This window comes from Streptomyces sp. NBRC 110611, from assembly GCF_001590865.1.
In the GTDB taxonomy this organism is placed as follows: Bacteria; Actinomycetota; Actinomycetes; order Streptomycetales; family Streptomycetaceae; genus Streptomyces.
On sequence record NZ_BBUY01000004.1, the window covers coordinates 257922 to 314623 of the forward strand.

A 56702-nucleotide genomic window follows, 5' to 3' on the forward strand; every position below is an offset into this window, starting at 1 on the left:
AAAAGACGAGTGGGGGTGTACGTAAGCGATCATCCGTAGGCAGCGGACCGCTGACGTACACCCCCACTCACCGTCGCAGCGGATCAGTCCAGCGACTCGTAAGCGGGCAGTGTCAGGAAGTCCGCGTACTCCGTGTCGAGGGAGATCTTCAGGAGGAGGTCGTGGGCCTGCTGCCATTTGCCGGTGGCGAAGGTTTCGGCGCCCAACTCGGCACGGATGGCGGCCAGTTCCTCGGCGGCGATCGCGCGGGTCAGTTCCGGTGTGGCCCTGACGGTTTCTCCGGCGTGCTCGAACTCGACGCCCGCGTTGATCCACTGCCAGATCTGCGAGCGGGAGATCTCGGCGGTGGCCGCGTCCTCCATGAGGTGGAAGATGGCCACCGCGCCGACGCCGCGCAGCCAGGCCTCGATGTAGCGGATGCCGACCTGGACGGCGTTCACCAGGCCCGCGTACGTCGGTTCGGCGTCGAGGGAGTCGATGGCGATCAGGTCGGCGGCGGAGACGGAGACGTCCTCGCGGAGGCGGTTCTTCTGGTTCGGCCGGTCGCCGAGGACGGCGTCGAAGGAGGCCATGGCGATCGGCACCAGGTCGGGGTGGGCCACCCAGGAGCCGTCGAAACCGTCGTGCGCCTCGCGGTCCTTGTCGGCGCGGACCTTCTCGAAGGCGACCTTGTTGACCTCCGGGTCCTTGCGCGAGGGGATGAAGGCGGCCATGCCGCCGATGGCGTGCGCACCGCGCTTGTGGCAGGTGCGGACGAGGAGTTCGGTGTAGGCGCGCATGAACGGGGCTGTCATCGTGACCGCGTTGCGGTCCGGGAGGACGAACTTCGCCCCGCCGTCACGGAAGTTCTTGACGATGGAGAAGAGGTAGTCCCAGCGGCCGGCGTTGAGGCCGGAGGCGTGATCGCGGAGCTCGTAGAGGATCTCCTCCATCTCGTACGCCGCCGTGATGGTTTCGATGAGGACCGTGGCGCGGATGGTGCCCTGCGGGATGCCCACGTAGTCCTGGGCGAAGACGAAGATGTCGTTCCAGAGGCGGGCCTCGAGGTACGACTCGGTCTTGGGGAGGTAGAAGTACGGGCCCTTGCCGAGCGAGAGCAGGCGGTCCGCGTTGTGGAAGAAGTAGAGGCCGAAGTCGACCAGCGCGCCGGGGACCGGGCGGCCCTCGAACCGCAGGTGGCGCTCCTCCAGGTGCCAGCCGCGCGGCCGCATCACGACAGTCGCGAGCTCCTCGGTCGGCTTGAGGGTGTAGGACTTGCCGGAGGCCGGGTCGGTGAAGTCGATGCGGCGCTCATAGGCGTCGATCAGGTTGAGCTGGCCGGTGATGACGTTCGTCCAGGTGGGGGCGCAGGCGTCCTCGAAATCGGCGAGCCAGACCTTCGCGCCCGAGTTGAGCGCGTTGATGGTCATCTTGCGGTCGGTGGGGCCGGTGATCTCGACCCGGCGGTCGTTGAGCGCGGCCGGGGCCCCGGCGACCCGCCAGCTGTCGTCGGCGCGGATGGCCGCGGTCTCCGGGAGGAAGTCCAGCGAGCTGGTCCGGGCGATCTCGGCGCGGCGCTCGGCGCGGCGGGCGAGCAGTTCGTCGCGGCGCGGGGTGAACCGGCGGTGCAGTTCGGCGACGAAGGCGAGCGCGGCGTCGGTGAGGATCTCGCCCTGCCGTTCGGGGGTGTGCGCGGGGTCGGTTCCGACGATGGCCAGCGGGGACGGCGCTGGTGCGGACATGAGCTGTCACTCCATTCAGCGGCGGTGCCTGGCGGCCGCCGGGACACCGGCGGCACCGGGTGCCGCGGGCTCCGGCGAGCGGTCGCGGGCGCCGGGTGGGTTCAGGGCGCTTCTGATCAGTGGAGAGTAGTTTCCTTATTGCGGAAGTTCAATGGTTTGTTGACGTCGAGATTCTCCGGTCGAGAGAAGTGGTGATCGAATGACTCCCGGTGCCACTCCTGCTGCCACTCCCGTCACGCTCCCTCACTGTCCGCCGTCGTCGCTCCGGTGCGGCTCCAGGCGGTACAGGTCTTCCGGTGTGTCGATGTCGTACGGCTCGGCGATGTCGGAGCACTCGACGAGGGTCAGGGCGTCGGCATGCCGCTGGAGGTAGGCGCGTGCGCCGCGGTCGCCCTCGGCGGTCGCCGCGATGTCCGGCCAGTGCCCGGCGGCGAAGAGGACCGGATGGCCGCGCCGTCCGCCGTACGAGGCGGCTGCCAGATCCGCGCCCGCCACGTACGCGGCGATCAGCCGGGCCACCGCCGCGGCGCCGATGCCCGGTTGGTCGACCAGGGACACCACGACCGCGTCCGCGCCCGAACCGGCCAGCGCCGCAAGGCCCACCCGCAGCGAGGTGCCCATGCCCCGCGACCAGTCCGGGTTCTCCGAGACGTCGTACGCCGAGAGGTCGGCGCGCGCGCGTACGGAATCGGCGGCCGCGCCCAGCACGATGTGTACCGGGTCGCAGCCGCCGTCCCGCAGGGCCCGTGCGGCGTGCTCGACCAGCGGCCGTCCCCGGTGGTCGAGCAGCGCCTTGGGCCGTCCCCCCAGGCGCCGGCCGCCGCCCGCGGCGAGCAGCAGGCCGGCCACCCTCCCCTCGGGCCGTGCCGGTGCCGGCGGTTCGTTCGCGGAGGCCGTAGGGGGTGTCGGCGGTGGCGGTGGCGGTGGCGGTGGCGGTGTTGGTGTCGGTGTCATGGGGACTGCCTACCTCATGGCACCGAGCGGTGTGGTCCGTTGGGCGGTCAGGCCGCGTCGCCGGACGCCCGTGGGCGGGGGATGCCCGCCCGGAAGCGCTTGTGCGGCGGGTGGGCGGGTTCCTCCACTCGTGGGCGTTCGGCGACGTAGCGGTGTATGTGGTCCATGGTGATCTCCGACGCGTCGGACAGGCCGTACGCGCGGCAGATGAGCTGTACGACGCTGACATCGGGTCGGTTCGGTCCGGTGCCGGGTCCGGTGCGGGGCTCCATGGCGTTCTCCGATCCAGTGATATGCCGGATATTTCCTCGGTGGGGAGAATGCTCTGTTCCGCCTCCGCGTACGCCCGGACCGGGCAGGCCCATACCAACGGGTGCCGGGGGGAACGGACGTGCTGCCGGCGGTCCGGCCCCGGTTCCGGCCGCTGATCCGATTTTTTCGCGCTCCGTGTGGCGCGGCCCGCGCGCAGTGGCGTTAACTGTCCCGCGATGTGGGCGGCAACGGTCTTGGAGGACGCCGTCGTTGTGGGACAGCCGCAGAGGGACGGGCGAGTGAGCGAGGGCGAGCGTGACCCACGCGTCCAGGAGCTGCGCGGGGCGGTGGCCCGGCTGCGCCGTCAGCTGGCCGTGCTGCCCGCGGAGTTACCGGACCGCGCGGCCGCCGATGAGGAGTTGGCCGCACTGGACGCGATGGTCAGCCAGGGACTGCCGGAGGTGCCCAGGCTGCGCCGTTCGCTGCTGCTGATCGCCGGGGCGGTCGGCTCGGTGAGCGCGCTGTCGCCCGCGCTCACCGACGTACGTGAGGGCATCGACCGCTTCGGGCAGCTGCCGCGCGGCCGGTGAGTGCGGGACGCGGGCCACGGAGAGCGAAGAGAGAGGCCCTACGCCGGTGTCTGGTTGGCCAGTGCCACCGACAGCTGCGCCGCGACGTCCTGCAGGATCGGCACGATCTTCTCGGTGGCCGCGTCCGTCACCCGCCCGGTCGGTCCGGAGATCGAGATCGCCGTCGCGGTGGGGGAGTTGGGCACCGGTACCGCGAGGCAGCGGACACCGATCTCCTGCTCGTTGTCGTCGACCGCGTACCCGAGCCTGCGCACCTCGGCGAGTGCCTCCAGGAAGCGGTCCGGGTCGGTGATCGTCTTCTCGGTCGCGGCGGGCATCCCCGTACGGCCGAGGAGCGCGCGGACCTCCTCCGGCGGGTGGCCGGCCAGCAGGGCCTTGCCGACGCCGGTGGAGTGCGGCAGGAGGCGGCGGCCGACCTCGGTGAACATCCGGACCGCGTGCCGGGAGGGGACCTGCGCCACGTAGACGATTTCGTCGCCGTCCAGCAGGGCCATATTGGCGGTCTCCCCGGTCTCCTCCACCAGGCGGGCCAGGAACGGCCGGGCCCAGGTGCCCAGCAGGCGCGACGCGCTCTCGCCGAGCCGGATCAGGCGGGGGCCGAGTGCGTACCGGCGGTTGGGCTGCTGGCGTACGTAACCACAGGCGACCAGCGTGCGCATCAGACGGTGGATGGTGGGCAGCGGCAGACCGCTGCTGCCGGCCAGCTCGCTCAGGCCGACCTCGCCGCCGGCGTCGGCCATCCGCTCCAGCAGGTCGAAGGCGCGCTCGAGGGACTGGACGCCGCCGCTCGCGCCCGCGGGCTTGGAGTCGGCGGCGGAGGTGCTGGCGCTGGACGACGGCACGTCGCGTTCCTTTCAGGGCGGGGCGGATCGGTCCCGGCCGGGACGGGTGGGTGCCGGGTCCGACCGGAGCAGCCTACCGGTCGCCCCTGCGCCGGCACACGGCCTCTCGCGCTCTCGTCCCCGTCGGCATTCCCGCCGGTCAGACCCTCGTTGTCCCGGAGTACGGCCGTTGGGCGGGAGATGGGAGGTGCCCGCCCGGGGGTGCGGTGGGTCCGGCCGGGGTTTTGCTACGTGAAACCCATTATCCAATGTGTGGAATCTTCCGCACCCTGGTGAGCGGCGGGGGAGAGGGGTTGACGGGCCGGGGGTCGGGGGGAAGACTCCTTCAACAGCCTGTTGAATTCCGAAGCCTGTGCGAAGGACCTGTCCGGAGTCTGTTTTCCTGCTGATCCGAACCGGGAAACTCCGGATTTCCGACCGCGGTACGAGCCCGACCACGATACGAGGAGGAGGGGCCGGGTGTCCGACACGGCACTGGTATTGCGCTCCACGCGCGTCGTCACTCCGCAGGGGACGCGCGCCGCGTCCGTCGCCGTCAATGACGGCACGATCGACGCGGTGCTCCCGTACGGCGCCGCGGTCCCGGCCGGGGCGCGGCTCGCGGACTTCGGCGACGACGCCCTGCTGCCCGGCCTCGTCGACACCCACGTGCACGTCAACGACCCCGGCCGTACCGAGTGGGAGGGCTTCTGGACCGCCACCCGTGCGGCCGCCGCCGGCGGTATCACCACCCTCGTGGACATGCCGCTCAACAGCCTCCCGCCCACGACCACCACCGCCCACCTCGATGCCAAGCGCGCGGTCGCCCGCGGCAAGGCGCATATCGACGTCGGCTTCTGGGGCGGCGCCGTCCCCGGCAACGTCAAGGACCTGCGCCCCCTGCACGACGCCGGGGTGTTCGGCTTCAAATGCTTCCTGTCGCCCTCCGGTGTGGACGAGTTCCCCGAGGTCGACCAGGAGCAACTGGCCCTCGCCCTCGGCGAGATCGCCGGATTCGGCGGCCTGCTGATCGTGCACGCCGAGGACCCGGGGCACCTGGCCGCGGCGCCCGCACCGCACGGCCCCAAGTACGCCGACTTCCTCGCCTCCCGCCCCCGGGTCTCCGAGAACGACGCCATCGCCGGCCTGATCGGCCTCGCCCGGCGGCTCGGCGCCCGGGTGCATGTGCTGCACCTGTCCTCCGGCGACGCGCTGCCGCTGATCGCCGCCGCCAAGCGCGACGGCGTCCGGATCACCGTCGAGACCTGCCCGCACTTCCTGACCCTGACCGCCGAGGAAATCCCGGACGGCGCAACGGAGTTCAAGTGCTGCCCGCCGATCCGGGAGGACACCAACCGGGACGCGCTGTGGGCGGGACTGGCCGACGGCACCATCGACTGCGTCGTGTCCGACCACTCGCCCTCCACCGCCGACCTCAAGACCGCCGACTTCGGCGCGGCCTGGGGCGGTATCTCCTCCCTCCAACTGGGCCTGCCCGCCGTCTGGACCGAGGCCCGCGAGCGCGGTCACTCCCTCGACGATGTGGTGCGCTGGATGGCCACCGCCCCGGCCGCGCTGGTCGGCCTCGACCGGAAGGGCGCCATCGAGCCCGGCCGGGACGCCGACTTCGCCGTCCTGGCGCCCGAGGAGACCTTCACCGTCGACCCCCAGGCCCTCCAGCACCGCAACAAAATCACCGCGTACGCGGGAAAGACCCTGCACGGCGTCGTACGGTCCACCTGGCTGCGCGGCCGGAGGATCAACGACGGCACCACCCTCGCCGAGCCCACCGGCGCCCTGCTCGAACGGACCCGGCGCGCATGACCACCACCGACGGCATACCCCGCCACACCGTCGACACCGGCCGCCGCTTCACCCATCTGCGCCTCAACCAGCATCCCGACGGCGGTATCGCCCGCCTGCGGCCGCACGGTTCGCTCACCACGGAGGGGGCGCACCGACTGGCCGCCCACTACGGGGAGTTGGGTCGCTGAGGGCGCTCCGCGGAGAGGTGCGGGCCGGGCTCAGGGCGTGTCTGATGGGTCGGCAACCCCGAGCAGACCCAAGAGACACGCCCTGCCCCAGGTTAGGGCCTGTCCCCCCGATCTCCGTGGATCAGCCTGCGGGTGCCTGCGGGCGCCCGGGGGTGTCTGGGGGCGCCCGGGGGTGTCTGGGGCACACCTAGCGGGACGTGGCGATGACCATCAGGAGGCTCATGAACGCCAGCAGTACATGTGTCGCCACGACGTAGATGAACACCCGGACGTAGACCCCACGGGGCGGTGTGTTCTCGACGTAGGGGCGGGCCGGGGCCGCCCCGGTGGAGGGGGACGGCGCGGCAGCGGACGGTGCGGTGGAACCGGTGGACGGGGGAGTGGCGTGGTCGGGCACGGCGGGGCTTCCTTCCCTGTTCACAGGCCGCGCCGGGGCGCGGTGTCACCCAGGCACAGCTCGGCGGCGCCGCTCTGCAGCAGCGTGTGGACGAACAACAGCTCCGTGCCGCCCCGTGAGGCGGCGGCGATACGGTGCGGGGTCAGCGAGTCGAAGTGCGCCGCGTCCCCCGGGCCCAGCACGTGCACCGCGGCGCCGAGGGTCAGCCGCAGCCGCCCCTTGAGGACGTACAGCCACTCCTCGCCGGGGTGCACGCGCACCAGCTCGCGCTGTGCCCGCTGCGGCACATGCACCCGCAGTGCCTGCATCGCCCGGCCGGCGCCGCCGACGGTCCAGTACGTCCAGCCGCCGGCCTCGGACGGCTCGGCGCGGCCGGCCCGCACGATCGGATCCCGCTCGGGAGCGGTTTCGCCCAGCAGGTCGGATACCGTGGTGCCGTACGTACGGGCGAGCGCCAGCAGCATCGGCAGTGAGGGCTGCCGCCGGCCCGTTTCGAGCCGCGACAGGTGCGCGGGCGAGAGCCCCACCAGCCGAGCCGCGGTCTCCAGCGTGAGACCGCTGCGTTTCCGCAGGTCGCGGAGGCGCGGCGGGACGGTGGAGAGCTCCTCCGGAGTGCCGGAGGGCTCCTCGGGGAGCTCGGTCATATCCCCGGTATAACGACCCTTCGCCTGTCGGGCAAAAGTTTTGCCTCTGAGGCAAATCGGGCGGGCAGGACAAGGCAGCCGGCTGGTTGGTCTGCGTCGGCCGGTGCGGGGTGGGGTGGCCGGTTCGGGCTCTTGTGAACTTCCGGGAAACTTCTCCCTCTTGGCATTGACAGGGACATGTCTACGCGCGTCATGCTTGACGGTATGAGAATCCCCCCACGGATCACCAGGATCGGCGCCGTAGGCGCCCTCGCGTCGGCACTCCTTCTCGGCGGAACCGCGGTCGCCGCCACCCCCGACACCTCCACCGCCGCCACGGCCCGTCCGGCCGCGGCCGCCTCGTACACCTCGTACACCACGACGGCGTACGAGGCGGCCGTGCGGGTACAGGGCGTCGGCAAGATCTGCTACTCCCGGCTCCCCTCGCAGGCCCATGACACGCTCGACCTGATCGCCAAGGGCGGGCCCTACCCGTACCCGAAGGACGGGACGGTTTTCGACAACCGTGAGGGCATCCTTCCCGCCCACGACACCGGCTACTACCACGAGTACACCGTCATCACGCCGGGCTCGCCCGACCGTGGTGCGCGTCGCATCGTGACCGGTGAGCAGGAGAAGGAGGACTACTACACCGCCGACCACTACAAGTCGTTCGACCTGGTCGACCACGGCTGCTGACACCCGGCACCAACCAAACACCGGCCATACGCCGGTCATCCCACGGGCGGCCGGGGTGCGTGTGCACCCCGGCCGCTCCGCTGTGCGCACTCCCGGCGGGATTGTCAGTGGGGCCCGGTAGCGTTTCGGTGGACGGGGAGAAGCCGGGAAGGGGTGGAGGGGGCGGAAGGGCCGGGGAGGGGGCGAGAGGTGGGCGGGGATCGGCGGAAAAGAGACCATGTGAGGTCGCCTGCTGCGGCATGCCCGGAAAATGTCGTATCGGCCGTGTCCGGGGAGATGCCGGCGGGCCGCGGAGACCGGAAGGCTCACGGATGTCAGCCTCGGAGAAAAGGAAGGACGGCGAACTGCCGTGTATCGCTGGGAGATCACCCGGGCCGCACTGGCGCAGCGGGTTTTCGCCATTGTCCGCAGCGAGACCTACGACGAGGCGAGCGCCACCGCCGACACCTTGCTGTCGGCGGGTATCACGAGCCTGGAGATATCCCTCACCACGCCCTTCGCGCTGGAAGCGGTGACCACGCTGACGCGCGAGCTGGGGGACGATGCGGTCATCGGCGCGGGCACGGTTCTTGACGGGGCATCGGCCCGGATGGCAGTCGACGCGGGCGCCCGCTTCCTGGCCTCACCGAGCCTCGACGCCGAGGTCATCCGTACCGGCCACCGCTACGGCATCCCCGTCTTCCCCGGCGTGTCGACGCCGACCGAGATGGTCCGTGCCCTGGAGCTCGGTGCCGACGCGCTCACGCTGTTCCCCGCCTCGGCGCACTCCCCGGCCTGGCTCGGGGAAGTCCGTGCCGCCCTGCCGCACGCGCCGGTGCTGCCGGCGGGCGGGGTGACGGTCGACGGCGCGCCGGAGTGGATCGGCGCGGGCGCCGCTGCCGTCGGCATGGGCGCGGCCCTCTCCGAGGGGGACCGTGACACGGTCGCCAAGCGCACCACCGAGCTCCTCGACCGCCTGGCCGAGGCCGCCGCGGCCGCGGGGCCGGGCGATGCCGCCGAGGGCCGCTACAGGGGGTGACCGGCCACTACGGGGCTGATGGGCCGTCAGTGACAAGGATGCCCGGAGGGTGCTTGTCCGGACAATGTGACCTCTGGACTTCCCGTCATCTGCCGGGGCGGATACGCTCGCGAGGTGGGGAAACGCGATACCGAACAAGCCCTGGGCGCCGAGAGCCCCGTTCAGTTCAGCGTGGACCGGAACAGCCCGGTCCCGTTGTACTTCCAGCTGTCGCAGCAGCTCGAGGCGGCGATCGAGAACGGCAAGCTGGCTCCCGGCAGCCTGCTCGGCAACGAGATCGAGCTGGCCGGCCGGCTGGGGCTGTCCCGGCCGACGGTGCGGCAGGCGATCCAGTCGCTGGTGGACAAGGGGCTGCTGGTGCGCCGCCGGGGTATCGGTACCCAGGTCGTGCACAGCCAGGTCAAGCGGCCCCTGGAGCTGAGCAGCCTCTACGACGACCTGGAGGCCGCCGGGCAGAAGCCGGCCACCCGCGTCCTGCTCAACACCACCGCCGAGGCGGACGCCGAGGTCGCCGCGGCGCTGGGCGTCGCCGAGGGGGCGGAGGTCGCGCTGGTCGAGCGGCTGCGGCTGGCGCACGGTGAGCCCGTCGCCCATCTGCGTAACCATCTGCCCGCCGGGCTGCTGAAGCTGGACACCGCGGAGCTGGAGGAGACCGGCCTGTACCGGCTGATGCGGTCGGCCGGGATCACCCTGCACAGCGCGCGTCAGTCCGTCGGCGCCCGCGCGGCGACCGCGGAGGAGGCGCGGCGGCTGGACGAGGCCGAGGGGGCGCCGCTGCTCACGATGCAGCGCACGACGTTCGACGACACCGGGCGGGCGGTCGAGTTCGGCTCACACGTCTACCGGGCTTCCCGTTACTCCTTCGAATTCCAGTTGCTGGTGCGGCCCTGAAGCGGCGCGACGTCTGCTCGTCAGAATGTTCTGACAAAAGGGGGCTGCGGCGCTCGTCCCGCCGCGACAGGGGAGCCGGGACCCGGTGAACCAGGACAGATCGCCGGTAACGGATACTTGGTCGATTGGGCCCGGCCGGCGGGCACCGGTGGACGGCACCGTCCCCGTGCCCGGACCGGGAACCCCACGCGGCGCAGACAACCGACGCGCAGCGAAGCAACACAGCCGACACGGCAAGATCAGCGGGAAGGGCGAGTCCTCGTGGCAAGGGTTCGGAGAAGGGGACGCGTCGTCAGCGCCGTGCTGGCGGCGGTGCTCGGCGCCTCCCTGGCGGGGTGCAGCAGCACCGGAGGCAAGCGCGCCGAGGAGGAGCGCACCGCCAGGGCCGCCGGCGGAAAGGCCGCGGTGAACACCCCGAGGTGGACATTCGCGATGGTCACCCACTCGGGAGACGGCGACACGTTCTGGGACATCGTGCAGAACGGCGCTCAGCAGGCCGCCGCCAAGGACAACATCAAGTTCGTCTACGGGCACGACGAGGAGGCCCAGCGGCAGAGCCAGCTGGTGCAGTCCTATATCGACCAGAAGGTCGACGGGCTGATCGTCTCGCTGGCCAAGCCCAGCGCCATGAAGGACGTCGTCACCAAGGCCGTACGGGCCGGGATCCCGGTGGTCACGGTGAACTCCGGGGCCGAGGTGTCCAAGGCGTTCGGCGCGCTCACCCATATCGGGCAGGACGAGACGGTGGCCGGTGAGGCGGTCGGTGAGGAGCTGAACCGGCGCGGCCGCAAGAAGGCCCTCTGCGTCCTGCACGAGCAGGGCAACGTCGGCCATGAGCAGCGCTGCGAGGGCGCCGAGAAGACCTTCAAGGGCGATCTGGTGAAGCTGTACGTCGAGGGCACCAACATGCCCGATGTGCAGTCCTCCATCGAGTCCAAGCTCCAGGCGGACCCGTCCGTCGACGCCGTCGTCACGCTCGGCGCGCCGTTCGCGCCCACCGCCGTCAAGGCCAAGGAGCAGGCCGGCAGCCAGGCCGAGATCGACACCTTCGACCTCAACGCCCAGGTCGCGGCCGGCCTCAAGGACGGCGCCCTCGGCTTCGCCGTCGACCAGCAGCCCTACCTCCAGGGCTACCAGGCGGTCGACCTGCTGTGGCTGTACAAGTACAACGCCGATGTCCTCGGCGGCGGCAAGCCGGTGCTCACCGGACCCCAGGTGATCACCAACAAGGACGCCGGGGCCCTTGAGGAGTACGCGAAGCGGGGGACCCGATGAGCGAGACCCCCGCATCCGCCGCACAGCCCGCCGAGGGCGGGAACCCCGGGGGCACCCAGGGCAAGAAGGACGAACGGCTGCTGCACCGCTCACTGGCGCGCCGCCTGATGAGCCGCCCCGAGCTGGGCTCGATCGTCGGCGCCGCCGCGGTCTTCGTCTTCTTCTCGGTCATCGCCGAGCCCTTCCTGAGGGCCTCCAGCCTGTCCACCGTCCTCTACGCGTCCTCGACGATCGGCATCATGGCCGTCCCGGTGGCGCTGCTCATGATCGGCGGGGAGTTCGACCTGTCGGCCGGTGTCATGGTCGTCAGCTCAGCGCTGGTCTCGTCGATGTTCAGCTACCAGATGACCGCCAACACCTGGGTCGGCGTCGGGGTGTCCCTGCTGGTCACCCTCGCGATCGGGGTGTTCAACGGCGTCCTGCTGACCCGGACGAGGCTGCCCAGCTTCGTCATCACGCTCGGCACCTTCTTCATGCTGACGGGCCTCAACCTCGGCTTCACCAAGCTGATCAGCGGCACCGTCTCCACGAAGTCCATCGCCGACATGGAGGGCTTCGAGTCCGCCCGTGCGGTCTTCGCCTCGCACCTCTCCGTCGGCGGGGTCGACATCCAGATCACCATCCTGTGGTGGATCGGGCTGGTCGCCCTCGCCACCTGGATCCTGCTGCGCACCCGCGTCGGCAACTGGATCTTCGCGGTGGGCGGCAACGCCGATGCCGCGCGGGCGGTCGGCGTCCCCGTCAACAAGACCAAGATCGGTCTCTACATGGGCGTCGCCTTCGCCGCCTGGATCTCCGGACAGCACCTGCTGTTCTCGTACGACGCGATCCAGTCCGGCGACGGCGTGGGCAACGAGTTCCTGTACATCATCGCCGCGGCGGTCGGCGGCTGTCTGATGACCGGCGGCTTCGGCTCGGCGATCGGCGCCGCCGTCGGCGCCTTCATCTTCGGCATGGCCAGCAAGGGCATCGTCTACGCGCAGTGGAACCCGGACTGGTACAAGTTCTTCCTCGGCGCGATGCTGCTGCTCGCCACGCTCCTGAACGCATGGGTCCGCAAGCGGGCGGAGGACAAGGGATGACGGCACTGGTCGAGCTGACGGACGTCAGCAAGTACTACGGTCACGTCCGGGCCCTGGAAGGCGTGTCCCTGGAGGTGCACGCCGGGGAGATCACCTGTGTCCTGGGCGACAACGGCGCCGGCAAGTCCACCCTCATCAAGATCATCGCGGGGCTGCACCGGCACGACGCCGGCAGCTTCACCATCGAGGGTGCGGAGGCGTCCCTGTCCTCGCCGCGCGAGGCGCTGGAGCGGGGGATCGCCACCGTCTACCAGGACCTGGCGGTCGTCCCGCTGATGCCGGTGTGGCGGAACTTCTTCCTCGGCTCCGAGCCGACCACCGGAGCCGGCCCGTTCAAGCGGCTCGACGTCCGCACGATGCGCGAGACCACCCGCAGCGAACTGCTGCGGATGGGCATCGACCTGCGCGATGTCGACCAGCCCATCGGGACCCTCTCGGGCGGGGAGCGGCAGTGCGTCGCCATCGCCCGGGCCGTCTACTTCGGAGCCAAGGTCCTCGTCCTGGACGAGCCGACGGCGGCGCTCGGCGTCAAGCAGTCCGGCGTGGTCCTCAAGTACGTCGCGGCCGCCCGGGACGCCGGACTCGGCGTGGTGTTGATCACTCACAATCCGCACCACGCCTACCTCGTCGGCGACCGCTTCGTCCTCCTCAAGCGGGGCACGATGGCCGGCAGCCACACCAAGGCGGAGATCGCGCTGGAGGAGCTGACCCGCCAAATGGCGGGCGGCAGCGAACTGGAACAGCTCAGCCATGAGCTCGCCCGCAGCACCACGATGAAGTTTCCCGGCGGCCACCGGCCCGACTGAGCACCGTCCGCATCACGCAGCGCCCCGCGCCGCCTCCGGGCCGCGCGGGGCGCGGTGCCGTCGGCCACTGTGCGCCGGACACCGCCGGTGATGCACAATCGCAGCGGACCAGCACACCGAGGCCCCGGCCTCCCGAGACCCCGCAGGGACGAGACGACTCTTGCGAGCACGCAGCCGCCACATGAACGGCGAAGAGGTGGGCCGATGAGCATGTACCGGGACCGGGTGCACCGGGGCTCCGCCCGGGCCACCGTGCTGCGCACGGTCGGTACCCGCGAGCGGCGCTCGCATCTGACCGCCCCCCGGGTGCCCACGGTGGGCATCGACATCGGCGGTACCAAGGTCATGGCCGGTGTGGTCGACGCCGACGGCACCATCCTGGAGAAGGTCCGCACCGAGACGCCGGACAAGTCCAAGAGCCCCAAGGTCGTCGAGGACACCATCACCGAGCTGGTGCTCGACCTCTCCGACCGGCACGACGTCCACGCCGTCGGCATCGGCGCGGCCGGCTGGGTCGACGCGGACCGCAGCAACGTCCTCTTCGCCCCGCACCTGAACTGGCGCAACGAGCCGCTGCGGGACCGCCTGGCGGGCCGCCTCGCGGTCCCCGTCATGGTCGACAACGACGCCAACACCGCCGCCTGGGCGGAGTGGCGGTTCGGCGCCGGACGCGGCGAGGACCACCTCGTCATGATCACCCTCGGCACGGGGATCGGCGGCGCGATCCTGGAGGACGGCGCCGTCAAGCGCGGCAAGTACGGAGTGGCCGGCGAATTCGGCCATATGCAGGTCGTGCCCGGCGGACATCGCTGCCCGTGCGGCAACCGCGGCTGCTGGGAGCAGTACAGCTCCGGCAACGCCCTGGTCCGCGAGGCCCGGGAGCTGGCCGCCGCGGACTCCCCGGTCGCGTACAACATCATCGAACGGGTCGGCGGCCGCATCGGCGACATCACCGGGCCGCTGATCACCGAGCTGGCCCGGGAGGGCGACGCGATGTGCGTCGAGCTCCTCCAGGACATCGGCCAGTGGCTCGGCGTCGGCATCGCCAACCTCGCCGCCGCGCTCGACCCGTCCTGCTTCGTCATCGGCGGCGGGGTCAGCGCCGCCGACGACCTGCTGATCGGCCCGGCCCGGGACGCCTTCCGGCGCCACCTCACGGGCCGTGGCTACCGCCCCGAAGCCACCATCGCCAAGGCCCAGCTGGGCCCCGAAGCCGGCATGGTGGGCGCCGCCGACCTGGCCCGGCTGGTGGCCCGCCGCTTCCGCCGCGCCAACCGCCGCCGTGTCGAGCGCTACGAGCGCTATGAACGGGCCGGCCGCCGATGACCGACACCGAAGCGCACCCCATGCCCGACGACCGCCGTCCCGCCCCGCCGGCCCGCACCAAGCGCCGCCGGCCCCTGCTGACCGCGCTGATCGTCTTCCTGCTGATCGCGATCCCGGCCGGCTACATCGTCATCTCCGCGGAGCAGAGCCGCGACAGCGGCGCCGGGAAGGAGGCCGAGGCCGCGGCCACCGGCCTGACCAACGCGTTCCCCTCCAAGGTCCAGCAGCGGATCTACAACGTCCCGGTCCCCATCGGCTCCACCCCCGTCTACTACTACGAGACCAACTCCTGGCAGAGCAGTTCGCTGTTCGTCCAGTTCAGGACGAACACCTGGGGCCTGGCGCACTACCTCAAGGCGGTCGGTACCAGCACCGCCGGCCTGGTGAAGGGCCGGCAGACGATCGCGCCCGGCGACGCGGCGAAGGTCGGCTGGGACTTCGGCACCGACCAGCCCTGGGCCGGCACGGCGACCCGGAGCCAGGCGCCGCGGCCCGCCCAGCAGATCATGGTCAGCTACGACGAACCGGGGCATCCCGTGGTGTACGTCGTCTCCACCGTGAACTTCTGAGGGTCGGTCCCGCCGTCACGACGGCAGCAGGCGCCGAGCGAAGTCTCCCACCGAGGTGATGGAGACCAGTTCGAAATTGTCGGGGAACGTCAGCTGGGTGCGCGTCTCCACCCGGTAGACCAACTCGAAGAGTTCCAGGGACTCCAGCCCCAGGCTCTTGGTGTCCGCGGCGACGGACCAGAGCAGCGTCTCCTCCGTGATGTCTCCGGCGGGGATCTCGCCGAAGCGCAGGTCCTCGACCTCTTGTGCGATGACGGTGACCAGCTCGTCGTGCGTCATGGACATCAGCTCTCCTCCTCGATGAACGGACTGAGCGCAGGGAGACCCTGCTGGGCCAGGTCGTACTGCCAGCGCGTGACACCGTCCGGTGCCTCCCGCACCAGCCTGAACCCGAGCCGCTCGTACAGATCGGCCACCATGTGGTTCTTCTGCGTCGGGGTGTACTCCCCGACCAGTTGTCGCACCCCCGTCGCCGCGGCCTCGCGGGCGAAGACGCCGAACATCGACTGCTCCAGGTCACGGCCGATGACGCGGCAGCTCAGCAGCCAGGAGTCCACCTCGGCGGTGTCGCCGTGCGTCCGTGCCAGGAAGAATCCGACCACCCCGTGATCGGTGAACCGGTCGCGCAGCCGGGCGGTGAAGTGGAGGGCTCCCGGCTCGGCGACGAGTCCGGCCAGCTCGGCCGCCGAGTGGCGACGGCTCAGGACGTTGAACTGATTCGTCTTGACGACCATCTGCGCCACGCGCGGGAGCGTGCCCGCGTCCACCGGAGCGAACCGGGCGGACATCTCCAGGCCGCGGTAGAAGTCCTCCAGGGTCTCGCTCTCCTCCTCGTACTGCTTGGCCCGGGCCCGGGCCTGGTACGAAGCCGCGCGGGCCGCGTCCTCCTCGGTCGCCCAGGCCTGCTGCAGGAGGGGGTGGGCACGCACGGTCCGGACGTACTCCCAGGAGCTCTCCGGGAGGTCGATCACCTCGACTTCGGGAAGCAGGGCGCGGACCTGGGCGCGCTCCACCGGGTCGTCGTCGACCAGGATCAGGGAGTCGAGGCCGATGCCGAGGTGTTCGGCGATGCGGCGCAGCTGTTCGGGTTTGGGCTCCCAGGACGCGCTGAAGGAGCTGATGTCGGAGAGTCGCAGCAGCATGTCCGGGTGTTCCTGGAAGGGGGACTTCGCGTCCGCGGGGTTGTTCTTGGAGCAGACGGCGAGAATGATCCCGCGTTCCTTGAGCGCGCGGACGTACCGCTGAAAGCGGACGAACCCCTCGCCCGCGTCACCGCCCAGGACGATGCCGGGTATCCCCGCCTCGCCGATCACCCCGCCCCACAGGGTGTTGTCCAGGTCCAGGACCAGGCACTTCTTGGACCGGCCCAGGTCCGCCGCGATCAAACCGGCGGTCTCCCGGGCCGGGAGCGGCAGCACGTCGGACGCGAGGGGCTGCTTCGCCATGCGCCAGGACCGGTCGTCGAACCAGACGAGTTTTCCGGCCACTCCCGCCAACCGGTCGCAGTCCACGGCCAGGACGTCCTTGCCGGCTGCTTCCGCCAGCAAGGTGTTGACGCGGACCGCCATGCTGTACCGAGAGCCGGGCAGCCGCACATCCAGGGCGCTGACCACCAGGTCGTCGGGCAGCGCGAAGAGCCAATGCACCACGCGCGCACGGCTGTTGGACCGGATGGTCCGCCACAGTGAGCGCCAGCGCCGGACCTCGGCCTCGACGTCCTTCTCCGGATCGGTGGAGTGATCGGGCAGGCCCAGTTCGTCGTGGTGCACCGCGAGCACGACGAAGTCGGGGTCGCTGCGGTAGAGAGCGCTGTCCGGATTCGTGGCGAGGCTGCCGTACTGGCCGATGCCGTAGACGTCCACCACGGCCTCGATCCCGCACCGGCGCAAGGCGACGCGCAGGACCCTGCCGAGGAGGTCGGCGGTGAAACTGCCGATCAGCGCCACCCTGACGCGGGGCGCGCCGGGAAGCGGCTCCCCCGCGTCGAGGATGCGGCCGAGGGAGAGGATCTCGCCGGTGTTACCCCTGTCGACCAGTGCGCCGACGAGCTGTCGCAGTGTGGTGTGAGCGTTGTCCCGGACGGCTTCCCGGGCACGACGCAGCAGATCTCGGGCGTTCTCGTTTTCCGACACCGGGTTGCGGCCTTTCCGCCGCCGGCCTCGTCCACGGGGTGCGCGGCCGGCGGCAGGTCAGTGGTGGTCAGGAACGTCAGTAGAGGTTGACGTTGACGGCGTACTGGTCCATGCCCAGCCGCCTCGCCACGGACAGCGACGCGAGGTTGTCCCATTCGGTGCTGTAGAGCGGCCTGGCGCCGCCGCGTGCCCGCACCAGCCGGGCCCAGCGGGTCACCAGCGCCGGGGCGAGGCCGCGACCGCGGTGGCCCGGCAGCGTCTCCGTACCCGCCTCATAGGCCGTGCCGCTGTTGCGGGCCGCGCAGCAGACGGCGACCACCCGGTCGCCGTCGAACGCCGCGACGGTCGGCTGCCGTTCGGTGAGCGAGTCGGCCACCTCGGGAAAGGTCTCGCGGAACAGGGACGCCGTCGACGGACCGCAGTCCCGCAGGACGATGCCCGGCACGGCCGGCGTGTCGGCGGACTCGGGGACGACGAAGGCCGGGCCCACGAAGCTCCGCGTCACCGGGGCGTGCCGCGCCAGCAGCCGGGCCACCTCGGCCGGCGGGCCGACGACCTCGGCCAGAGCGGCCGGCGGCTGGGCCGCGGCCCAGCGGTGCAGCTCGTCGGCGAGATCCGCCGGCACGGCGGTGCTGGTCCACGCCTCCACGGCGGAGGCCGTGTACGAGAGGAAGCACCGGGGCGGGGCGGGGCGGCCGACGTCGTTGATCGCGGTGAGCCTGCCGTCCCGGATCACGAACAGCGTCCGTGCCTGGAGCGCTGCCAGATTCTCCGTCGGGTCGAGGGCGGTCGTCATCGCAGCAGCCCGCCTCGGACCCGGTGGAGCAGCTCGGAGGCGTAGCCCTCGACCGTCGCACGGTCGAACTGGTTGGTGCTGTAGTACCAGACGACCTGCAACTCCCCGTCGGTGATCTCCACGTCGATGCCGTGCACATGCTCGCGCAGGCCGGTCTCCGTCTCGTCGGGTCCGGGGTCCTCCGCGGCCCGGGGCAGCATCTTGGCGGCGGAGCCGCCGCTTGTTTTGCCCAGGTAGTTGACGGTGATGTCGGGTTCGCCCTGGGCGGCGAGCGCCTCGCGCGTCGCCTCGTCCCCCAGGTGGGCGAGGATGCCGTAACCGGCCCCGTCCATGGGGATGCCGGCCAGCCGGCCGGACACCGTCCGGAGCTGTGCGGCGAAGCTCTCGGACGTGTCCACCTCGACGGAGACGGGGTAGCGGGTGGAGAGCCAGCTCACCGTGCGGGACACGTTGGGCTGGCCCGGCAGGCCCCGGCGACCGTGGCCGATGAGGTTGGAGCGCACTCCGCGGCGCCCGCCCTCGCCCTGCAGGGTGGGGATCGCGGCGGTGAGAAAGACATCGACCATGCCCAGCCCGGTGCCCGGCAGTACCTCGTCCATGAGCCGGGCGGTGTCGGCGCGGCTCAGTCGCGCGGCCACGGTGTCCGTGGTCGCCATGGTGTTCTCCTTGTCCCGGTCCAGGGGAACGGGCTCGGCGGGACGTCCCAAGTCCAGCCAGAGCGGCAGCTGTTCGCGCAGCTGGGGCTCGGCGGCGCGTTCCGTGAGCCACCGTGCGTAGTCCGCGCTGGTGGTGTTCGGCGGGACGAGGGACACGGGACGGGAGACCAGCAGGGCCCGGCAGGCGCGTTCGAGGTCGGCGAGGACGATCCCGAACGAGAGCCCGTCACATACGAAGTGGTGGACGACCAGCAGAACCCGCCGTTCGTCATCGGCCAGAGTGAAGTACGCCAGCCGGACGAGCGGGGACTGGTGCATGCGCATCGATCCCTGGATCCGGGTGCACTCGCGGGTGATCGCCTCCTCGGCGGCCGCGGCGTCCCGGTCCCGGAGGTCGAAGGTCTCGACCGGCAGCTCGTCCAGTGGCAGCCCCTGAAAGCCGGCCGGCCCGCGCTCGTTGCCTAAGAGACACAGCCGGAGCCCGTCGTGGAGGTTGACGACCGCCCGGACGGCCTCCCGGACGTGCTGCGCGGTCAGCTCCGGCGGGGCCTTGAGCAGCGCCACCTGGTTCCAGTGGTGCTCGCCCGGGAGGTTGCGGGTGAGGAACCGGCGCTGTTCCGGCAGGAGGGGCGTGACCTGCGCGGCCGGGATGTCTTCGGGGGAGGGCTCGTTCATGTCCGGTCCTTCGTATCGGCCACGGTAAGGGGGAAATCGAGGAGGCTGGCCACCGCCTCGGGCAGGGTACTGGGCGACTCGACGTGCAGCGTGCGCAGGCCCTGGCGGCCGGCCTCGGCGAGCACTTCCGGGTTGTCGTCCAGCAGAACGGCGCCGTCGAGGGGGCGGCCGCACCGCAGGGCGACGGCCTCGAAGAACGCCCGTGCGGGCTTGACCTCGCGCACCTGCCATGACGAGGCGATGACATCGAAGCGCCCGAGGTGACCATACCGGTCGTCCTTGACCCGGTCCCAGTGGGCGGCCTCGTTGTTCGTCAGTACCAGCAGCACGTCCGGGCGGTGCCGCCGGATGGCGTCGATGGCCGTGAACGCCCCGGGGTGGACGGCCAGGCAGTCCCCGTACAGGTCGTCCAGCCACCGGGCGTCCACCGCGACGTCGGCCGGGGCCCCGGCGGCGGCGAGGGCGTCCCGCAGGACATCGTGGACATGGGCGCGCCCGGTCTCGTATGCGGCGTCACGGGCGTCGATCTCGCTCCGCAGCCGGTGCGGGTCGGCGCCGTGGCGGTCGGCCAGGCGCACCAGGAAGTCCGTCTCTTCGGTGACGTTGTTGAAGAGAACGCCGCCGGCGTCCATCAGGATCGTGTCGGCCATACCGCCTCCAGGTGCTTCCGCATCCAATCCAGGTTGGCCGCCAGGCCCGTGGTGAGGTCGTACTCGGCACGCCAGCCGGTGGCCTGGGTGAGCTTCGCGGGGTCGGCCTGCAGCTTGAGCACTTCGCCGGAGCGTGCCGGACCGTGCACGATGTCGCTGCGTGAGCCGGTCAGTTCCACGATGGCGCGGGCCACGTCGATGATGCGGTGGTCCGTGCCGGTGCCGATGTTGTACGCCTCGCCCGCAGCCGGCAGCTCCGCCAGGGCCAGGAACCCCGCGACGGTGTCCGCCACGAAGGTGAGGTCCCGCGTCTGCTCACCGCTGCCGTTGATGGTGATCGGCTCGCCGCGCAGCGCCTTGGCCAGGAAGAGCGGCACCGCGTCATAGACGTGGCGGGGCCCGTAGCAGTTGAACGGCCGGACGATGGTGAGCGGCAGCCCGTAGGTGTGGTGCCAGGACCAGGCCAGGCGGTCGCAGGCCACCTTGGACGCCGCGTAGGGCGTGGCCGGTTCCAGCGGATGCCCCTCGGTGATCGCGTCCTTCTGCGTGCCGTAGACCTCACTCGAACTCGTCACCAGGAGGTGCGCGGGCTGCCTCGACTGGGCTGCCTGCAGGACGTTGAGCGTGGACGTCACATTGGTACGCACCACATCGGCCGGCTGGTCCAGCGATGCCGGTACGTAGGCGTCCGCGGCCAGGTGGAACCAGGTGTCGGCGGTCACCCGGCTGAGCACGTCGACCGCCGAAGGCCCCGCGAGGTCCACGTGCACCAGCTGCTCCAGGGCGGCGACGGTCGCGGCGGGGAGGTTGCGGAGCCGGTTCGTCACCTGCGCGGCCGAGGCGCGCCGGACGACCGCGGTGACTCTGGCCCCGCGGCTCACCAGGGTTTCGGTGAGGTGTGAACCGATGAATCCGTCGGCTCCCGTGACGAGCACCGGGCGTCCCGCCCAGTGCGTGGTCGTGGGTGACATCACGATGGTGCCTTTCAGCGGTGGGAACGGACTTCGGAACGGGCGGACACCCGCTCCAGGGAACGGCGCAGGCCGTGTGCCAGGAAGTCGACTTCGGACGGGGAGGAGTTCAGCGGGGGAGCGACGATCAGTCCCTCGCCCGTGCCGTCGGCGTGGAATCCGTTGAAGGGGTACAGCAGCAGCCGCTCGTCGCGGGTGGCCGCGAGGGCGGCGGCCTGCGTGCCCGGCTCCAGCTCCAGGGCGTGGAAGTAGCCCACTCCGCGGGTCTCCCGCACCACGGGCAGTCCCTCCACCGCCCGCACGGCGGCGGTGACGTCCTCGCCCCGGACGTGAGCGGGGTCCAGCGCGCCCATCTCGCCGAGCACGTCGAGTACCGCGAGCCCCGCCGCGGCCTGAAGGGGAGTCGCCGACATGGTGCCCATCAGGGGCAACGGCCTGGGGGCGCTGAGGAGTTGGTCCACGCCGGCGGGGTTCACGAGCACCGCCGACAGAGGCACGTATCCGGCGGACAGGCCCTTGGAGAGCACCACGATGTCCGCCGCGGCGTCCGGGCAGTGGTCCGCGCCGAGCGGCAGGCCGGTCCGTCCCAGACCGGTCAGGACCTCGTCGTGGATGACCAGCACACCGAGGTCGTGGCAGGCCCGGCGCAGCGCCGCCAGGTAGCCCGGAGGCGGGATGAGGGCACCGCCCGTCGTGCCGTTGACCGGTTCGATGAGCACGGCCGCGACGGACTCGGTCCCCAGGCGGTCGATGGCCTCGACCACGGCGTCGGCGCAGTCGGCCCGGCACCGGTCGTAGCGGCAGTTGTGGTGGTGTCCCGGGTAGGGCGGGTCGAAAGCGGGCGCCAGGCCCAGGGCGTCGTCGGGGTGCGGGCGTCGTCGGCGGTGTCCGGAGAGTCCCAGGGTCAGCGCGCTGTTGCCGTGGTAGCCGAGCCGGGCGGTGAGGATGCGATGCCTGCCGTCCTGGCCGCGCGAGCGCTGGATGAGCCGGGCGTAGGAGATGGCCAGCTCCACCGCGGAGGTTCCGGAGCAGGAGAGGCTGACTCCGTCCCCCGGCCGGTTGACGGCTTCCGTCAGCCGTACGGCCAACTCTTCCTGCAGGGACGGGAGCAGGGATCCGGGGGAGGCGAAGGTGGCGGTGCGTGCTTGGCGGGCGATCCGTTCGACCACGTGCGGGTGGGCGTGGCCGATGTTGACGCACACCAGGCCGCTGGCGGCGTCCAGCAGACGGTCGCCGTCGGCGGTGTGGATCCACGCTCCCGCCGCATGGCTGTAATCGATCGGCGGCAGTGGCTGACGTGCCGACAACAGGACCGAGTCACTCATATCGTGAGCCTTTCGCAGTGGCGCGACTAGATCAGTTCGTGCCAGGCCAGACCGGCCTTGCCGCCGCACAGGCGCAGGGCCTGGCAGGCGAACATGGAGGCCCAGCAGTTGCGGTGCGGTTCCGCGGCCTGGGGCCAGTAGAGGACCGCCGCCTCGCCGTCACCTGTGTGGAGACTGCTGGTCAGCGTCGAGACCGCCGCGTCGAAGCCGTCGGGCCGCAGATCCAGCAGCCGGGCCAGGCGGATCGCCTGAGCCAGCACATCGGACTGCATCCGGTCGGCGGCGGGGCCGCCCGCACGGTAGGCGTAGGTGGTGAAACCGCCCTCGGCGAGCTGCTGTTGCCACACCCACTCGGTGATCCGGACCGCGCGTTCCCGGGCCTCCGGGCGGCGGCGGGCCGTGTCCCAGACCCACAGGCCCTCGGCGGCGTAGCACGCGGCGTGCAGGCTGATCAGATCGCTGCCGGGGCAGGTCACGACGGGTGCCCCGGCGGGTGGGCAGGGTGCGGCGAGCACGCCGTCCACCAGTCGCCCGGCGGCTTCGGCAGCTCCGGGGACGCCCGCGTCGTCCGCGCCGACCAGCGCTTGCAGCAGCTTGAGCAGGTGAGCACTTCCGGAGTTCGACCATGTCGGCTCGGCTCCGGCGGGCCGCTGCCCGGATGTCAAGGGGGAGGGGTGCCCGTCGGCCGGCAGGTGGCCGAGCAGGAACTGTGCCGCGGTGCGTCCCGAGGCGAGCAGTCGCTGGTCACCGGTGCGCCGGCCGTAGGACAGCAGACCGTGGGTGATCATGCCGATGTCGAAGAGGAAGACTCCGCCGTCGCCGTGATCGGGGCGGCATGCGTAGTCTCCGGCGTCGATACGGTCGGCCAGCCACGAGGCTGCCGCGTCCGCCCGCTGCCGCTCGGGCGCGTCCAGCGTCTCGTGAGCGAAGAAGGTCAGGATGTACCCGGTGATTTCCGGATACGGATAGGAAAGGCGGCCGTCGGGCGCCCGCCATCCGCAGTAGGCGCCGTCGGACTGCTGGGTTCCGCCGCCTCGGAGCCAGGCGGACAGTTCCTCCGCCAACTGGCCCGCGCGTTCGGGGAGTACCTGCGGCACCTGCTGGGCCAGGGCGTGTTGTGAGCTCATATCCCGCTCTTCGGTCTCGGGGGCTGACTGATGCGCTGCGTATCGGCCGGTCACCGCTGGGCACACGCGGCTTCGTAGGCACGTTCGTGCCCGGCGGCGACCGCCGCGGACGAGAAGCGGCGCTCCGCTTCGGCGTGCGCGGCCGTCACGAGGTCTTCCAGGTCCGAGGTGACGACCCGCTCCATGTGCTGGACCAGTGACGCGACATCGCGCGCCGGGTAAAGGAACCCGGTGCGTCCGTGGTCGATGACCTCGTCGTGGCCCTCGACATCCGAGGTGATCACGGGACGCCGGCCGGCCATCCCTTCCACGAGGGCGATGCCGAACCCCTCGTGGGAGGAGGGCAGTACCACCGCGTCGGCGCCGGAGAACACCGTCGGCATGTCGTGCCAGGAGAGTCCCTGTTCCCAGATCACCCGGTCCGCGACGCCGAGTTCGTCCGCCAGGGCCCGTAGCTTCTCGGCGTACGAGTCGAGCGTGCGCGCGGTCGGGGTGGTCAGGACCAGGCGGGTCCGCGGATGCCTCGTGACCAGCTGGGCCAGCGCGGTCACCGCGTCCTCGATGCACTTGCGTGGCACAGGCCGTGCGGGGATCAGAAAGACCGTCTCGTCGTCGGCGACGCCGTGCCGGGTGCGCCATCGGGCGCGGGCGGCGCCGTCGTCACGGAACCGTCCGAGGTCGGTGCCGAACTCCACGACGTGGATGTCCCGGTCCGGGAAGCCGGCGTCGAGTGCCCAGCGCCGGTACGCCTGGGAGCCGCACACCATCACATCGGCCCGGAGGTTGTCGACGAGCCCGCGTTGCAGGGAACGCTCCAGCGGGTAGTCGCCCCAGAGGTCGAAGACCCGCTGCCCCGGCATATGGGTCTCGAACAGCGAGACGGCCAGCTTGGCGCGGATCGTCGGCCGGAGCCAGCTGGTCAGGAGCGCCGGCACGTAGTTGAAGACATGGATGACGTCGGCGTCGCTGGTGGTGAAAACGGAGTGCAGGCTCGCCACCGCCGCCTTGGCGTCCAGCCGCTGGCAGGCGTCCATCAGCCCGGTGAGCTCGCGGAGGCGTACCGCCCCCTCGCGGTAGAGCCGGCGCTCCGGGCCGTCGGGGACGGCTTCGGTGGCCACCGTCACTTCGTGGCCACGGGCCACCAGTCCCTCGGCGAGCTGGTGGAGGTGTGTCTCGCCGCCGCCGACGATGGGGGGATACTTCTCCGCCACGAGCAGGATCTTCACGACAGCGCCTCCAGAGCTCCGCGCAGCGCCTTGAGGGCTGCGGCACAGTCGGTCGCGGGCGGGCAGCCCAGCAGCAGCCCGCGCCTGGCCAGCGTGGGCGTGTGGACGTACGGCTCGTGGAGGACCGTGGTCACACCGTCGAAGCAGGGCTGATGCGGCTGGGAGGCGCCGAGGAAGCCGCGTGGGTCGATGCCGTGGTCCAGGAACACGTCGACGGCGCGGGTGAGCGGAAGGCCCTCCGGAAGGAGGACCGCCACCGCGAAGGGGGAGGCGCCCGGCGCGACCGGGTCTCCCAGCACCGTCCACCCGAACTCCCGTAGAACGACGGAGAGTTCCCCGGCCAGCCGTCGCCGCTGCTGGGCGAGCTCCGCGTGGCGCGTGAGCTGCACACGGCCGAACGCGGCCTGGAAGTCGGTGATTTTGGCGTTGTACCCTAACCTGAGGTGGATATACCGCTCTTCCGGAGCCAGCGGACGGTCGGCAACTGGGTATGCGAAGCGACCGAGTTGGTAGTCCGGGTTGCGGCCGAACATGCGGAGGCTGCGCAGAACGGACTCGACCTCCTTGGCGTGGCTGGCCGCCACACCGCCCTCGCCCATCGTGAGGTGATGGCCGGGGTAGAAGCTGAAGGTCGCCACGTCGGCGGCGGAGCCCACCGGGGTGGACCCGTCGGCGGCCCCCAGCGATTCGCAGCAGTCCTCGATGACGAAGACGCCATGGCGCCGCTTGATCTCGGCGAGGCGGTCCATGGGAAGCGCCTGACCGAGGGTGTGCGGCAGCAGAACGCCGCGTGCGCCGTGTTCGATGACGGCCTGCTCGACCAGGTCGAGGTCGACGTTGACGTCACCGGCGGCCACATCGACGAACACGGGTACCAGGCCGAGTTGGACCACGGGACTGACCGCGCTGACGAAGGTCGCGCCGGACACGACGACCCGGTCACCCCGCTCGGCCCGGCCGAGTTCGAGCATGGCCGCGACGGCCAGTAGATTCGCGGTGCTGCCGGACGTCACCGCGAGTGCGTGCGCAAAGCCGAAGGCTTCAGCGAATTCGGCCTCGAATTCCCTGGTGATTGCCCCCGTGGCCAAGTCCCCGGAACGGAGGGCGGCTACGACGGCCGTAACCTCGCGTTCGTCATAAACAGGACGGCCGAACGAGAGAAGCGCATCGCCTCCGGCAGCCGGAACGATTTGCATGGCATGGTTCACACGGGCCCCCGATCTCCCTTTTCCGAGATGGTTCCTGCACACACACGGATACGGGGTGCAGGTCGGACAGTCGTGACAGACTTGAGAAAGAACGTGCCGTTCGTAAATCGCTCGCCGACTGATATCGACTCGGGTACTCCAGCCGGACTGCGCCGCACGCTAGCACAGCGAACAGATCGTCGCGCAAGGGCGACGGATCGAGGCATCCGGAGTTCGTTGACCGGACACTGCGGGTGTGTAAGGCTCACCAGATCGCAACCTGCCTGCCACGGCAGGAAAAGGCAGGCGCAGGTCGGCGCAACTATTCGCCGTATCGCGCCCATTGCCCGTTCGATTCGCCCTGTTGGTCAAGAGGAATCAGCCGCGTTTCGGGGGAGTCCAAGGGCATTGTCGGCAGGTCTTTTCAGGTCGAAGTCAGTGAACTGAGAACCGACTTCCCCGTTCAGTTCTTCGCTGTTCGGCGCCCGAGAGAAGGAACACATGGCCCTGCGCGTGGGGATCGTTTACGGAACTCGCCCCGAAGCCATCAAACTCGCGCCGCTGGTGCTCGCGCTCGACGCCGACCCCGGCTTCGAGCCCGTCGTCATCACCACCGGCCAGCACCGGGACATGCTCGACGAGATCAACGAGCTCTTTGACCTCCGCCCGCAGCACAACCTCGACATCATGCGTCCCGGCCAGCGGCTCAGCACCATGGCGAGCCGCATCATCCACGAACTGGGGGAGCCGCTGCGCGACGAACTCGTCGATATCGCCGTGGTACAGGGAGACACCACCACCGCGTTCGCCGCCGCTTACGCCGCGGCATGCGAGCGCATCCCCGTCGCCCATGTCGAGGCCGGCCTGCGCACCGGAGAGAGATTCGAGCCGTTCCCCGAGGAGATCAACCGGCGCCTGATCACCCAACTCGCCGATCTGCACTTCGCCCCGACCGCTGACGCCGCGGGAAACCTGCTCGCCGAAGGGGTGCGTTCCGACGATGTGTACGTCACCGGAAACACGGTGATCGACGCCCTGCACCTCGTGTTGGACCGTCCCGACGACGCCATGAATCGCGAGCTCGGCGCTTTCGCCGACGGTCACCCGACCATCCTCTTGACCATGCACCGCAGGGAGTCCTGGGGGACCCCCATGGCCCGGGTCGCCGCCGCCGTGGCGGAACTGTGCCGCGCCCGGCCCGCGCTGCGTTTCGTCATCCCGCTCCACCCCAATCCGGAAGTCCGCCGGGTTTTCCAGACCCACCTCTCCTCCCTCACACAGGTGTTGCTCTGTGAGCCGCTGCGCTATTCCGAGTTCATCAAGCTGATGCACCGATCCGTGCTGGTCCTGACCGACAGCGGCGGGGTGCAGGAAGAGGCACCGACGCTGGGGACGCCCGTGCTGGTGCTGCGGGACCGCACGGAGCGCCCCGAGGGCGTCGCCGCGGGCTGCGCCCGGCTGGTGGGCACCGATCCGGCGCTCATCGTCAAAGAGGTCGGCCGACTGCTCGACGACCCCCAGGCGTACGAGGCGATGCGGCGTCCGGGCACCGTCTGCTACGGGGGTGGGGACGCCGCGGCGCGGTGCCTGGAGGCACTGCGCGAGCGCCGGCTTCCCGCTGCCCACGAGTCGGCCGGACTCCGGACGTGCCGGTGAGGGACCCTGGCCTGGCCTGGCCTGGCCTGGCCTGGCACGGCACGGCCCGCCCGCACCCACCCACCCACCGTCCCGGACCCGCCACGAGGAAAGGCAAGGACGTCATGACGCTCCGTCTGCTCGTCGAACCCCAGCAGGGCACCACCTACGACGCAGTGAGCACCTTCGCGCAACGGGCCGAGAGCCTCGGCTTCGAGGCCCTCATGACCAGCGACCACCTGGTCCGCATCGGCGACGGATCCCCTGGCCCCGGGCCACTGCACGCCTGGACCCTGCTGGCCGGACTGGCCCGGGACACGCACCGCATCAGGCTGGGCTCGATGATGTCCGCCGTCACGTTCCACCACGCGCCCGTCCTCGCGTTGATGGCCGCCCAGGTGGACGCGATGAGCGGCGGCCGTCTCGAACTGGGGGTGGGAGCGGCCTGGTACGAACGCGAGCACCAGGCGTACGGCACCCCCTTTCCCTCCGTCACGGAGCGGTTCTCCCGGCTCGAGGAGACGCTGGAGGTGATCCGGCGACTGTGGACGGCCGACCCTGGAGCGGACGTCTCCTACCAGGGGCGGCATATCCGCCTCGATCGTTGTCCGGCGCTGCCCGGGCCGTATCAGACGCCGCACCCGCCGCTCCTGGTCGGCGGTCTGGGAAAGCGGTGGACGCCCCGTCTCGCGGCGCGGTACGCCGATGAGTTCAACGCTCCGTTCACCACCCCCGAGCAGGTACGGGCGGCCGCCCGGCGGGTGGCGGCGGCCAGTGAGGAGGCCGGACGCGAGCCCGGGGAGATCACGGTGTCCGCGTCGGTCGTCCTGTGCCCCGGAAGCGACCAGGCCACGGTGGCGCGACGGGTGGCGGACACCGGTGAGCCCGCGACGGAGATCGCCGGCTTCGGCGCCGTGGGGTCGCCGGAGCGCGTGGCCGAGGTCCTGCGCAGCTACCGGGACGCGGGTGCCGGCCGCTGTTACGCGCAGATCAACAACCCCCTCGACCTGGAACTGCTCGACGAGCTGGCCGAGGTCGCCGAACTGGCGGGCCTGCACCTCCCCGGCTGACCGGCGACTCCCCTCGGCACCGCACACGACGGCTTCGCCCCGGCCCCTCTCCGCGACGCCCGAGCGATCGGGAGCCGCGGAGAGGAGCCGGGGCGAAGTGCGCCGGGGCGAAGCACGCCGGGGCGCAGCGCGTCGGGGAAGGCGCCGCGACCACGTTGCGAGGCGACGGGGGCGCCACCGCGCATCCCGCCACCGGGCAGTCATGGCGCCCGGGCCGGCCAGGAGGGCCTGACCTCAGTCCGACTCCCGGATACCCAGGACGTGCGCCGCCGGACCGGTCGGTTCGGACGGCGGCGTGAGGACCAGGCTCTGGAAGAACAGCCAGGAGACAGTGGCCGGCGGCGGCTCGGGAAACAGCGCTGTCGGTGCGAAGAGTCGGTCGGTCACCGTCTCCGCCAGCCAGTCGGGCAGGAACAGCCGGCGGCTCTCCGGAGCGTAGAACGCCGCGGGAATACCCGGCATCGTCGTGACGGTCAGATCGTCGATGCACCCCTCGGCCAAGGACGCCGCGTACATCAGCAGATCACGTTCGAGCGCGGCCAGCAGGGCGGCTTCGGCGACCTGCCCCGCGGGCACGGAGTCCGGCTTCCGGTCCCAGAGGGGAGGAGCCGGCGCCGGTGCCCCGCCGTCGTCCTCGGCGTACCGGCGCCGGATGCCGGCCAGAATCGGTCCCGGAATGCGCACCTGGCGGCGGGTGGCCCAGTGCTCGACCTCGTCGAGGCGGTTGCTGCTCCAGTCGAGGAGGGCCGTCGTCTCGTCCGCGTACGGCCGCGCTGCATGAATGGTGAAGGAACTCACAGAAACCTCCGGACCCCTCAGTACTTGGTGGCGAATCGGGTGTGCGGGCGCAGCGGACGCCCGTAGCGGAAGCGGTCCAGGCTCAGACCGGGGGCCTCGTCGTCGACCAGTGCCGCCACGAGCCGGCCCGTGACAGGGGTCAGCAGCACCCCATTGCGGTGATGTCCCGTCGCCACCACGATCCTGGGGTCGTCGGCCCGGGCGAGGATGGGCAGTTCGTCCGAGGTCATGGGGCGGAAGCCGCTCCACATCTCGTCGATGCGCCACTCCGCCGCCTCGGGGACGACGGCGCACAGCCGGCCGAGGACGGCGCCGACCACGCCGGCCGTGTTGTCCGCCTCCGGTCGCAGGTACTCCTCGCTCGTGCCCACGATGTATTCGCCGGGTGACCGCGAGACGATCGACCCGCATCCACCGCTGGGCATGAACACCACGCTGCGCAGGAGTCCGGGCGGGCCGGCCAGCCGTACGATCTGGCCCTTCACCGGGCAGACGGGGATGTCCAGGCCGAAGGCGCGGCCCACCTGCCCGCTCCACGATCCCGCTGCGATGACCACCTGGTCGGCGACGACCGTGTCCCCCTCGCCCGTGGTCAGGCGCAGCCGGTCCTGGTCGTCACCGACCCCGGCCAGGCCACCGCCGAGCATCTGACTGCCCTCCTCGGACACCCACTCCGTCATCGCCGAGAGCAAGGCCCGCGGATTGACCACCGCCTCGCCCTTGATACGGATGGCTCCGCGGAAGGCCCGGGGGGACAGGTGCGGCTCCACGTCGCAGACCTCCGCGGCGCTGAGCCACCTGTTCTCGATGCCGTACTTGTCCATCCACTCCGTGCGGGACTGGAGGCTTTCCGGGCGTTCCGCGAGGTCCAGCAGCGTGAAGTCGGTGGAGCGGTATCCGACCGACTCGGGAGCGAAGCCGAAGGCGGACAGGAAATGGGGGTAGTAGTCGAGCCCCTCGTGCAGTAACTCGTAGAACTCCTCCGGCATCCAGGGGTCGTACTCGCACGCCGGGGTGAGCATGCCCGCGGCCGCGGTGGACGCGCGACCCTGCGTCGTCCCACCGATGACCGCGACGGACAGATACCTGCGACGCAGATGAAGGGCGGTCGACATGCCGATCAGACCATCGCCCACCACTGCCACGTCCACACGGATGTTGCGGCTCATCGGGCTGCCTTCCTTTCAGGGGAGTGCTGGTCGGACGGAGATACCACGGGGAATGGCCGCAATGACGATTTCGTCGAGTGCGGGCTCGATAATGGCGGGCCCGGCGGCAGGGTTCAGGAACTTTGCCGCCCTGCCCGGGAATAGATAATCACCGAAGAGGTGAGCCCATCTGGGCGCGGCAATTTCCCGGCGAACAGTGGAACCATCACGTTCGGCGAACCATTCATGATGCTTCCATGGAGAGGACTCTTGGCGAGAGTACACCGCATTCCTCTAGCTCGGGAATCACCCTTGAGGAGAAAACCGGCTGAGAGCGTGCGGCGAAATCCATAGGACGGCGGACGGTTCACGAGGTGAAGCTGAGTGACCCGTCCCGCCGGCCCTTGCCTGCGATACGTTCGAAGAACACCAGCGTCAGCGCCGCCCACAAACCTGCGACGCAGACTTCGAGCCCCAGTTGGCCGACGACATCGGAGAACGGGCCGGCGGCCGCCAGGGTACGCATGGCGGTGAGTCCGTGCGAAAGGGGCAGCACCTCGGTGACCCACTCGATCGGCGCGGGCCAGAACGACCGCGGAACGTTCGCACCGCAGAAGGTCATCAGGAGCGTGAAGCCGAAGTTGAGGTACAGCCAGCGGAACTTGTGATGGCGCAGCGAACACGCGGCCAGGAACGTCCCGTACGCATAGGCGCTGATCCCGATCAGTGCCAGGCACGGCAGGGCGAACACCGCGGCCCGCCAGTTCCAGTCGGGCCGGAACAGCCCCCACACCAGCGCGAAGACCAGGGCGGAACTGCCCAGCCCGGCCACCACCCAGTGCAGACCGCGACCGAGGTACACCAGCCCCATGTTCGTGGGCGAGACGATGAGCATGGGGTAGGTCCCCTGGAATCGCTCCAGCGTCGCCGTGGTGATCACAAGCGTGGCTTCGATCGCGATCACCGTCACCGCGTTGCCCAACAGGACGTACTCGGCGGTGATCCGGTCGCCGGCCATCTTGCCCACCAGGCCGAAGAAGACCACCTGGCTGACCAGGCGCAGCAGCCATCCCGTCAGCCAGGTCCGGAGGGTGTACACATGCTTGAACTCGGCGATGCCCACGAAGGCGGCCTGGCCGATGACCTGCTTCACCGTCATGCCAGGCTCACCATCCCGGTGCGCCGCGCACGGTCCGCGGCCTTGCGGATGAGGACGATGCCGAGGAGCAGCGCGACGGCGCCCAGGCCCGCGACCGCCCCCAGGCGCGGCACCACATCATGGACTTCGTCACCGGACAGACTGTCCCGCAACAGGTCGGCGGACCAGGACAGGAAGACCACCCGCCCCACGGGCTGGATCCAGTCCGGCAGCACGGAGAGCGGAAACACCACGCCGCCGAGGATGTAGAAGGGGTAGCTCAGCGCGTTCTGGTAGATCGTCGTGTCGCGACTGATCACGAAGAACGTCGCCAGCATCGTCGCCGTGCAGGCGGTGGCGAGCAACGTCACGATCAGAGCGGCCAGCGCGATACCGGGGTGCCGCACGGACAGGTGGGCCCCGAAGCCCGCGGTGGCCACCAGCCAGGACTCCAGCAGGGTGACGGCGCCGATCAGCATCACCGGCAGGATGCGTCCACAGACCACCAGGGCGAAGGCCCGCGGCGCCGCGAGGACGAGATCCAGGGTGGACATCCACCGTTCGTTCTGGATGACGCCGCCGGCGACGTCCACCGCCACGAACCAGATGCCGAACAGACCGGTGCCGACGACGGCGTTGGCCACGAGGTCGTCGCGGTCGTTGTACCGCACGATGGACAGGAAGATCACGGACATCACCGGCGCCGTGATGATGATCGACATGTGCTCGGGAGCCCGCATGCTGGTGTTCCACTGCACCTTGGCCGCGGCCGCCATGACACGCACGCTCATACGGTCAGCCCCCGGTTCCCCACGAGGTGGACGTAGACCTCTTCCAATGTGGGCCGCCCCGTCCGCAGGGTGTCCACGCCCGCGTCCAGCAACCAGCGCAGTACGACGGGATTGGCCTCGGCCGAGGTGGTGTGGATCCGTGCGGTTCCCGGTTCCGGCAGCTTGTCGACCCGCTCCACCTGGGACAGGCCGGCGAGTTCGGCCAGCAGATGCGTCTGGTCCTCCCGCAGGGTGATGTCGATGCGGTCGTGTCCGGAGAGCATCCGTCCGATAGTGCCGGTCGGCTCGGTCACGAGAACTGTTCCGTGGTCGATGAGGGACACCCGGTCGCACAGGGCCTCCGCCTCGGACATGTCATGAGTGGTGATCAAGATGGTGCGACCCTCGGCCTTCAGCTCGTGGACCAGGTCCCGGAAGTCACGGGTGGCGAGGGGGTCCATGCCCATGGTGGGCTCGTCGAGGAACAGGACGGCCGGGTCACCGATCAGGCCCCGCGCCAGGTGCAGCCGCTGTCGCATGCCGCGGGAGAAGCCCTCCACGGGCTCATCGGCCCGGTCGGCGAGCCCCACCCGTTCCAGCAGTTCCTGGCTGCGTCGCTTCACCACACTCGCGTCGACGCGGTACATCGTCGCCCAGAACGCCAGGTTCTGGCGGGCGGTGATCCGGGTGTAGAGGCCGTGATCGCCGCCGAAGACGATCCCGATGCGGCGGCGGACCCGGTCGGCCTCCGCCGTCACATCGTGTCCGGCGACCAGCGCCCGGCCGGAGGTCGGCAGGAGCATGGTGCTGAGAATCTTGACGAGGGTGGTCTTGCCCGCCCCGTTGGGCCCCAGGATGCCGTGGGTCTCGCCCTCGGGTACGGAAAGGTCCACGCCGTCCAGCGCGACGGTACGGCTGTTGCGCGCCGCCGATCCGCCCTGCTTGTCGCGTTTCGCCTTCCGCCCCCGTTTGACGAAGACTCGGCCGAGGCCGGTGACCTCGATCATGCGCTTGGCTCCTTGCTCGGTGTCAGTGGTGGGCCTTTCGCTCATCAGCGGTCCGCACCGGGGGCCCGCACAGCCTGGGCCGTCGTGACCTGGGTGCCGTCCGGCAGACGGCGTCGAGCGCAACGCCTGCTTCCCACACGGGTGGTCGGGGGCGCCTCGAGATCCGCCGGCCCTTGGCGGTTCCGCGGTCACCGGAGGCTCGGCCGGGGCTGCGGCATACCCGGCATCGCTCCCGCACGGGGCGTGCCGGAGGACTCGGCCTTCGGGTCAGATGGCCGATGAAGTGCGGTTCCTGTGATCGTCGCCGACCCTACCGGCCCAACTCATGGTGTGCCAGGGCGATGTGACGCCATGGGAACGTGCGGCAAGGCGGCCCGGTCGGCGCCCCGCCGCCCGGCCATCGGCGTGCTCCGGAAGCGCGGCACCGCATGGCGTCAGCGCATGCGCTGGACGACGTACCGCGCCAGAGCCAGTGTGGTGAGGCTCGGGTTGGCCGCCCCCGCCCGGGGGAAGAGGCACGGTCCGGCGACGGCCACCTCAGGGGCCTCCCGCAGCTGTCCGTTGACGTCCACGTGCTCCCCGTCCAGCGGCAGGCCTCCGCTCTCGTGATCGAGCTCCCCGATCGTCGCGTCGTAGCTCACGGCGGTGCCCGGTTCCGCCTCGGCCCGGGCCAGGGCTTCGTCGAACGAGACGTACTCCTCGCGGAAGCGCGTGGTGAGCCCCGTGCGCCTGGCCAGTTCTCCCAGCAGATGGCGCTGGTCCCGGCGTACCGCGTCGAGAGCGGCACGGGCGGCCGGCTCCAGGGTCACGCTCGTCGCGTCGCCGGCCAGGACGGTGGACGTCGCCTCCGGCGGTTGCTCCCCCATGGCCCAGGCGTCCAGGAGGACCCCCTCGCCGTGCCGTTGGCGTTCGACGATCAGATTGGAGCGGGACGGCGCGTCGAACCCCGCGTACACCGATGACTCCATCGCCTCATGCCGACCGTGGGAGTCCACGACGAGCATCCCGCAAGCCACGTGATCGACAAGGGAGTACCGCCGCGGTTCCCGGCCGCGGCCGTGCAGCAGACCGTCGACCAGCTCGATGTTGCCGACGGTGCCCGCGCACAGGACGACGTGCCGAGCAGCGAGTGCGGGCCCGTCACCGTCGTCGAGGACCAGCGAGTAGCCGCCGGGCCGCTTCCGCACGGCACTGACGCGATGCCCCGCGAGGATGCGCTCCGACGGCAGGTCGGTGACCGGGGAGTACGCCTCCCAACGCCCCTGCCCCAACGTCCTTATCGCCCGGGGAGTCGGCACCGCCGGGTATCCGAGCCCGGCCAGTTCCTTCACCATCTCCGCCTCTGTCGTGGTGCGGGCCTGCGTCAGCTGGATTCCGCCGCACCACGTCCGCAGGGCCGCCTCGATGTGCGCATAGAGCCCCGGATCGTCGCCGGTTCCCAGCAATGCGCGCCGTACCTCATCCGGCCACTCGCGCAATACGTCGTCCTCGACCCGCAGACAGATCCCGCGCCAGTACAGGCTCCGCCCGCCGACGCGGCGCCGGTACCCGGATAACGGGCCGTACAGCGCGCCGGGTTGTGCGAGGAATGGGGCGAAGGACGGATCCTGCGCCGGGTCGGCCAGGTGAGCGGAGTCCTCGTCCGCGGCGATGTGCGCGCGTCCTCGGTGTGGGCCCGCCTCCAGCAACTTGTAGTCGCGACCGGCCAGTTCCAGTTCCGCGGCGACCGCCGCCCCTGCCATGCCGGCCCCGATTACCGCCGTATCCAGCAAAGTTCAGCCCCTTTTCCGTGTGGAAAGACATTCTTGATGTGCCGCTGTTGCGCGTCGCGCCATTGCGCCATTGCGCCGCTGCGCCGTAGCGCTGTTGCGCTCACGCCCGCCGCCCGCCCGCGCCACTCGTGTTCAACCAGGGAATTTCCCGGGTTGAACACCGCCGTCCGTGACGGAATCACGGGGCCGCTCTGCCGCCCGGCGGTATGGCAGGTCAACCTCGTGCGGCGTCAGCCGTGTTCTGCGGCGTCACCCTTCGGGCCCGGTGTCATCGCGGCATCTCCGACGCTGGACAGGCCCTGTACCCTGCGCGCCTCATCCACCATGATGAGCAGCGCATCCAGGTTGGCCGCGGAGAGTCCTTCCGCGCGCAGCGCGAGATTGCGGACCTTGGCGTCGCGCGGTTCCCCGGCCGGCGCGAGTTCGGAGCCGACACGGTCGGCCACTTCGTCGTGGAGGAAGTACTCCGGGGGTACTCCGAAGAATTCTGCCAGAACATCGAGTTGATCAAGCGTGACATTGCTCTTCTTCCCCGTTGCGAGTTCCCACAGGTACGTCCCTGAGATCGTCCCTCCTGTGGCTTCCCGAACTTCTCGGGCCAGCCGGGCGTATCCGGGACGCGTATACCCGTCGGGATAGAGGGCGGAAATCAGCTGGTTGAGGCGCTGGCCGAATCTTCGCGGTAGCGCGCCGTCGCCTCGACGGGGGGCTGGAATTCTGGTCATCCCCGCACCTACTCGCAGTCGGCGGTCGGCCACACGTGACGGCTGACCGGTACGGACAAGGTTGGTGCCGAATTCCTACCGCCATTCTTCCTGGTTTACAAGAGAGGTCGTAAGGGAAGCGTCGAGAACCGGTTCGGCGTCACCGCGAAGCCCCGTTCCCCTTCGCATATGTCACGCACTGGCCTGTCCGCGCTGTTCCAGTTGTGCGGCGAATTCCTGCCAGACGCCCGAACAGCCCCGCGCCAGTTCCGCGATGGCTGCCGTACAGTGCATCGGCACGCTGTTCAGCAGCCGCTCCCACTCCTCGCCCTCCACTGCCTGGACCTCCAGCCAACGCAGCAGGGCGCGCCCGACCTCGTTGCACCGCAGTGAAGGATCCTGGCGCAGTTTCCGCAGCATGACGCGCCGGCTCTGCTCCATGACCTTCGGATCGGCCGTACCGCGCCGGCTGCCCGGCGCCGTGCCTCCGGCCGGTGACGGCGGGCCGGCCGTCCGCCGCCCGGCCGGTACCGGGTCCTGGCCACTGTGGATCCGCCGGCGCACATCGGAGGCGGTGCCCAGCGACACCCCTGCCGCACGGGCGATCTGACGCAGCGGCGCATCCGGGTGCTCGGCCAGCAATTCGCCGGCCAGCCTGCGTCCTTGGGCACCGTCGAGAGGCCGGACCCGTCCGTCCCGGCCGATCCGGGCGTCCACCTGGGGCACGCCCTCGGTGGACCGGCGCAGCGCCGCGATCGTCTTCGCGTCCAGCCCCGTGACCTCGCTGATCGCCTGGTTCGACCACTGGGCATGGGAACGGATGATGCGTTTGGCGGCCGCTGCGCGCTCCTCCACGGAGAGCGGGAGTCCGTGGGCGATGTTGGACCTGACCGCGAGGGGGAAGCAATCCTGTTCCGCCCCGTCGAAGAACCGCACCTCGATCTCGGTCTCACCGCGGAGTACGGCTGCCCGCAGCCGGTGCATGCCGTCGATGACGCGCATGGTCGAGCGCTGCACGACGATGGGCGGCAGCCGCGCTCCGGATTCGGCCAGCAAGCGCGTGTGCTCGACGTTCTCTCCGGTGATACGGGGAGAGTCGGCAGGTAGGAGCGACCTGATGTCTATCCGAGTGGTCCCTCGCCCGACAGCGAGACCGCTGCTCTCGGTCCCGGATGCCGACTCGGATGCAGAAACGTTTCGGTGGCTGTTCTTCGCAGGCGAATCGGCGTGAACTGTCTCGATCACTGGGCAGCCTCTCGGTCAACGATCTCGTTGTTGCCAGATCCATCGCGACGAAGCGGAACAGAGCCTCCTCGAGCCGACCCGAGTCGCTCTCCGCTCAATCGGCCATCAGGTTCACGCACCCTACGTTGCGCAACAACTGCCCCGTCAACAACAGCGAATGACAGCGAGCAAGATCAGCCAAGGTGCGAGATCGGCCATTCCCGACGGCAACCGGAAGCGTGTCGTTGGTGTGCTTCCTCGGCTGGTGGTTGTGGGTGGCAACAGGTGTGAACTGCGATGTTGACGTCTTGTGAGAGGCACGTGAACGGCCCTGACGGGACAGGTGTAGGCGCGGGTCGCAGGGCTGGGTGGCCGAATGGGCAAGGGGCGCGTTTATTGCAGGTTTCACCCAGTCAAGGCCCGCACCCCAGGACTCCTACGAGTGCCGCATCAAGGAGGGAATGCCCCGGCGCCAGACCGTCCGAGTGGGGGGAAGGGTGTGGGCGCCCTCAGCGCCGCATGAGAGGAAACCACTCCTCCTTCCCCTGCTCCCGTGGAGGTCCCCGTTGTGGATTCGAGCGAGGCGGAGGTGGTGACTGCCGCCGGTACGGCGGTCTTGGTACGGGGAGGGGTGGGCTTCGTGACGGTTCACCACGACGAACCGGGTGCTGCGGGGCAGCAGCCGCGGGCGGTGCAGGTGTGATCCGCGTCGGGGTGAGTGAGGAGGAGCGCGTCGAAGACATCAATCGGTGTCTTGACAGTGTCTGATTCCGCACATGGACAGTGTGGATACTCCGGCGCTCGTCTACGTCGATGATGTGTTGGAGGCCAGCCTCACGGAGTATCGGGATTTCCTCGACCCTCTCGGTGTTGAGCTGTTGTATTCCGCCAAGCCCTGCACATTCGACTTCGTCGTGCGTGCCTGTGCGCGCCGCACCGCCGGGATCGACGTCAGCTCGCCCGGCGAAGCGAGACTGGTCCGCGAGTGGGCCGGCCCCTCGGTTCCGATGCACTGCACCAGCCCCGGCCTGACTGCCCGCAACTGGAAGGCCATTACCAGGCTGGCCGACTACATCAACGTCAATTCCCTGCCCATGCTCAGGTGGGCACACCGCGCCACTGCGGACGCCGGTACCTCGATCGGCCTGCGGGTGAACACCGGCCACTCGGCGTCCAAGGACGTGCGGTACGACCCGGCGCGCCCCGGGGCGAAGCTCGGTGTTCCGCCGCAGGCGTTCGAGGCATGGGTGGCTGAGGGGCGCGGTCCGGCCATCGGCGGTCTGCACTTCCACATCGGCTGTGAAGCGTCCGACTACGCCGCCGCGGCGGCCAGTGTGGAGTGGCTGGCGCGGGTGGCCGCCCGGCCCCTGTCCCGCCTGAACTACGTCAATGTCGGCGGGGGGTGGCTACGGCCTGCGATCATGCGGGGTGCCGAGGACTTCCGGGCCGCGGTCAACAGACTCCGCGCCTGCGGCGTACCACGCATCTTCACCGAACCGGGCACCAAAATCATCGGCGAAGCCGGTGCCCTGGCAGCCCGGGTCATCGATCTGTTCGACGCAGGGGCCGGGATGGTCGCGGTGCTCGACGCCCACACCGGGCAGGCGCCGGAGACGGTCGAGTACGGCTGGGCCCCCGACCTGTACGCGCCGGGAAACGAGGCCACCGGCGAAGTCACCGGCGAGGCCACCGGCGAGGGCACCTGCGCGTACGAACTCGTGGGCTGCACACCGCATGTGGGGGACGTCTTCGGCCGGTATCGCTTCCGCCGTCCCCTGGAGATCGGGCAGCCACTGTTCTTCCACCGCCTGGGCGCCTACGCCCAGGCCCGCGCCACCCAGTTCACCGGGGTGCCACTGCCGTCCGTCTTCCGGATCACCGACTCCGGAGCCCTGGTGCTCGTGAAAGAAGCCGAGTTCGCCGACTACCGCACGCTATGGAGCACCGATGCCGACGATCGAGCATGACATCATCGACGTCCCGAAGCCGCAGGGGTCCCTGACCTGGCCCACGGTCACCGACCTCATGGCCCCGCACTACCCGTCGGAGACGGTGCCGGTCCGCCTCGCCCTCACCGGCCAGGCCGATGGTCAGCTGACCTTTGAGGTGACCGGCATACGCGGAGCCGATCCCGCCGCCCAGAAGTGGGGTCCGCTGTGGGACTTCCGGCCGCGCCGTCCGGAGCGGACCGGGCGCTTCGTCGTGGTACATGTGGTGCCCACCGGGATCCGCGCGGAGATCGGCGGATTCGCCGGCGATGCCACACCGGCCACCAATCTGCTGGCCGGCACGTGTGACTACCTGCTGACGCACCCCAACGTCGTCACGGCCTCCGACCTGTACTGGTGCCGCGAGAACGTGCTGTACCTGGAGGGCAATCTGCTCAGCCGCTTCCTGCTCGGGCAGACCACCTGCGCCCCGCCCAGACACGGCGCCTCGGCGTGCTCGTCGACAAGCCCCACGCCCCCGAGTACCTCGACAACGTCCTGAACGCCATCCACGCCTGCCGCACCGTAGGCGGACTCACCATCGAGCAGGTGTGGGTCTCCGAGGAATCCCTGCGCGCCGAGGTCTTCTACAGTCCCTCCGGCCGGGCCCTGGGCAACATCGCCCGCATGGACCGGATCCTGGAGATCACCCGCGAAGCCGAGCACCAGGTCGACGCGCTGGCCATCACCAGCCAGACCGATGTCCGTCCGGACCTGCGCCGCGCCTACTACGCGGGCAAACCCGTCGCCAATCCCTGGGGCGGCGTGGAAGCCGTACTCACCCACGCCGTCACCACCATGACCGGCCTGCCCGCCGCACACGCGCCCATGCTCACCTCGCATGTCCATCTGGTGCCGCTCGACGGGGTGGTGGATCCCCGCGACGGGGCGGAAACCATCTCCACCAGCTTCCTCTGCTCGGTCCTGCGCGGACTGTCCGCGGCCCCCCCCAGCCCGGCCCCGCCGGCGCCCCCGCACTCCCCGGCGACAACCGGCTCACCCCCGAGGACATCGGCGCACTCGTGCTCCCGGCCGGCGCCGTCGGCGGCATCCCCGCGTTCGCCGCCCTCGCCCAGCGCATCCCCCTCACCCTGGTGCGCCCACCCGGCTCTCCTGTCGATGACGCCGTCGGACGGAGGGGATCCGGGGCATCCGGCTCCGCTCGGTCCGCTCCAGGGGAGCCGTCCCCGTCCTGGCGGCAGTACGTGAGCACCCGCGCCCCTGCTCCCCCCCCCAGCTTGGAGACCCCATGCACTCGCCCTCCTCCGCATCCCCCCGTTCCACAGCTGCCCGCCGCCTGGCCGACCCGTCGCGGCGGCCTGCCCGTTCCTCCTACGACGCCGTCATCGTCGGCGGCGGCCACAACGGCCTGGTGTCCGCCGCGTACCTCGCCCGCGCCGGCCTCGGCGTCCTCGTCCTGGAACGGCAGGACCACACCGGCGGTGCGGCCGTCTCGGCGCAGCCCTTCAGCGGTCACGACGCGCGGCTGTCCAGCTACTCCTACCTGGTCAGCCTGCTGCCGAAGAAGATCGTCAACGACCTCGGGCCGACGTTCCGCACGCGCCGGCGCCGCATCGCGTCCTACACACCGACCACCGTGGACGGCCGGGCCACCGGGCTTCTCGTGGAGGACGACGAGGCCCGAACCCGCGCGTCCTTCCGTGACCTCACCGGCTCCGACCGCGAGTTCGACGCCTGGCAGCGCTTCTACGGTATGACGCAGCACGTCGCCGAGCGAGTCTTCCCCACCCTCACCGCCCCGCTGCCCAGCCGCGCCGAACTGGAGCGCCTCGTCGACGACCGGGCGGCCTGGGAGGCGCTGTTCGGGCGCCCGTTGGGCGAGACGGTCGAGGCGACGTTCTCCCATGACCTGGTGCGGGGCGTAGTGCTGACGGACGCGCTGATGGGGGCCTTCACCCACGCCCACGACGAGACGCTGCTACAGAACCGCACCTACCTCCAGCACGTGATCGGCAACGGCACCGGGGACTGGAACGTGCCCGTCGGGGGGATGGGCGCGCTCACCGACGAACTCACGGACGCCGCCGTGGCCGCAGGCGCCGAAATCCTCGTCGGCCACGAGGTCGTACACATCGACACCGACGGTGCTCGCGCGGAAGTGCATTACCGATCGCAGGAGAATGAAGGGACGGTAGCCGCCGCCTGGGTCCTGGCAAACGTTGCCCCCACCACGCTTACCCGCCTCCTGGACGAGGAGCCCGACCCGGCACAATCAGCCCCGGAAGGCTCGCAGTTGAAGGTCAACATGCTGCTGCGCCGCCTGCCGGCCACGCCACCCTCCGAGATCTAGTGCCATTCGCTCACCGACCCCTCGGTCCTCGGACCGGATATGGCGGAACGCGGCTACCACACCCTCACTCTGTTCGCCCTGCACATGCCCGCCCGGCTCTTCGCGGGCGCGGGGGACACGGCGCGGGACGAGGCGCTGCGCGCCGTGCTGGCGCCACTGGACGCCTGCCTCGACGAGCCGATCGCGGACTGCCTGGCGACCGACGCCGACGGCCGCCCCTGTATCGAAGCCAGGACTCCGCCCGATCTGGAAGCCGAACTGGGTCTGCCCGGCGGCCATATCTACCACCGAGACCTGTCCTTCCCCTACGGCGGCGCAGATACCGGCCGGTGGGGCGTGGAGACCAGGTACCCCAACGTCCTGCTGTGCGGGGCCGGCGGCAAGCGCGGCGGCGGGGTCAGCGGCATCCCCGGCCACAACGCCGCCATGGCCCTCCTCGGCACCCCGCAACGACCGACGTGAGCACCGGGCACCGTACGCCCCCGGCCACCGGAGACCAGGTCGACCGACCCCGCCGGCGGACGGGCGGCCCTGTCCCGGTCTGCTGTCAGTGGCCAGTGTTACGTTCTGTGACATGACCGATCGCGCACTACGCCTGTTGCGGCAGGACCGCCGGCTGGCCGAACTGGCCGCCTTCCCCTTCGACTTCGACCTGGACCGCGCCGCCCACGGCCATGTCGAGGAGGTCCGCCTCGCCTCGGGCGGGCCGCTGGAGACGGTAGCGGGGGACGATACCGGCGGTACGTACTTCGTGTGCGCGGACGGCTCGATGCTCTACGCCGACTCGGAGGGCGCCGCGGGGATCATCGGCTCCAGTGTCGACGAGGCCCTGGAGCTGGTGATCGGCCTGCCCGGCTGGCGCGGCTACACACGTCTGTCGCCGGACGACGGCGAGGAGAAGATCCTGGCGTGCGTCGCGGAGACCGAGGACGAGATACGTGAGTGCTACGGAATCGACGAGGAGCGGGCCGAGCTCCGTGCGGCGCTGGGCTTCCCGAAGCGCTCCCCGGTCGAGCTGGTGGGCCGGCTGCGTGCCGCGCTGCTGCGCACCGAGCCGGAGTTCGTGCTGCTCAACGCGGATGAGGGGTGCGCGTACCACCGGATAGGCCCGGCCGGTCCCCCGCTGTGGGAGCCGGTGCTCGCGGCGGGCCGCGCCGATCTTGCCCGGCTGCGGGAGGGCGACCGTACGGCATGGCGTGACGTCGCCGAGGACCCGGTGCGGCGCCGGATCACCCTGCGGGCCGCACAGTTCGACCGCGCCGAGGGCGATCGGGAGCTGCTGCGGCATCTGCTGCGGCACGAGACACGGTCATCGATGACGGACGAACTGCGGCTCGCGGCCATGCTGGTGGGGCTGCACGGGGACACTCGAGATCTGCCGCTGCTGCTCGAGGTCCGGGAGACGGACTTCGACACGGCATGCGGCCTGAGCGGAATGCCGGAACCGGGCGCAAGCGCGGAGGAGTTGCAGCAGTGGGCGCGGGCGCTCGACGAGTCGATGTTCGGGACGGACCCGTCGGACGAGCCGGTCTCCACCTGGACCGACCTGGCGCGGGACCAGGGAATGACGGACCTCGCGCGGGCGACGCTGATCCGCGAACTCGACAACATCTACATGGACATCTACATGGACCAGAGCAGTCTCCGCCGCCCCGAGGCGTCCCACACCCTGGCCACGGCTCCGCTCAGCGGGCTCGCCCGGGACTTCGAGGAACTCGGCGACCTTTCCCAGGCGCTGCGCGCCCAGCGCCTGTACGCCGCCCTTCAGGCGACGGCGTGGGACCGGGCCTCGGCCCGGCGCACCCTGGCCCGCCTCGAGCGGGAGGCGGGCCGGCTGCCGCAGGCGGCGGACAGCCTGGCCGCCGTGCGCGACGCCCTGGCCACCCCGGGCGACGACTCACTACGCCACTGGCAGCAGGTCAACCTCGGCTGCTACATCGCAGAGGAGCACTACCAGCTCACCCTCGCCCTGGCCGACGCGGGCCGTCTCGAGGAGGCCCGTGCCCTCCTCATGGACGCCGACGCCATACGCGGCGAGCTCTCGGAGCACGCCGCGAACGGCGTCCGCGAGCTCGCCGAGAGGACCGCTGCGAGAGTGCGGGAGGCCAACTGAGGACGGGCACGGTGGCGGGCGGCCCGCCAGGAAGCCGTGGGTGCGGCGTGACGAGTCGCTGAGATCAGGATCGTTGTGAACGTGGGCAGGTGGCCTGTGGAGTTCGGGGTGTTCAGGGGGTGATGGCGTGTTCGGTGAACTGGCCGCAGGAGCGGAATCCCAGGCGGTGGTAGACGGGCTCGCCGTCGGTGGACGCCTGCAGTACCGCGATGTGGTGGTTCCGGTCCCGGGCCGTGTGGAGTGCGGCGAGTGTGAGGGCACGGCCGTAGCCACGTCGGCGGTGGGCGGCCAGGGTGCAGATGTTGTAGATCCCGGCAACCCCCGCGTGATGAAACACTTCGGCCGAGCAGACCGGGCGGCCGTCCACGTAGCCGACCAGGTAACGGGCCGGACAGTGCGCGGCGAGGGCCTGCGGGGCGGCCTGGGTGAAGAAGCGGCGGACGGTGTCAGCGGGCGGGGTCCAGTTCGCGGCGAGAACCGCCGCATAGTCGGCGAGCTGTTGGGGCGTGGCCACCGTCTGGATGTCCAGTCCTGGCGCGGCGGGCAGCGGCAGAGTGTCGTCCAGCTCGGCCCACATCGCCGTCTCGCGTTCGGATGCCGGCAGACCAGCTGCCGCCAGGCGGACGGTGAGGTCCGGTGGCCTCGAGGCGGGCCCCACCCACCAGGAGAAGCGGCGGCCGGTGCGGGCCAGTGTGCGGGCGGTCTCGGTGATACGCGCCGTAGCGGTGGCGACGGTGAAGCGAGCCGTGGCAACGATGTTGAAAGTGTCGTCGTCCAGGCCGCTGTCGGCGACCAGGAGGTCATCAGCTTCTGTAACGGTCGCACCGCCCATGCTCCGATGCAGGTGACAGGCGTGTTCCGCCAGATTCTGCTCCATCCTGTCCGTCAGGTCGGCGTCACTGAGAGAAGGGACATTCACGATGAATGATCCCAGCACGACCGGGCGCAGGTTGCACGTGATTTTGGATCGCTCGCCGACGGTGTCACGTCGGTGACCAGCGGATCGCGCCGGCAATCTTCGCGGAGGCGTGGCCGACGGTTCGCTGGTCGGCACAGGAACTGCGCCCTCTGGCCCTCGTGGCATGGAACGGAGGGCTCCCTGACGTGTACTCCGGGTAATGTGCACGCGGCACACTGAAGTTCCGCTCCGGCGGTGGTGGAACGGCGACCGCGGGGCGGCCTGTTCGGCTGCGTCGCCCACGAACCATCCCCACCGGTGTGCCCTGCTCCCGGTGTCCGGCGGCGACCACCCGCACCAGGGTGACGGCTGGACCATCGGCGCGCCCCACCACCGCGCCGGGCCGCGCCACCTTCACCGCGACGCCGAACCAGCCGTACGGCTGGATCCTGGCGGACTTCCTGTTCTCCGCCTTCCACCCGGCGGTGCCGATGGTTCCCAACGGCGGCACCGCCGAACGCGTCCTGACCACCCTGGTCAGCGTCGCCCAACCCCACCTGGACGTGCACGACCTGACTGCCAGGGAAACCGTGCGGCTGATGGGCAACCAGCCACCCGCTGCCCGACGTCGCCCTCGGCACCGACCACACCTTCGTCGCGACCAGCGACGGCACCCCTGCCCGGCGCTGCGACTGCTCGACCAACAGCGCATCATGTCCGTCCGCGGGAACCAGTGCGTGGAGTACGACCTGCGCGCGATGGCACCCGAGCCCGGCCAGCCGCTGACCGACGCGTGGCCCGGCCTGGTGAAGACCTTCATCGGCGCGCACCTGTATACCGGCTCGCTGTTCGAGCTGAGCCGCCTCGACCTGACGACCGGCGAGGTGGAACATGTCGCCGAGCAACTGATGCCCAGCCCCTCCGACCTGAACATCAGCCCCGACCAGCGGATGCTGCTGCGCAGGCTGAACTACGAACGGGCGGAACGGGCGGTCTGCCGCGACGTCCTCACCGGCGACATCATCGGCACGAGCGTGCGCCCGCTGTCGACGTCCTACGCGGGAATGGCGTTCAGCCCGGACGGCGCGACCTGCTCCTGCGCCTCCGACCGCACCGACGACGGCAAGCAGCTCGCGGTGGCCGTCGCAGGCTCGATGCACGAATCGACGGTCATCCCGATCGCCGACGGCCGGCCCGACCTGATGCGCGTCTACCTGATGGTCGTCTCTCGCGACGGCGCACGCGCCTTCATCGAGGCAGCCTAGAGTTCCGATAGCTCCGATCCGCAGGAGAACGTGATCCTGGAATGATCCTGGAAGTGGACCTCGTCGAACGCAAACAGGTTCGCGGCTTCGGGCTCGGCAATCCGTCGCCGGACACCGTGAGGTGGGAGGTGTCACCCGCACGGACACTGATCCACGTGCCACTCGGCTGCTGATCACCGATCCGCATACCCACCGGGTGCGGCACATGGTCCTGGAACTGGGGCGCAGCATCGGCTGGATCGTGTTCGACCGGACAGCCGACTACACCTACGTGGTCACCAGCGGCCCCCGGACATCGAGGTGATCGACCTGGCCACCCACGAGCAGATGGGCAGCTTCGAGCTTCGCCGCCGCGGCGACGGGCAGGCGAACGCCGCACCCAGGAGGGCAAGACGCGGCTTGAGATCCCGATGCCTCAGCGATATGCCGCCCGCGAGGTCTTCAATCTGGTCAGGACGGTGTCTACCGACCTGCTGTTATAGAGGCGTCCGTGACAACCGTGGCTACCGCCCCCTGTGATAAGGGCTGTCGTGACAGATGAGAGGGTCGGGCGGGTGAGTGAGACACCGATGAACACGCTGCAATACCGCGTTGACGGGCCAGAAGACGCCCCAGTTCTGGTCTTGGGTGCCGCGCTGGGTACCACATGGCATATGTGGGATCGGCAGATACCCGAGTTGAGTCGCCACTGGCGCGTTGTCCGGTTCGACCTTCCCGGTCATGGCGGCTCGCCCGCGCATGCGGCGTCCTCTGTCGCGGAGCTGGCCGATCGCCTGGCCGGCACGCTCGACGCGCTCGGCGTGGACCGGTTCGGCTACGCCGGCTGCGACATCGGTGGTGCCGTCGGTACGCAGCTGGCGCTCACCCGCCCGTACCGGGTCACCTCGCTCGCGCTGGTGTCGTCGTCGCCGCGCTACGGAACCGCCGACGCCTGGCGCCAGCGCGGTGTGGTCATCCGGACGAACGGACTCGATCCGATCGCCCGCACCGCTCCCGAGCACTGGTTCACCCCGGGCTTCGCCGGCGCCCAGCCCGCCATCGTCGAATGGGCCGTGCAGATGGTGCGGACCACCGACCCCGGCTGCTATATCGCCGCCTGTGAGGCGCTGGCCGCCTACGACGTACGGTCGTCCCTCGGGCGGGTCGGTGTCCCGACGCTCGTCGTGGCCGGTTCCGAGGACCAGGTCACCCCGACCACCGACGCCCGCACCCTGGTCGCCGGGATACCCGGTGCGAGCCTGGCCCTGGTGCCCGGTACCTCGCACCTCGCCCCCGTCGAGCAGCCCGCTGCCGTCACCGAACTGCTCATCCGGCACTTCACCACCGCCTGGCACGACAAGCCGGGGCCCGCCGGCCCGGCCGCTCTCGGAGCCCCCGCTCCCAAGCCGCAGCTCACACCGCCGCTCCCGTACGTGCCGCCCGCCGCGATCGAGTCCGGCCTCACCGCGCCCGAGCAGGCCGGCGGCGGCACCTACGAAGCCGGCGTCAAGATCCGCCGCGAGGTCCTGGGCGACGCCCATGTCGACCGGGCCGAGGCCGCCACCGACGACTTCACCGCGGACTTCCAGGGCTTCCTCACCCGCTACGCCTGGGGCGAGACCTGGAGCCGCCCGGGTCTCGACCGCCGCACGCGCAGCATCGTCACGCTCACCGCGCTGGTCGCCGGCGGCCACCAGGAGGAGCTCGCCCTGCACACCCGGGCGGCCCTGCGCAACGGCCTCACCCCCGCCGAGATCAAGGAAATCCTGCTGCACACCGCTGTCTACTGCGGCATCCCGGCTGCCAACTCCGCGTTCGCCGTCGCCCAGCGCGTGGTCCGCGAGGAGACGACGCCGGAGGCGTGAGCGGCACTTCCGCAGCGCGGGACGTGGCCGCGGAGGCCTGCCCCGGACAGCCTGGGCGGGCGGCAAGATGGCCTCATGGAACTCACCAAGAAGACCCACGCCTGCGTCCGGCTGGAGAAGGACGGGCAGACGCTCGTCATCGACCCGGGTGTCTTCAGCGAGCGGGACGCGGCCGTCGGCGCGGACGCGATCCTGATCACCCATGAGCACCCGGACCACTTCGACGAGGAGCGGCTGCGGGCGGGCATGGAGGCCAGTCCGGGCGCCGAGATCTGGACCCTGGCCGCCGTCGCCGGACAGCTCTCGGCCGCGTTCCCCGGCCGGGTGCACACCGTCGGCGAGGGCGACACCTTCACCGCGGCCGGTTTCGACGTCGAGGTGCACGGCCAACTGCACGCCGTCATCCACCCCGACATCCCGCGCATCACCAACGTCGGCTACCTGCTCGACGGCGGGGCGGTGTTCCACCCGGGCGACGCGCTCACCGTCCCGGAGGGACGTACCGTCGACACCCTGCTGCTGCCCGTGCACGCGCCGTGGAACAAGGTCGCCGAGGTGATCGACTACGTCCGCGCGGTCGCGCCCCGGCGGGCCATCGACATCCATGACAGCCTGCTCCAGGACCACGCCCGCCCGGTCTACGACTCCATGATCGACAAGCTGGGCGGCACCGACCACGGGCGGCTCACCCCCGGCAGCAGCACCGCGCTCGGCTAGGTCCCGGACCCCCGGGGCCCGGCAGTCAGTCCCCCCGAGGTCCGTCTGCCAGTCCCGCCGGAGCCCGGTTGTCAGTGCCGGGCGGTAGGTTTGCAGACATGCGCATCGCGACCTGGAACGTCAATTCGATCACCGCCCGCCTGCCGAGGCTGCTCGCCTGGCTGGAGAGCACCGGCACGGACGTGCTGTGCATCCAGGAGACCAAGTGCACCGCCGAGCAGTTCCCGCTCGAGCAGCTCCGCGAGCTCGGCTACGAAGCCGCGGTCAACTGCACCGGGAGGTGGAACGGCGTGGCGCTGCTGTCCAAGGTGGGGCTGGCAGACGTCGTCATGGGCCTCCCCGGCGGGCCGGAGTACGACGGGGCGGAGGAGCCGCGCGCCATCTCGGCCACCTGTGGCCCGGCCCGCGTCTGGTCGGTGTACGTCCCCAACGGCCGTGAGGTCGATCATGCGCACTACGCCTACAAGCTCAACTGGTTCGAGGCGCTGAAGACGGCGGTCGCCGAGGACGCGGCGGGCGCCCGCCCGTTCGCGGTCCTCGGCGACTACAACGTCGCGCCGACGGACGAGGACGTCTGGGACCCCGAGGTCTTCGTGGGCGCCACCCACGTCACGCCGGCCGAGCGCGCGGCGCTGGCGACGCTCCGCGAGGCCGGCCTGTCGGACGTCGTCCCGCGCCCCCTCAAGTACGACCGGCCGTACACCTACTGGGACTACCGCCAGCTCGCCTTCCCCAAGAACAAGGGCATGCGCATCGACCTGGTCTACGGCAACACCCCCTTCACCAAGGCCGTCTCGGACGCCTATGTGGACCGTGAGGAACGCAAGGGCAAGGGCGCCTCGGACCATGCCCCGGTCGTGGTGGACCTGGACCTCGCGCCCTAGCTCCAGCCGGGTGAGGGGGGCGGCCGTAGCGCCGCCCGGTCGGCGCGCGTGGCGGGCGCGCGGGCGCCGCCGCGCGCCTATGTCCCCGGTCACAGGTCGGGTGGGACCCTGCACACCATGAACATGTCTTTCCTGGACAGGTGGCGCAGGCATCCGTACGCGCACCGGCCCGTGCCGCTCGCGGAATCGGTGCGCGCCGATCCCGGAAGCGTCGTCGAGCTGCTGTCGGAGTGCGAACTGCTGCGGGACCAGGCCGCCTCCGCCGGAGTGGAGCTGGACGCCTCCGTACGGTCGTTGGAGCGGCTGGACCAGCTCAAGCCCGTATGGCGGGACGATCCCGAGGCGCTGCCCTGGCTGGGCAATGACGCCGGCCTCTACCTCGGCACGGTCCTGGTGCGCACGGTACGCGGCGCCGTCTGGCATGTCCGGCCGGACGGTCAGCCGGTGGTCCGGCTGGCGTCCGGCCGGGAGATCGATGTGGTGGCCGCGGGCCGTGACTGGGCCGGTACCGGCGCACCGGAGCTCTCCCAGGCCTACGCCGAGGCCTCCGAGCGCTGAGGCGCCGACGCCCGGTGATCACCTGGCTCATCGGACTTCATCGGACTCCATCGGGGATCGTCGGACTTCATCGGGGTCGTCGGAAATTATCGGAGATCGTCGGACTCTATTTGCTGATACGTGGGTCTCGGTGCGTGTCAGGGGGGAACTGCCCCATTCATCCCGGTAGGTTGCGGGCTCTCCGCTGTACGGATGAGAGTGGGCAGGTCCGCATATGGCCGGTGAGGCGCTGATCGAACTGCGCGGGGTCAACAAGTACTACGGAAAACTCCATGTCCTCCAGGACATCGACCTCACCGTCGGCCGCGGTGAGGTGGTCGTGGTCATCGGGCCGTCCGGGTCCGGGAAGTCCACCCTGTGCCGGGCCATCAACCGCCTGGAGTCCATCGAGTCGGGCACCATCACGCTGGACGGGCGGCCGCTGCCCGAAGAGGGCCGGGCGCTGGCTCAGTTGCGCGCCGAGGTCGGCATGGTCTTCCAGTCCTTCAACCTCTTCGCCCACAAGACCGTGCTCGACAACATCATGCTGGCGCCGGTCAAGGTCCGTAAGCAGAAGAAGGACGAGGCCGCGCGGCGGGCCCGTGAACTGCTGGACCGGGTCGGGCTCGGCACGCAGGCCGACAAGTACCCGGCACAGCTCTCCGGCGGTCAGCAGCAGCGGGTCGCCATCGCCCGCGCGCTCGCCATGGACCCCAAAGCGCTGCTCTTCGACGAGCCGACCTCCGCCCTCGACCCGGAGATGATCAACGAGGTACTGGAGGTGATGCGCCGGCTCGCCCGCGACGGCATGACGATGGTCGTGGTCACCCATGAAATGGGTTTCGCCCGCTCCGCCGCCAACCGCGTGGTGTTCATGGCCGACGGCCGGATCGTGGAGGACCGCACTCCCGAGGAGTTCTTCACCGCGCCACGCAGCGAACGGGCCAGGGACTTCCTCTCCAAGATCCTCAAGCACTGAACGGGGCGCCGCGATGCCGCACACCCACCCCGCGCGCCCGCACCGCGCCGTCCTGGTCCTGGTCCTCGCCGCCGCCCTCGCTCTGGTGGCCTGCGGCCGGGAGGGCAGCCCGCCGGTCAAGGGCCCGAAGGGCAGCGAACTGCCCCGCTACGCGGTCGCCAGGAACGTCCGCCTGCCGGACTCCCCGACCTGGCGGAGGGCCGAGCGCCGCGGATACCTCGTCATCGGCGTCAAGGAGGACCAGCCGTACCTCGGCGAGAAGGACCCGGCGACCGGGCGCTACACCGGCTTCGACATCGAGATCGCCAAGATGATGTCCGCCGCCCTCGGCTTCCCGCCCCGCACCATCCGGTTCCGGACCATCGCCTCCGCCAACCGCGAGACGGCCCTGCAGAGCGGCCAGATCGACCTGTACGTCGGGACGTACACCATCAACGACAAGCGCAAGAAGCTGGTGGGCTTCGCCGGGCCCTACTACCTGGCCGGCCAGTCGCTGCTGGTGCGGGCCGACGAGAAGGACATCAAGGGCCCGCGGGACCTGGCCGGCAAGCGCGTCTGCTCGGCGGCCGGCTCCACCCCCTACCAGCGCATCCGGGCCGAGTACCCCAAGGCCGTCCTCGTCGCCTACGACACCTACTCGGTGTGCGTCGACAACCTGCTGACCTACCAGGTGGCCGCGGTCACCACCGATGACGCGATCCTGCTGGGCTACGCCGCCAAGGTGCCCGACGAGCTGAAGGTCGTCGGCACACCGTTCTCGAAGGAGCCGTACGGCATCGGCGTCCCGCGCGGCGACAGCGCGCTGCGCTTCGCCCTCGACGACGCGCTCGCCGCGGACGAGAAGGACGGCGACTGGAAGAAGGCCTACGACGCGACCCTCGGCCTGTCCGGGGTGCCCGCGCCCGAGCCGCCCCCGATCGACCGCTACCCGGCGGCCTGAGGAGCCAAGGAAAACCGACCCATGAACGTTCTCCTGGACAACCTCTCCCTCTACGGGGAGGGCCTGCTGGGCACCGTGGAACTCACCGTCTACGCCTCGCTGCTCGCCCTCGGCCTCGGCTTCGTCATGGCGGCCTTCCGCGTCGCACCGGTCGGCTCGCTGCGGGCGTTCGGCACGGCATGGGTGACGGTGCTGCGCAACACACCGCTGACCCTGCTGTTCTTCGCGGTGGTGCTGGGCCTGCCGCGCTTCGGCCTCGTGCTGCCCTTCACCCTCTTCGCCGTCCTGGCGCTGGGCTGCTACACATCCGCGTTCATCTGCGAGGCGGTCCGCTCGGGTATCAACACCGTCCCGGTCGGCCAGGGCGAGGCGGCCCGCAGTCTCGGGATGACCTTCCCGCAGACCCTCGGGGACGTCATCCTCCCGCAGGCGTTCCGGTCCGTCATCCCGCCCATCGGCTCCACGCTGATCGCACTCGCCAAGAACTCCGCGATCGCCGGCGCCTTCAGCGTCATCGAACTGCTCGGCGTCTACAAGCCGCTCAACGAGCTGGGCTACAGCATCATCTGGAGCTTCCTCTGGATCGCCGTCGGCTATCTGATCGTGACCCTGACCATCAGCGCGGTCTTCAACTTCCTGGAGCGGCGCTTCGGAGCCGCCCGATGACCACCACCGCCCTCTACGACATCCCCGGCCCACGGGCCCGCGCGCGGCACCGCGCCTACGGCCTCGGGGCCACGCTCGCGATCCTCGCCCTGCTCGGCTGGTTCCTCTCCCTGCTCTTCGCCACCGGCCAGTTCACCGCGGCGAAGTGGACTCCCTTCCTCTACAAGGGAATTCAGCAGCTGCTGCTCGACGGCCTCGGCAACACCCTGCGGGCCTTCGGCCTCGCGGCGGTGCTCTCGCTGGCGTTCGGCGGGGTGCTGGCGGTCGGCCGGCTCTCCGACCACCGCCTCGTCCGCTGGGCGAGCACGCTGGTGGTGGAGTTCTTCCGGGCGATGCCCCTGCTGGTCATGATCTTCTTCATCTATGTCGCACTGCGGGTCGCACCCCTGCCCGCCCTGGTCGCCGGCCTGACCCTCTACAACGGCTCGGTGCTCGCCGAGGTCTTCCGCAGCGGCGTCAACGCGGTCGATCCCGGTCAGCGGCAGGCCGCGTACGCGCTGGGCATGCACAAGAGCCAGGTCATGACGTACGTCCTGATGCCGCAGGCGGTCCGGGCGATGCTCCCGGCGATCATCAGCCAGCTGGTGGTCGCCCTGAAGGACACCTCGCTGGGCTTCCTCATCACCTACGAGGAGTTTCTGCACGCCGGCAAGCTGATCGCGTCCAACCTCGACTACGACCTGCCGTTCATCCCCGTCGTCCTGATCATCTCGCCGGTCTACATCGGGATGTGCATGCTGCTGTCCTGGCTGGCCAACTGGGTCTCCCGGCGCCAGCTGCGCAACCCCAAGGTCGAGGCCGCCGAGGTGGCCGCCCCGGAGCCGGGCACCCTCCTGCCGGGCAGCCGCCACCAGCCGCCCGCTTAGCCGGGGCCGAGGACACCCGGGCGCCCTGGTCCGCCGCCGGCCGTCCGCAGCCTCATGTGCCGCTCATCAGCTCGCTGAGGCCGGTGCGCAGTTCGTCCGCGTTCATCACGGGCTGGAGCGAGACTTTCGCGTGCAGGTCCATGAAGAACGACTCCAGCAGCGGAGGCATCTGCGACGACCGCTGCATGTCGAAGTAGTAGAAGCAGGTACGGTCGCCGTGGTCGAGGGTGAAGTAGGCGGCCTCCGGCTGCAGGGCGCTGAGCGCCGCCTCCATGATCTTGGACAGGGTTCCGTTCTTGATCAGCTCATTGCCTGCTTCGGTCGGTATCCGGGCCGTCAGGACCATCCTCATCGGGCTCACCCCTCGTCTGGATCTCGTGGCGCCGACAGGGAAGCCGGTAGGAGCCGGCAGGGAAGCCGGTAAGGGGAGTCAGGGGGCGGCCGCTGGGGGATGCCCCCTTCGTCCCTCTCCGTTCTCAGGGTCTCACGGCGGCTCGCCGCCGGGTCGCGAGCCGAGCCGGAGGTGCTCGGCGCGGCCGCCGGGCGGGACCTCCTCCGCCGCCGGCACCGGGCCCGGCGGTGTGCCGTCGCCGAACGGCCGGCCGCCCAGCTCCTCGCGGTGGTGCGGGGTGAGCCAGGCCGACAGATCGGGGCCCAGGGGGACGATGCCGGTCGGGTTGATGCCGGTGAGCACCCGGTAGTAGTGCTGCTTGATGTGGTGGAAATCCACGGTGTCGCCGAAGCCCGGCGTCTGGAAGAGGTCCCTGGCGTACGCCCACAGCACCGGGTCCTCGGTCAGCTTGAACAGGTTGCACTTGAAGTGCCCGTGGTAGACGGCGTCGAAGCGGACCAGCGTGGTGAACAGCCGGATGTCGGCCTCGGTGAGGGTGTCACCCATCAGGTAGCGCCGGCCGGACAGCCGCTCGGACAGCAGGCCCAGGCGCCGGAACAGATCGCGGAAGGCGCCATCGTACTCGCTCTGCCCGGTGGCGAAACCGGCCCGGTACACGCCGTTGTTGACGTCCCGGTAGACGCCGGCCATGACGATGTCCATCTCCTCGCGCAGCGGCTCCGGGTACAGATCGGGCGCGCCGGGCCGGTGCAGCGCCGTCCACTCCGTCGCGAAGTCCAGGGTGATCTGCTGGAAGTCGTTGGTGACGAGCTGCCCGCTGGGGATGTCGACGAGGGCGGGGACGCTGACCCCGCCCGGGTGGTCCGGCTCGCGGGCGTCGTAGGCCTCGCTGAGGAAGCGGATGCCGAGGACCGGATCGCGGCCGTCCGGGTCCAGGGTGAAACGCCAGCTGCGGTCGTCCTGGAGCGGGTCCGGAATGGCCAGCGAGATCGCGTCCTCCAGGCCGAGCAGCCGGCGCGAGATCACCGCGCGGCTCGCCCAGGGGCAGGCGCGACTGGCCACTAGCCGGTAACGGCCGGCCTCGACCGGCCAGCCGTCGCGGCCGTCCGCCGTGACGCGGTCGGTGAAGTGGACCCTGGAGCGCCGGAACGGCCGTCTGCCGTACTCGGTGCCGCGGCACGGGACGGTGTCGTTGGCGGGTTCGGAACTCGCGGGCTCGGACATCGGCGACTCCCTCCATTCCCTTCGCTCTTCCGCTACCTGTTACCTGTCCTCACGCTCTTCCCGTACCTGCTCCCTCGGCCGGCCGCGTCAGCCCAGATGTGTCAGATCCGGCCGCAGCCGGTGCCAGATCGGGTGCCGCAGCCGCCCGGCCGAGGTCCAGCCGGTGAACGCGACCTCGGCCACCAGCCGGGGCTCGGCCCAGTGCGCCCCTGCCACGTCCACCGCGTTGACGAACGGGGAGCGGTCCAGCGGGATCACCCCCAGATACCGCGCCAGCTCCTGGCGTTCCCGGTCCGACAGGCCCGAGCCGACCGATCCGACGTACCGCAGCCCGGCCGGCTCCGCCACCCCCGCCAGCACCGAACCGGGCAGACCGGTGAGACCGCCGTGCCCCTCCGTCCAGCCCCCGATGATCACGTCGAGGGTCTGCAGATGCTTCGTCTTGCGCCACTCGGGCGAGCGGACCCCCGGCAGGTACGCCGAGGCCAGCCGCTTCGCCACGACCCCTTCGAACCCGCCCTGCAGCGACGCCTGCCACGCCTGCTGCGCATGACCCGCCACATACGCCGGGGCCGACCAGTTGGCGCCGCGCAGCCGCAGCCCGGAGAGGACGGACCGGCGCTCGTGGTACGGCGTACCGAGCAGCGAGCCCCCCAGATACATCACGTCGAAGAGCACCAGGTGCACCGGATACTCCATGGCCAGCCGGGCGGTGCGGCGCGGATTGACCACACCCATGCGGCGCTGGAGCAGCTCGAAGTCCGGCCGCCCGTGCGCGTCCAGCACCACCACCTCGCCGTCGAGCACCGCGGGCCGGCCATGCAGCTGCGCACCGAGCGGCCCCAGCTCCGGGTAGGTCGTGGTCGCGTCGTTGCCGGCCCGGGTGACCAGCCGGATCGTGCCGTCACCGGGTGTGTTGACGATGCAGCGCGCGCCGTCCCATTTGACCTCGAACGCCCATGCCGCCTCCTCGGCCGCGCCGGGCAGCGGGCCGACCGTGGCCAGCATGGGCCGGATCACGGGGTACGGGGCCGAGCCGTGCTCGGCGGTCGGGGCCATGGTTCGATGATCGGCCGAGCCCTGGGCGTTCGCAGATCGGCGGCCTCTGGCGCCGCGTCCGGCATCCGCGCACCACGTGCGGGAACGAGGAGGCCCCGGCCGAACGGGGGAAGTCGGCCGGGGCGGCAGCGCGGGCACGGGGGGAAGCCCGCGCGCGATTGAACGATAAAACATCAGGGCGGAGTACGGGGCATTACGTGACGGTTCTCACCTGCTACGGGCATCCGCCCCGGTATGGACGTCCGCCTCGCGCGGGCGCCCGGCGATCCCGGCCAGGGCCTGTCGTCACACCCCCGCGCCCTCCCGCCGGCCCCGTCACGGCTCGATGGGCACCGGCCGGTAGCCGTCGTCCAGCAGCCGCGGCAGATACCATCGCAGCGCCTCGACGGTCTGGCGGCGTGGCCCGCCCCCGTCGTGCGCGAGCACGATCGCACCCGGGCGGATCCCCGCCAGCACCGCGTCCGCGATGTACTCCGCACCCGGAAGGGTCCAGTCCAGTGAGTCGGTGGCCCAGCCGACCGGTGACATCCCCAATTCGTTGCAGATGCTCAGCGAGACGTCGTCCCAGGCGCCGTACGGGGCCCGGGCCAGGTCGGGCGCGGCACCGAGGACGTCGTCGATCAGCTCGCTGGTGCGGCCCAGCTCACCGCGGACGGCGTCCGGCGGCAGCCCGGTGAGCTGGGGGTGGCTCCAGGTGTGGTTGGCGACCGCATGACCGTCCTCGGCGATCGCGCGCAGCAGCCCCGGGAACTCGACGGCGTTCTCCCCGATGACGAAGAAGGTGGCCCGGACACCGTGGCGGCGCAGGATCCGCAGGATCTGCGGGGTGTAGCGGGGGTGCGGGCCGTCGTCGAAGGTCAGAAAGACCTCCCGGCGGTCGGCGCCGAGGGTGTACGCGATGTTCGCATGCGGTGCCGCGGCGCCGGGGCCGGAACGGGAGGTCTCACCGGCCATCGGGCGCAGCCGGTACGCCTCCGCGGGCGGCTCCGGCGGGCGTGGCCGGGCCTGTGCCGCCGGTCCGGCCGGTGCC

General features: G+C 70.5%; 53 protein-coding genes and 3 pseudogenes (1 of these 56 only partly in view). 27 read left to right on the plus strand and 29 right to left on the minus strand.

The window, feature by feature from the left end:
• Positions 1-83 precede the first annotated feature (83 nt).
• The 3 genes from aceB to AZE13_RS12015 form a co-directional block, all read right to left on the minus strand.
• A complete protein-coding gene (aceB, locus tag AZE13_RS12005; protein ID WP_066929977.1) occupies positions 84-1721 on the minus strand; it encodes a malate synthase A in 1638 nt (545 codons plus the stop codon).
• A gap of 243 nt (positions 1722-1964) precedes the next feature.
• Entirely contained in the window at positions 1965-2570 is a 606-nt protein-coding gene (locus AZE13_RS12010) for an NTP transferase domain-containing protein (protein WP_066929979.1), read from the minus strand.
• Between the two features lie 152 nt (positions 2571-2722).
• Positions 2723-2947 carry a hypothetical protein gene (locus tag AZE13_RS12015; RefSeq protein WP_066929981.1) on the minus strand — a complete coding sequence of 75 codons (225 nt, stop codon included), beginning with the start codon at positions 2945-2947 and terminating at the stop codon, positions 2723-2725.
• 234 nt (positions 2948-3181) lie between these two features.
• On the opposite strand from AZE13_RS12015, the gene AZE13_RS12020 reads away from it, so the two are divergent.
• Positions 3182-3517 (plus strand): DUF5955 family protein, encoded by a 336-nt coding sequence (locus AZE13_RS12020; RefSeq protein WP_398780141.1) that lies wholly within the window; start codon positions 3182-3184, stop codon positions 3515-3517.
• Positions 3518-3555: 38 nt separating this feature from the next.
• On the opposite strand, the gene AZE13_RS12025 is transcribed toward AZE13_RS12020, so the two are convergent.
• Positions 3556-4359 (minus strand): IclR family transcriptional regulator, encoded by an 804-nt coding sequence (locus AZE13_RS12025; RefSeq protein ID WP_066929985.1) that lies wholly within the window; start codon positions 4357-4359, stop codon positions 3556-3558.
• 459 nt (positions 4360-4818) lie between these two features.
• Here AZE13_RS12025 and allB point away from each other — a divergent pair, with 459 nt between their 5' ends.
• Complete coding sequence (allB, locus tag AZE13_RS12030; protein ID WP_066929987.1) at positions 4819-6162, plus strand: allantoinase AllB; 1344 nt, start codon at positions 4819-4821, stop codon at positions 6160-6162.
• Between the two features lie 26 nt (positions 6163-6188).
• A pseudogene (locus AZE13_RS39235) lies at positions 6189-6293 on the plus strand (allantoicase); the annotation flags it as partial.
• A gap of 226 nt (positions 6294-6519) precedes the next feature.
• Here AZE13_RS39235 and AZE13_RS12035 read toward each other — a convergent pair.
• Both AZE13_RS12035 and AZE13_RS12040 read right to left on the minus strand, forming a co-directional pair.
• The gene (locus AZE13_RS12035) at positions 6520-6729 is read right to left on the minus strand and encodes a DUF6126 family protein (RefSeq protein ID WP_066929989.1); all 210 of its coding nucleotides are present in this window, start codon (positions 6727-6729) and stop codon (positions 6520-6522) included.
• A gap of 20 nt (positions 6730-6749) precedes the next feature.
• Positions 6750-7373 (minus strand): helix-turn-helix domain-containing protein, encoded by a 624-nt coding sequence (locus tag AZE13_RS12040; protein ID WP_066929991.1) that lies wholly within the window; start codon positions 7371-7373, stop codon positions 6750-6752.
• 204 nt (positions 7374-7577) lie between these two features.
• On the opposite strand from AZE13_RS12040, the gene AZE13_RS12045 reads away from it, so the two are divergent.
• The 8 genes from AZE13_RS12045 (at position 7578) to AZE13_RS12080 (ending at position 15018) form a co-directional block, all read left to right on the plus strand.
• The gene (locus AZE13_RS12045) at positions 7578-8051 is read left to right on the plus strand and encodes a ribonuclease domain-containing protein (RefSeq protein ID WP_066929993.1); all 474 of its coding nucleotides are present in this window, start codon (positions 7578-7580) and stop codon (positions 8049-8051) included.
• 349 nt (positions 8052-8400) lie between these two features.
• Positions 8401-9069, plus strand: coding sequence for a bifunctional 4-hydroxy-2-oxoglutarate aldolase/2-dehydro-3-deoxy-phosphogluconate aldolase (locus AZE13_RS12050; protein WP_066929995.1), 669 nt, complete (start codon positions 8401-8403; stop codon positions 9067-9069).
• 171 nt (positions 9070-9240) lie between these two features.
• Positions 9241-9960 (plus strand): GntR family transcriptional regulator, encoded by a 720-nt coding sequence (locus AZE13_RS12055; RefSeq protein WP_066930630.1) that lies wholly within the window; start codon positions 9241-9243, stop codon positions 9958-9960.
• Between the two features lie 300 nt (positions 9961-10260).
• A complete protein-coding gene (locus AZE13_RS12060) occupies positions 10261-11235 on the plus strand; it encodes a sugar ABC transporter substrate-binding protein (RefSeq protein WP_066929997.1) in 975 nt (324 codons plus the stop codon).
• A complete protein-coding gene (locus AZE13_RS12065) occupies positions 11232-12317 on the plus strand; it encodes an ABC transporter permease (RefSeq protein WP_066929999.1) in 1086 nt (361 codons plus the stop codon). The genes AZE13_RS12060 and AZE13_RS12065 overlap by 4 nt, the downstream gene beginning before the upstream one ends.
• Complete coding sequence (locus AZE13_RS12070) at positions 12314-13123, plus strand: ATP-binding cassette domain-containing protein (RefSeq protein ID WP_066930001.1); 810 nt, start codon at positions 12314-12316, stop codon at positions 13121-13123. The genes AZE13_RS12065 and AZE13_RS12070 overlap by 4 nt, the downstream gene beginning before the upstream one ends.
• Positions 13124-13327: 204 nt before the next feature.
• Entirely contained in the window at positions 13328-14449 is a 1122-nt protein-coding gene (locus AZE13_RS12075) for an ROK family glucokinase (protein WP_066930003.1), read from the plus strand.
• On the plus strand, positions 14446-15018 hold the full coding sequence (locus tag AZE13_RS12080; RefSeq protein ID WP_066930005.1) for a hypothetical protein: 573 nt from the start codon (positions 14446-14448) through the stop codon (positions 15016-15018). Before AZE13_RS12075 ends, AZE13_RS12080 begins: the two co-directional genes overlap by 4 nt.
• A 15-nt stretch (positions 15019-15033) precedes the next feature.
• Here AZE13_RS12080 and AZE13_RS12085 read toward each other — a convergent pair whose 3' ends face one another.
• The 10 genes from AZE13_RS12085 to AZE13_RS12130 all read right to left on the minus strand — a co-directional run bounded on the left by AZE13_RS12085 (position 15034) and on the right by AZE13_RS12130 (position 25772).
• On the minus strand, positions 15034-15303 hold the full coding sequence (locus tag AZE13_RS12085; RefSeq protein WP_066930007.1) for a hypothetical protein: 270 nt from the start codon (positions 15301-15303) through the stop codon (positions 15034-15036).
• A complete protein-coding gene (locus AZE13_RS12090) occupies positions 15303-17150 on the minus strand; it encodes an HAD-IIIC family phosphatase (protein WP_066930009.1) in 1848 nt (615 codons plus the stop codon). The genes AZE13_RS12085 and AZE13_RS12090 overlap by 1 nt, the downstream gene beginning before the upstream one ends.
• 76 nt (positions 17151-17226) lie before the next feature.
• On the minus strand, positions 17227-17946 hold the full coding sequence (locus tag AZE13_RS12095; RefSeq protein ID WP_066930011.1) for a GNAT family N-acetyltransferase: 720 nt from the start codon (positions 17944-17946) through the stop codon (positions 17227-17229).
• Complete coding sequence (locus AZE13_RS12100) at positions 17943-19277, minus strand: condensation domain-containing protein (RefSeq protein ID WP_066930013.1); 1335 nt, start codon at positions 19275-19277, stop codon at positions 17943-17945. Before AZE13_RS12100 ends, AZE13_RS12095 begins: the two co-directional genes overlap by 4 nt.
• Positions 19274-19927, minus strand: coding sequence for an HAD family hydrolase (locus AZE13_RS36855; RefSeq protein ID WP_066930015.1), 654 nt, complete (start codon positions 19925-19927; stop codon positions 19274-19276). The genes AZE13_RS12100 and AZE13_RS36855 overlap by 4 nt, the downstream gene beginning before the upstream one ends.
• Complete coding sequence (locus tag AZE13_RS12110) at positions 19909-20898, minus strand: dTDP-glucose 4,6-dehydratase (RefSeq protein WP_066930017.1); 990 nt, start codon at positions 20896-20898, stop codon at positions 19909-19911. Before AZE13_RS12110 ends, AZE13_RS36855 begins: the two co-directional genes overlap by 19 nt.
• A 14-nt stretch (positions 20899-20912) precedes the next feature.
• Positions 20913-22223, minus strand: coding sequence for an aminotransferase class III-fold pyridoxal phosphate-dependent enzyme (locus tag AZE13_RS12115; RefSeq protein WP_066930019.1), 1311 nt, complete (start codon positions 22221-22223; stop codon positions 20913-20915).
• Positions 22224-22249: 26 nt separating this feature from the next.
• The gene (locus tag AZE13_RS12120; protein WP_066930021.1) at positions 22250-23350 is read right to left on the minus strand and encodes a hypothetical protein; all 1101 of its coding nucleotides are present in this window, start codon (positions 23348-23350) and stop codon (positions 22250-22252) included.
• 50 nt (positions 23351-23400) lie between these two features.
• Positions 23401-24576, minus strand: a complete 1176-nt coding sequence (locus AZE13_RS12125) for a glycosyltransferase family 4 protein (protein WP_066930023.1) — start codon at positions 24574-24576, stop codon at positions 23401-23403.
• Complete coding sequence (locus AZE13_RS12130; RefSeq protein WP_147264647.1) at positions 24573-25772, minus strand: DegT/DnrJ/EryC1/StrS family aminotransferase; 1200 nt, start codon at positions 25770-25772, stop codon at positions 24573-24575. The genes AZE13_RS12125 and AZE13_RS12130 overlap by 4 nt, the downstream gene beginning before the upstream one ends.
• Positions 25773-26264: 492 nt before the next feature.
• Here AZE13_RS12130 and wecB point away from each other — a divergent pair, with 492 nt between their 5' ends.
• Positions 26265-27419, plus strand: coding sequence for a non-hydrolyzing UDP-N-acetylglucosamine 2-epimerase (gene wecB / locus AZE13_RS12135; protein ID WP_066930027.1), 1155 nt, complete (start codon positions 26265-26267; stop codon positions 27417-27419).
• A gap of 104 nt (positions 27420-27523) precedes the next feature.
• Entirely contained in the window at positions 27524-28468 is a 945-nt protein-coding gene (locus tag AZE13_RS12140; protein WP_066930029.1) for a TIGR03560 family F420-dependent LLM class oxidoreductase, read from the plus strand.
• Between the two features lie 234 nt (positions 28469-28702).
• On the opposite strand, the gene AZE13_RS12145 is transcribed toward AZE13_RS12140, so the two are convergent.
• The 8 genes from AZE13_RS12145 to AZE13_RS12180 form a co-directional block, all read right to left on the minus strand.
• On the minus strand, positions 28703-29266 hold the full coding sequence (locus AZE13_RS12145; RefSeq protein WP_066930031.1) for a hypothetical protein: 564 nt from the start codon (positions 29264-29266) through the stop codon (positions 28703-28705).
• A gap of 17 nt (positions 29267-29283) precedes the next feature.
• Complete coding sequence (locus AZE13_RS12150) at positions 29284-30435, minus strand: NAD(P)/FAD-dependent oxidoreductase (protein WP_066930033.1); 1152 nt, start codon at positions 30433-30435, stop codon at positions 29284-29286.
• Between the two features lie 346 nt (positions 30436-30781).
• On the minus strand, positions 30782-31573 hold the full coding sequence (locus tag AZE13_RS12155; RefSeq protein WP_066930035.1) for an ABC transporter permease: 792 nt from the start codon (positions 31571-31573) through the stop codon (positions 30782-30784).
• Entirely contained in the window at positions 31570-32343 is a 774-nt protein-coding gene (locus AZE13_RS12160; protein ID WP_066930037.1) for an ABC transporter permease, read from the minus strand. Before AZE13_RS12160 ends, AZE13_RS12155 begins: the two co-directional genes overlap by 4 nt.
• Entirely contained in the window at positions 32340-33329 is a 990-nt protein-coding gene (locus tag AZE13_RS12165) for an ABC transporter ATP-binding protein (protein WP_066930039.1), read from the minus strand. Before AZE13_RS12165 ends, AZE13_RS12160 begins: the two co-directional genes overlap by 4 nt.
• A 434-nt stretch (positions 33330-33763) precedes the next feature.
• Positions 33764-35101 (minus strand): NAD(P)-binding protein, encoded by a 1338-nt coding sequence (locus tag AZE13_RS12170; protein ID WP_258527755.1) that lies wholly within the window; start codon positions 35099-35101, stop codon positions 33764-33766.
• Positions 35102-35331: 230 nt separating this feature from the next.
• Positions 35332-35826: a transcriptional regulator gene (locus tag AZE13_RS12175; RefSeq protein ID WP_066930043.1), complete on the minus strand. Its 495-nt coding sequence runs from the start codon at positions 35824-35826 to the stop codon at positions 35332-35334.
• A 171-nt stretch (positions 35827-35997) separates the two neighbouring features.
• Positions 35998-36861, minus strand: coding sequence for a ParB/RepB/Spo0J family partition protein (locus tag AZE13_RS12180; protein ID WP_258527756.1), 864 nt, complete (start codon positions 36859-36861; stop codon positions 35998-36000).
• 944 nt (positions 36862-37805) lie between these two features.
• On the opposite strand from AZE13_RS12180, the gene AZE13_RS12185 reads away from it, so the two are divergent.
• From AZE13_RS12185 to AZE13_RS12205, 4 genes and pseudogenes are all read left to right on the plus strand, one after another.
• On the plus strand, positions 37806-38996 hold the full coding sequence (locus AZE13_RS12185) for a hypothetical protein (protein ID WP_066930046.1): 1191 nt from the start codon (positions 37806-37808) through the stop codon (positions 38994-38996).
• A 58-nt stretch (positions 38997-39054) separates the two neighbouring features.
• Positions 39055-40226: pseudogene (locus AZE13_RS38000) on the plus strand (DUF3326 domain-containing protein).
• Positions 40227-40266: 40 nt separating this feature from the next.
• Positions 40267-41790 (plus strand): annotated as a pseudogene (locus tag AZE13_RS12200) (phytoene desaturase family protein).
• 112 nt (positions 41791-41902) lie between these two features.
• Positions 41903-43441 carry a hypothetical protein gene (locus AZE13_RS12205; RefSeq protein ID WP_066930052.1) on the plus strand — a complete coding sequence of 513 codons (1539 nt, stop codon included), beginning with the start codon at positions 41903-41905 and terminating at the stop codon, positions 43439-43441.
• A gap of 112 nt (positions 43442-43553) precedes the next feature.
• Here the strand turns inward: AZE13_RS12205 and AZE13_RS12210 are convergent, their stop codons facing one another.
• The gene (locus tag AZE13_RS12210) at positions 43554-44318 is read right to left on the minus strand and encodes a GNAT family N-acetyltransferase (RefSeq protein WP_066930054.1); all 765 of its coding nucleotides are present in this window, start codon (positions 44316-44318) and stop codon (positions 43554-43556) included.
• A 383-nt stretch (positions 44319-44701) separates the two neighbouring features.
• Between AZE13_RS12210 and AZE13_RS12215 the strand changes: the two genes are divergently transcribed.
• The 10 genes from AZE13_RS12215 to AZE13_RS12255 all read left to right on the plus strand — a co-directional run bounded on the left by AZE13_RS12215 (position 44702) and on the right by AZE13_RS12255 (position 53037).
• Positions 44702-45604 carry a hypothetical protein gene (locus tag AZE13_RS12215; protein ID WP_147264648.1) on the plus strand — a complete coding sequence of 301 codons (903 nt, stop codon included), beginning with the start codon at positions 44702-44704 and terminating at the stop codon, positions 45602-45604.
• Between the two features lie 121 nt (positions 45605-45725).
• Complete coding sequence (locus AZE13_RS36310; protein WP_147264649.1) at positions 45726-45908, plus strand: hypothetical protein; 183 nt, start codon at positions 45726-45728, stop codon at positions 45906-45908.
• 250 nt (positions 45909-46158) lie between these two features.
• Positions 46159-47448 (plus strand): 4-carboxymuconolactone decarboxylase, encoded by a 1290-nt coding sequence (pcaC, locus tag AZE13_RS12220; protein ID WP_066930058.1) that lies wholly within the window; start codon positions 46159-46161, stop codon positions 47446-47448.
• A gap of 75 nt (positions 47449-47523) precedes the next feature.
• Positions 47524-48165 (plus strand): MBL fold metallo-hydrolase, encoded by a 642-nt coding sequence (locus AZE13_RS12225; protein ID WP_066930059.1) that lies wholly within the window; start codon positions 47524-47526, stop codon positions 48163-48165.
• Positions 48166-48263: 98 nt separating this feature from the next.
• On the plus strand, positions 48264-49049 hold the full coding sequence (locus tag AZE13_RS12230; protein ID WP_066930061.1) for an exodeoxyribonuclease III: 786 nt from the start codon (positions 48264-48266) through the stop codon (positions 49047-49049).
• A gap of 117 nt (positions 49050-49166) precedes the next feature.
• The gene (locus tag AZE13_RS12235; RefSeq protein WP_079123921.1) at positions 49167-49607 is read left to right on the plus strand and encodes a DUF6278 family protein; all 441 of its coding nucleotides are present in this window, start codon (positions 49167-49169) and stop codon (positions 49605-49607) included.
• Between the two features lie 214 nt (positions 49608-49821).
• The gene (locus AZE13_RS12240) at positions 49822-50565 is read left to right on the plus strand and encodes an amino acid ABC transporter ATP-binding protein (protein WP_066930063.1); all 744 of its coding nucleotides are present in this window, start codon (positions 49822-49824) and stop codon (positions 50563-50565) included.
• Between the two features lie 13 nt (positions 50566-50578).
• Entirely contained in the window at positions 50579-51505 is a 927-nt protein-coding gene (locus AZE13_RS12245; RefSeq protein ID WP_066930065.1) for a glutamate ABC transporter substrate-binding protein, read from the plus strand.
• 21 nt (positions 51506-51526) lie between these two features.
• Positions 51527-52171, plus strand: coding sequence for an amino acid ABC transporter permease (locus AZE13_RS12250; RefSeq protein WP_066930067.1), 645 nt, complete (start codon positions 51527-51529; stop codon positions 52169-52171).
• Complete coding sequence (locus AZE13_RS12255; RefSeq protein WP_066930069.1) at positions 52168-53037, plus strand: amino acid ABC transporter permease; 870 nt, start codon at positions 52168-52170, stop codon at positions 53035-53037. Before AZE13_RS12250 ends, AZE13_RS12255 begins: the two co-directional genes overlap by 4 nt.
• A gap of 52 nt (positions 53038-53089) precedes the next feature.
• Here the strand turns inward: AZE13_RS12255 and AZE13_RS12260 are convergent, their stop codons facing one another.
• From AZE13_RS12260 to AZE13_RS12275, 4 genes are all read right to left on the minus strand, one after another.
• Positions 53090-53389: a hypothetical protein gene (locus tag AZE13_RS12260; protein WP_066930071.1), complete on the minus strand. Its 300-nt coding sequence runs from the start codon at positions 53387-53389 to the stop codon at positions 53090-53092.
• Positions 53390-53521: 132 nt separating this feature from the next.
• The gene (locus AZE13_RS12265; protein WP_066930073.1) at positions 53522-54613 is read right to left on the minus strand and encodes a glutathione S-transferase family protein; all 1092 of its coding nucleotides are present in this window, start codon (positions 54611-54613) and stop codon (positions 53522-53524) included.
• Between the two features lie 87 nt (positions 54614-54700).
• On the minus strand, positions 54701-55672 hold the full coding sequence (ligD, locus tag AZE13_RS12270; RefSeq protein WP_066930075.1) for a non-homologous end-joining DNA ligase: 972 nt from the start codon (positions 55670-55672) through the stop codon (positions 54701-54703).
• 315 nt (positions 55673-55987) lie between these two features.
• Positions 55988-56702, minus strand: the 3' portion of a protein-coding gene (locus AZE13_RS12275) for a polysaccharide deacetylase family protein (RefSeq protein ID WP_066930077.1). 137 nt of this gene lie beyond the right edge of the window; only the last 715 of its 852 coding nucleotides appear in the window; its start codon lies off the right edge, out of view; the stop codon is at positions 55988-55990.

Excerpts from the sequence above, each read along its gene's own strand:
- AZE13_RS12070 (WP_066930001.1), top strand. The coding sequence starts at position 12,314 with ATGACGGCACTGGTCGAGCTGACGGACGTCAGCAAGTACTACGGTCAC.
- AZE13_RS12160 (WP_066930037.1), bottom strand. The coding sequence starts at position 32,343 with ATGAGCGTGCGTGTCATGGCGGCCGCGGCCAAGGTGCAGTGGAACACC.
- AZE13_RS12040 (WP_066929991.1), bottom strand. The coding sequence starts at position 7,373 with ATGACCGAGCTCCCCGAGGAGCCCTCCGGCACTCCGGAGGAGCTCTCC.
- AZE13_RS12205 (WP_066930052.1), top strand. The coding sequence starts at position 41,903 with ATGACCGATCGCGCACTACGCCTGTTGCGGCAGGACCGCCGGCTGGCC.
- wecB (WP_066930027.1), top strand. The coding sequence starts at position 26,265 with ATGGCCCTGCGCGTGGGGATCGTTTACGGAACTCGCCCCGAAGCCATC.
- AZE13_RS12155 (WP_066930035.1), bottom strand. The coding sequence starts at position 31,573 with ATGACGGTGAAGCAGGTCATCGGCCAGGCCGCCTTCGTGGGCATCGCC.
- AZE13_RS12120 (WP_066930021.1), bottom strand. The coding sequence starts at position 23,350 with ATGAGCTCACAACACGCCCTGGCCCAGCAGGTGCCGCAGGTACTCCCC.
- aceB (WP_066929977.1), bottom strand. The coding sequence starts at position 1,721 with ATGTCCGCACCAGCGCCGTCCCCGCTGGCCATCGTCGGAACCGACCCC.
- AZE13_RS12240 (WP_066930063.1), top strand. The coding sequence starts at position 49,822 with ATGGCCGGTGAGGCGCTGATCGAACTGCGCGGGGTCAACAAGTACTAC.
- AZE13_RS12250 (WP_066930067.1), top strand. The coding sequence starts at position 51,527 with ATGAACGTTCTCCTGGACAACCTCTCCCTCTACGGGGAGGGCCTGCTG.
- AZE13_RS12185 (WP_066930046.1), top strand. The coding sequence starts at position 37,806 with ATGGACAGTGTGGATACTCCGGCGCTCGTCTACGTCGATGATGTGTTG.
- AZE13_RS12175 (WP_066930043.1), bottom strand. The coding sequence starts at position 35,826 with ATGACCAGAATTCCAGCCCCCCGTCGAGGCGACGGCGCGCTACCGCGA.
- AZE13_RS12225 (WP_066930059.1), top strand. The coding sequence starts at position 47,524 with ATGGAACTCACCAAGAAGACCCACGCCTGCGTCCGGCTGGAGAAGGAC.
- ligD (WP_066930075.1), bottom strand. The coding sequence starts at position 55,672 with ATGGCCCCGACCGCCGAGCACGGCTCGGCCCCGTACCCCGTGATCCGG.
- AZE13_RS12085 (WP_066930007.1), bottom strand. The coding sequence starts at position 15,303 with ATGTCCATGACGCACGACGAGCTGGTCACCGTCATCGCACAAGAGGTC.
- AZE13_RS12210 (WP_066930054.1), bottom strand. The coding sequence starts at position 44,318 with ATGGAGCAGAATCTGGCGGAACACGCCTGTCACCTGCATCGGAGCATG.
- AZE13_RS12015 (WP_066929981.1), bottom strand. The coding sequence starts at position 2,947 with ATGGAGCCCCGCACCGGACCCGGCACCGGACCGAACCGACCCGATGTC.
- AZE13_RS12235 (WP_079123921.1), top strand. The coding sequence starts at position 49,167 with ATGAACATGTCTTTCCTGGACAGGTGGCGCAGGCATCCGTACGCGCAC.
- AZE13_RS12245 (WP_066930065.1), top strand. The coding sequence starts at position 50,579 with ATGCCGCACACCCACCCCGCGCGCCCGCACCGCGCCGTCCTGGTCCTG.
- AZE13_RS36855 (WP_066930015.1), bottom strand. The coding sequence starts at position 19,927 with ATGGCCGACACGATCCTGATGGACGCCGGCGGCGTTCTCTTCAACAAC.
- AZE13_RS12065 (WP_066929999.1), top strand. The coding sequence starts at position 11,232 with ATGAGCGAGACCCCCGCATCCGCCGCACAGCCCGCCGAGGGCGGGAAC.
- AZE13_RS12100 (WP_066930013.1), bottom strand. The coding sequence starts at position 19,277 with ATGAACGAGCCCTCCCCCGAAGACATCCCGGCCGCGCAGGTCACGCCC.
- AZE13_RS12230 (WP_066930061.1), top strand. The coding sequence starts at position 48,264 with ATGCGCATCGCGACCTGGAACGTCAATTCGATCACCGCCCGCCTGCCG.
- AZE13_RS12080 (WP_066930005.1), top strand. The coding sequence starts at position 14,446 with ATGACCGACACCGAAGCGCACCCCATGCCCGACGACCGCCGTCCCGCC.
- AZE13_RS12255 (WP_066930069.1), top strand. The coding sequence starts at position 52,168 with ATGACCACCACCGCCCTCTACGACATCCCCGGCCCACGGGCCCGCGCG.
- AZE13_RS12165 (WP_066930039.1), bottom strand. The coding sequence starts at position 33,329 with ATGATCGAGGTCACCGGCCTCGGCCGAGTCTTCGTCAAACGGGGGCGG.
- AZE13_RS12150 (WP_066930033.1), bottom strand. The coding sequence starts at position 30,435 with ATGAGCCGCAACATCCGTGTGGACGTGGCAGTGGTGGGCGATGGTCTG.
- AZE13_RS12260 (WP_066930071.1), bottom strand. The coding sequence starts at position 53,389 with ATGAGGATGGTCCTGACGGCCCGGATACCGACCGAAGCAGGCAATGAG.
- AZE13_RS12045 (WP_066929993.1), top strand. The coding sequence starts at position 7,578 with ATGAGAATCCCCCCACGGATCACCAGGATCGGCGCCGTAGGCGCCCTC.
- AZE13_RS12115 (WP_066930019.1), bottom strand. The coding sequence starts at position 22,223 with ATGAGTGACTCGGTCCTGTTGTCGGCACGTCAGCCACTGCCGCCGATC.
- AZE13_RS12075 (WP_066930003.1), top strand. The coding sequence starts at position 13,328 with ATGAGCATGTACCGGGACCGGGTGCACCGGGGCTCCGCCCGGGCCACC.
- AZE13_RS12140 (WP_066930029.1), top strand. The coding sequence starts at position 27,524 with ATGACGCTCCGTCTGCTCGTCGAACCCCAGCAGGGCACCACCTACGAC.
- AZE13_RS12130 (WP_147264647.1), bottom strand. The coding sequence starts at position 25,772 with ATGCAAATCGTTCCGGCTGCCGGAGGCGATGCGCTTCTCTCGTTCGGC.
- AZE13_RS12095 (WP_066930011.1), bottom strand. The coding sequence starts at position 17,946 with ATGACGACCGCCCTCGACCCGACGGAGAATCTGGCAGCGCTCCAGGCA.
- AZE13_RS12110 (WP_066930017.1), bottom strand. The coding sequence starts at position 20,898 with ATGTCACCCACGACCACGCACTGGGCGGGACGCCCGGTGCTCGTCACG.
- AZE13_RS12265 (WP_066930073.1), bottom strand. The coding sequence starts at position 54,613 with ATGTCCGAGCCCGCGAGTTCCGAACCCGCCAACGACACCGTCCCGTGC.